Source organism: Microbacterium sp. SORGH_AS_0969, assembly GCF_030818255.1.
Taxonomy (GTDB): domain Bacteria; phylum Actinomycetota; class Actinomycetes; order Actinomycetales; family Microbacteriaceae; genus Microbacterium.
Window position 1 is genome coordinate 3,196,109 of the sequence record NZ_JAUTAG010000001.1, and the last position, 56,360, is coordinate 3,252,468.

At 69.3% G+C, this 56,360-nt stretch carries 56 protein-coding genes and 4 tRNA genes (2 of these 60 running past the window's edge); 39 read left to right on the forward strand and 21 right to left on the reverse strand.

The features are described 5' to 3' along the window. From QE388_RS14950 to QE388_RS14975, 6 genes are all read right to left on the reverse strand, one after another. A protein-coding gene (locus QE388_RS14950; protein ID WP_307386112.1) for a DUF2017 family protein crosses the window boundary here: on the reverse strand, positions 1–180 show its beginning. It extends 300 nt beyond the left edge of the window; 180 of the gene's 480 nt are visible here — the first part of the coding sequence; the start codon lies at positions 178–180; its stop codon lies beyond the left edge, outside the window. Beyond that, positions 177–485: an ATP-dependent Clp protease adapter ClpS gene (gene clpS / locus QE388_RS14955; protein ID WP_307386114.1), complete on the reverse strand. Its 309-nt coding sequence runs from the start codon at positions 483–485 to the stop codon at positions 177–179. The genes QE388_RS14950 and clpS overlap by 4 nt, the downstream gene beginning before the upstream one ends. Beyond that, complete coding sequence (locus QE388_RS14960) at positions 476–853, reverse strand: metallopeptidase family protein (RefSeq protein ID WP_275798093.1); 378 nt, start codon at positions 851–853, stop codon at positions 476–478. The genes clpS and QE388_RS14960 overlap by 10 nt, the downstream gene beginning before the upstream one ends. 104 nt (positions 854–957) lie before the next feature. Then, positions 958–1,033 (reverse strand) — tRNA-His (locus QE388_RS14965). Positions 1,034–1,069: 36 nt separating this feature from the next. Next, complete coding sequence (orn, locus tag QE388_RS14970; RefSeq protein WP_275798955.1) at positions 1,070–1,696, reverse strand: oligoribonuclease; 627 nt, start codon at positions 1,694–1,696, stop codon at positions 1,070–1,072. A gap of 39 nt (positions 1,697–1,735) precedes the next feature. Then, positions 1,736–1,808: transfer RNA gene (locus tag QE388_RS14975), tRNA-Arg, on the reverse strand. 114 nt (positions 1,809–1,922) lie between these two features. Between QE388_RS14975 and QE388_RS14980 the strand changes: the two genes are divergently transcribed. Then, positions 1,923–2,132 (forward strand): hypothetical protein, encoded by a 210-nt coding sequence (locus QE388_RS14980; RefSeq protein ID WP_058596108.1) that lies wholly within the window; start codon positions 1,923–1,925, stop codon positions 2,130–2,132. Positions 2,133–2,188: 56 nt separating this feature from the next. Here the strand turns inward: QE388_RS14980 and QE388_RS14985 are convergent, their stop codons facing one another. Next, entirely contained in the window at positions 2,189–2,788 is a 600-nt protein-coding gene (locus tag QE388_RS14985) for a YitT family protein (protein ID WP_307386119.1), read from the reverse strand. A gap of 61 nt (positions 2,789–2,849) precedes the next feature. On the opposite strand from QE388_RS14985, the gene QE388_RS14990 reads away from it, so the two are divergent. Then, a complete protein-coding gene (locus tag QE388_RS14990; protein WP_307386121.1) occupies positions 2,850–4,268 on the forward strand; it encodes a PLP-dependent aminotransferase family protein in 1,419 nt (472 codons plus the stop codon). A 28-nt stretch (positions 4,269–4,296) separates the two neighbouring features. Here the strand turns inward: QE388_RS14990 and QE388_RS14995 are convergent, their stop codons facing one another. After that, positions 4,297–4,554: a hypothetical protein gene (locus QE388_RS14995; RefSeq protein WP_153001351.1), complete on the reverse strand. Its 258-nt coding sequence runs from the start codon at positions 4,552–4,554 to the stop codon at positions 4,297–4,299. Positions 4,555–4,758: 204 nt separating this feature from the next. Between QE388_RS14995 and QE388_RS15000 the strand changes: the two genes are divergently transcribed. From QE388_RS15000 to QE388_RS15015, 4 genes are all read left to right on the forward strand, one after another. After that, complete coding sequence (locus QE388_RS15000) at positions 4,759–5,277, forward strand: single-stranded DNA-binding protein (RefSeq protein WP_307386123.1); 519 nt, start codon at positions 4,759–4,761, stop codon at positions 5,275–5,277. A 199-nt stretch (positions 5,278–5,476) separates the two neighbouring features. Next, positions 5,477–5,971, forward strand: a complete 495-nt coding sequence (locus QE388_RS15005) for a hypothetical protein (protein ID WP_307386125.1) — start codon at positions 5,477–5,479, stop codon at positions 5,969–5,971. A 180-nt stretch (positions 5,972–6,151) separates the two neighbouring features. Beyond that, positions 6,152–7,831: an energy-dependent translational throttle protein EttA gene (gene ettA, locus QE388_RS15010; protein ID WP_058596072.1), complete on the forward strand. Its 1,680-nt coding sequence runs from the start codon at positions 6,152–6,154 to the stop codon at positions 7,829–7,831. Further along, positions 7,824–8,369 (forward strand): thioesterase family protein, encoded by a 546-nt coding sequence (locus tag QE388_RS15015; protein WP_307386127.1) that lies wholly within the window; start codon positions 7,824–7,826, stop codon positions 8,367–8,369. The genes ettA and QE388_RS15015 overlap by 8 nt, the downstream gene beginning before the upstream one ends. A gap of 48 nt (positions 8,370–8,417) precedes the next feature. Here QE388_RS15015 and QE388_RS15020 read toward each other — a convergent pair whose 3' ends face one another. Then, positions 8,418–9,287 carry an acyl-CoA thioesterase II gene (locus QE388_RS15020; RefSeq protein ID WP_307386129.1) on the reverse strand — a complete coding sequence of 290 codons (870 nt, stop codon included), beginning with the start codon at positions 9,285–9,287 and terminating at the stop codon, positions 8,418–8,420. A gap of 144 nt (positions 9,288–9,431) precedes the next feature. Between QE388_RS15020 and QE388_RS15025 the strand changes: the two genes are divergently transcribed. Next, positions 9,432–10,010, forward strand: coding sequence for a hypothetical protein (locus tag QE388_RS15025; RefSeq protein ID WP_307386131.1), 579 nt, complete (start codon positions 9,432–9,434; stop codon positions 10,008–10,010). 171 nt (positions 10,011–10,181) lie between these two features. Then, the gene (locus QE388_RS15030; RefSeq protein WP_307386133.1) at positions 10,182–11,024 is read left to right on the forward strand and encodes a cation-transporting ATPase; all 843 of its coding nucleotides are present in this window, start codon (positions 10,182–10,184) and stop codon (positions 11,022–11,024) included. Between the two features lie 98 nt (positions 11,025–11,122). On the opposite strand, the gene QE388_RS15035 is transcribed toward QE388_RS15030, so the two are convergent. The 3 genes from QE388_RS15035 to pepN form a co-directional block, all read right to left on the reverse strand. Then, on the reverse strand, positions 11,123–11,575 hold the full coding sequence (locus tag QE388_RS15035) for a globin (protein ID WP_307386134.1): 453 nt from the start codon (positions 11,573–11,575) through the stop codon (positions 11,123–11,125). Continuing rightward, positions 11,572–12,825 (reverse strand): mechanosensitive ion channel family protein, encoded by a 1,254-nt coding sequence (locus QE388_RS15040; RefSeq protein WP_307386136.1) that lies wholly within the window; start codon positions 12,823–12,825, stop codon positions 11,572–11,574. Before QE388_RS15040 ends, QE388_RS15035 begins: the two co-directional genes overlap by 4 nt. Positions 12,826–12,921: 96 nt before the next feature. Next, complete coding sequence (pepN, locus tag QE388_RS15045) at positions 12,922–15,471, reverse strand: aminopeptidase N (protein WP_307386137.1); 2,550 nt, start codon at positions 15,469–15,471, stop codon at positions 12,922–12,924. 148 nt (positions 15,472–15,619) lie between these two features. Here pepN and QE388_RS15050 point away from each other — a divergent pair, with 148 nt between their 5' ends. From QE388_RS15050 to QE388_RS15070, 5 genes are all read left to right on the forward strand, one after another. Beyond that, positions 15,620–16,807, forward strand: a complete 1,188-nt coding sequence (locus tag QE388_RS15050) for a ferrochelatase (protein WP_307386139.1) — start codon at positions 15,620–15,622, stop codon at positions 16,805–16,807. A gap of 89 nt (positions 16,808–16,896) precedes the next feature. Then, positions 16,897–17,439: a ribose-5-phosphate isomerase gene (locus tag QE388_RS15055; protein WP_275800617.1), complete on the forward strand. Its 543-nt coding sequence runs from the start codon at positions 16,897–16,899 to the stop codon at positions 17,437–17,439. After that, positions 17,439–18,431 carry an Fpg/Nei family DNA glycosylase gene (locus QE388_RS15060; RefSeq protein ID WP_275800618.1) on the forward strand — a complete coding sequence of 331 codons (993 nt, stop codon included), beginning with the start codon at positions 17,439–17,441 and terminating at the stop codon, positions 18,429–18,431. The genes QE388_RS15055 and QE388_RS15060 overlap by 1 nt, the downstream gene beginning before the upstream one ends. Before the next feature lie 254 nt (positions 18,432–18,685). Next, complete coding sequence (locus tag QE388_RS15065; RefSeq protein WP_307386141.1) at positions 18,686–19,309, forward strand: FMN-binding negative transcriptional regulator; 624 nt, start codon at positions 18,686–18,688, stop codon at positions 19,307–19,309. After that, positions 19,306–20,799, forward strand: a complete 1,494-nt coding sequence (locus tag QE388_RS15070) for an amidohydrolase (protein ID WP_307386143.1) — start codon at positions 19,306–19,308, stop codon at positions 20,797–20,799. Before QE388_RS15065 ends, QE388_RS15070 begins: the two co-directional genes overlap by 4 nt. Positions 20,800–20,864: 65 nt before the next feature. On the opposite strand, the gene QE388_RS15075 is transcribed toward QE388_RS15070, so the two are convergent. Further along, positions 20,865–21,350 (reverse strand): Dps family protein, encoded by a 486-nt coding sequence (locus tag QE388_RS15075; protein ID WP_058596062.1) that lies wholly within the window; start codon positions 21,348–21,350, stop codon positions 20,865–20,867. A 168-nt stretch (positions 21,351–21,518) separates the two neighbouring features. On the opposite strand from QE388_RS15075, the gene QE388_RS15080 reads away from it, so the two are divergent. From QE388_RS15080 to QE388_RS15095, 4 genes are all read left to right on the forward strand, one after another. After that, positions 21,519–22,238 carry a S9 family peptidase gene (locus tag QE388_RS15080; protein WP_307386146.1) on the forward strand — a complete coding sequence of 240 codons (720 nt, stop codon included), beginning with the start codon at positions 21,519–21,521 and terminating at the stop codon, positions 22,236–22,238. After that, positions 22,235–22,795, forward strand: a complete 561-nt coding sequence (locus QE388_RS15085; protein ID WP_307386148.1) for a gamma carbonic anhydrase family protein — start codon at positions 22,235–22,237, stop codon at positions 22,793–22,795. Before QE388_RS15080 ends, QE388_RS15085 begins: the two co-directional genes overlap by 4 nt. A 100-nt stretch (positions 22,796–22,895) precedes the next feature. Then, positions 22,896–23,246 (forward strand): SdpI family protein, encoded by a 351-nt coding sequence (locus QE388_RS15090; RefSeq protein ID WP_307386149.1) that lies wholly within the window; start codon positions 22,896–22,898, stop codon positions 23,244–23,246. Positions 23,247–23,310: 64 nt separating this feature from the next. Beyond that, positions 23,311–23,874 (forward strand): hypothetical protein, encoded by a 564-nt coding sequence (locus QE388_RS15095; RefSeq protein ID WP_307386151.1) that lies wholly within the window; start codon positions 23,311–23,313, stop codon positions 23,872–23,874. A 2-nt stretch (positions 23,875–23,876) separates the two neighbouring features. Here QE388_RS15095 and QE388_RS15100 read toward each other — a convergent pair. Then, positions 23,877–23,950 (reverse strand) — tRNA-Gly (locus tag QE388_RS15100). A gap of 191 nt (positions 23,951–24,141) precedes the next feature. Between QE388_RS15100 and QE388_RS15105 the strand changes: the two genes are divergently transcribed. The 9 genes from QE388_RS15105 to QE388_RS15145 all read left to right on the forward strand — a co-directional run bounded on the left by QE388_RS15105 (position 24,142) and on the right by QE388_RS15145 (position 31,718). Beyond that, positions 24,142–24,215: transfer RNA gene (locus QE388_RS15105), tRNA-Pro, on the forward strand. Positions 24,216–24,287: 72 nt separating this feature from the next. After that, positions 24,288–25,817, forward strand: a complete 1,530-nt coding sequence (gene tig, locus QE388_RS15110) for a trigger factor (protein ID WP_307386153.1) — start codon at positions 24,288–24,290, stop codon at positions 25,815–25,817. A gap of 180 nt (positions 25,818–25,997) precedes the next feature. Beyond that, on the forward strand, positions 25,998–26,486 hold the full coding sequence (locus tag QE388_RS15115; RefSeq protein WP_307386155.1) for a tetratricopeptide repeat protein: 489 nt from the start codon (positions 25,998–26,000) through the stop codon (positions 26,484–26,486). 78 nt (positions 26,487–26,564) lie between these two features. Next, positions 26,565–27,149, forward strand: coding sequence for an ATP-dependent Clp protease proteolytic subunit (locus QE388_RS15120; protein WP_013586418.1), 585 nt, complete (start codon positions 26,565–26,567; stop codon positions 27,147–27,149). A 23-nt stretch (positions 27,150–27,172) separates the two neighbouring features. After that, entirely contained in the window at positions 27,173–27,835 is a 663-nt protein-coding gene (locus QE388_RS15125) for an ATP-dependent Clp protease proteolytic subunit (RefSeq protein ID WP_058596255.1), read from the forward strand. A 168-nt stretch (positions 27,836–28,003) separates the two neighbouring features. Next, on the forward strand, positions 28,004–29,272 hold the full coding sequence (gene clpX, locus QE388_RS15130; RefSeq protein WP_275799591.1) for an ATP-dependent Clp protease ATP-binding subunit ClpX: 1,269 nt from the start codon (positions 28,004–28,006) through the stop codon (positions 29,270–29,272). A gap of 172 nt (positions 29,273–29,444) precedes the next feature. Beyond that, positions 29,445–29,582: a hypothetical protein gene (locus QE388_RS15135; protein ID WP_307386159.1), complete on the forward strand. Its 138-nt coding sequence runs from the start codon at positions 29,445–29,447 to the stop codon at positions 29,580–29,582. Positions 29,583–29,584: 2 nt separating this feature from the next. Next, positions 29,585–29,854: a hypothetical protein gene (locus tag QE388_RS15140; protein WP_307386161.1), complete on the forward strand. Its 270-nt coding sequence runs from the start codon at positions 29,585–29,587 to the stop codon at positions 29,852–29,854. A gap of 532 nt (positions 29,855–30,386) precedes the next feature. After that, positions 30,387–31,718, forward strand: coding sequence for an HNH endonuclease signature motif containing protein (locus tag QE388_RS15145; protein ID WP_307386163.1), 1,332 nt, complete (start codon positions 30,387–30,389; stop codon positions 31,716–31,718). A gap of 470 nt (positions 31,719–32,188) precedes the next feature. Here the strand turns inward: QE388_RS15145 and QE388_RS15150 are convergent, their stop codons facing one another. Both QE388_RS15150 and QE388_RS15155 read right to left on the reverse strand, forming a co-directional pair. Next, positions 32,189–32,833, reverse strand: a complete 645-nt coding sequence (locus QE388_RS15150) for a hypothetical protein (protein WP_307386165.1) — start codon at positions 32,831–32,833, stop codon at positions 32,189–32,191. A gap of 411 nt (positions 32,834–33,244) precedes the next feature. Continuing rightward, on the reverse strand, positions 33,245–35,296 hold the full coding sequence (locus QE388_RS15155) for a M3 family metallopeptidase (protein WP_307386167.1): 2,052 nt from the start codon (positions 35,294–35,296) through the stop codon (positions 33,245–33,247). A gap of 82 nt (positions 35,297–35,378) precedes the next feature. Here QE388_RS15155 and QE388_RS15160 point away from each other — a divergent pair, with 82 nt between their 5' ends. After that, complete coding sequence (locus tag QE388_RS15160; RefSeq protein ID WP_307386169.1) at positions 35,379–36,191, forward strand: helix-turn-helix domain-containing protein; 813 nt, start codon at positions 35,379–35,381, stop codon at positions 36,189–36,191. 81 nt (positions 36,192–36,272) lie between these two features. Here QE388_RS15160 and QE388_RS15165 read toward each other — a convergent pair whose 3' ends face one another. Further along, entirely contained in the window at positions 36,273–36,521 is a 249-nt protein-coding gene (locus QE388_RS15165) for a hypothetical protein (protein WP_058626675.1), read from the reverse strand. After that, entirely contained in the window at positions 36,521–39,088 is a 2,568-nt protein-coding gene (gene valS, locus QE388_RS15170) for a valine--tRNA ligase (protein WP_307386172.1), read from the reverse strand. The genes QE388_RS15165 and valS overlap by 1 nt, the downstream gene beginning before the upstream one ends. 263 nt (positions 39,089–39,351) lie before the next feature. Here valS and QE388_RS15175 point away from each other — a divergent pair, with 263 nt between their 5' ends. The 8 genes from QE388_RS15175 (at position 39,352) to ndk (ending at position 50,361) form a co-directional block, all read left to right on the forward strand. Further along, positions 39,352–40,980, forward strand: a complete 1,629-nt coding sequence (locus QE388_RS15175) for an ABC transporter substrate-binding protein (RefSeq protein ID WP_307386174.1) — start codon at positions 39,352–39,354, stop codon at positions 40,978–40,980. Positions 40,981–41,004: 24 nt separating this feature from the next. After that, positions 41,005–41,982, forward strand: a complete 978-nt coding sequence (locus tag QE388_RS15180) for an ABC transporter permease (RefSeq protein ID WP_307386176.1) — start codon at positions 41,005–41,007, stop codon at positions 41,980–41,982. After that, a complete protein-coding gene (locus QE388_RS15185) occupies positions 41,979–42,821 on the forward strand; it encodes an ABC transporter permease (protein WP_307386178.1) in 843 nt (280 codons plus the stop codon). Before QE388_RS15180 ends, QE388_RS15185 begins: the two co-directional genes overlap by 4 nt. Beyond that, positions 42,818–44,377, forward strand: a complete 1,560-nt coding sequence (locus tag QE388_RS15190) for an ABC transporter ATP-binding protein (RefSeq protein WP_307386181.1) — start codon at positions 42,818–42,820, stop codon at positions 44,375–44,377. The genes QE388_RS15185 and QE388_RS15190 overlap by 4 nt, the downstream gene beginning before the upstream one ends. Before the next feature lie 313 nt (positions 44,378–44,690). After that, on the forward strand, positions 44,691–48,191 hold the full coding sequence (ileS, locus tag QE388_RS15195; protein WP_307386183.1) for an isoleucine--tRNA ligase: 3,501 nt from the start codon (positions 44,691–44,693) through the stop codon (positions 48,189–48,191). Then, positions 48,188–49,540, forward strand: a complete 1,353-nt coding sequence (locus QE388_RS15200; protein WP_307386185.1) for a folylpolyglutamate synthase/dihydrofolate synthase family protein — start codon at positions 48,188–48,190, stop codon at positions 49,538–49,540. The genes ileS and QE388_RS15200 overlap by 4 nt, the downstream gene beginning before the upstream one ends. Then, complete coding sequence (locus tag QE388_RS15205) at positions 49,528–49,941, forward strand: DUF4233 domain-containing protein (protein ID WP_307386186.1); 414 nt, start codon at positions 49,528–49,530, stop codon at positions 49,939–49,941. The genes QE388_RS15200 and QE388_RS15205 overlap by 13 nt, the downstream gene beginning before the upstream one ends. A 3-nt stretch (positions 49,942–49,944) precedes the next feature. Then, a complete protein-coding gene (ndk, locus tag QE388_RS15210; RefSeq protein ID WP_058596268.1) occupies positions 49,945–50,361 on the forward strand; it encodes a nucleoside-diphosphate kinase in 417 nt (138 codons plus the stop codon). A gap of 230 nt (positions 50,362–50,591) precedes the next feature. Here the strand turns inward: ndk and QE388_RS15215 are convergent, their stop codons facing one another. Then, positions 50,592–50,822, reverse strand: a complete 231-nt coding sequence (locus tag QE388_RS15215) for a PLD nuclease N-terminal domain-containing protein (protein WP_275797606.1) — start codon at positions 50,820–50,822, stop codon at positions 50,592–50,594. Positions 50,823–50,907: 85 nt separating this feature from the next. Next, positions 50,908–51,504: a vitamin K epoxide reductase family protein gene (locus QE388_RS15220; RefSeq protein ID WP_275797604.1), complete on the reverse strand. Its 597-nt coding sequence runs from the start codon at positions 51,502–51,504 to the stop codon at positions 50,908–50,910. A gap of 284 nt (positions 51,505–51,788) precedes the next feature. Between QE388_RS15220 and QE388_RS15225 the strand changes: the two genes are divergently transcribed. Further along, positions 51,789–54,422, forward strand: a complete 2,634-nt coding sequence (locus QE388_RS15225; protein ID WP_307386191.1) for an Rne/Rng family ribonuclease — start codon at positions 51,789–51,791, stop codon at positions 54,420–54,422. 55 nt (positions 54,423–54,477) lie between these two features. On the opposite strand, the gene QE388_RS15230 is transcribed toward QE388_RS15225, so the two are convergent. Next, positions 54,478–54,753, reverse strand: coding sequence for a DUF4031 domain-containing protein (locus QE388_RS15230; RefSeq protein ID WP_307386193.1), 276 nt, complete (start codon positions 54,751–54,753; stop codon positions 54,478–54,480). Positions 54,754–54,966: 213 nt separating this feature from the next. Here QE388_RS15230 and rplU point away from each other — a divergent pair, with 213 nt between their 5' ends. The 3 genes from rplU to obgE form a co-directional block, all read left to right on the forward strand. Beyond that, on the forward strand, positions 54,967–55,275 hold the full coding sequence (gene rplU / locus QE388_RS15235; protein ID WP_081317309.1) for a 50S ribosomal protein L21: 309 nt from the start codon (positions 54,967–54,969) through the stop codon (positions 55,273–55,275). Positions 55,276–55,293: 18 nt separating this feature from the next. Further along, positions 55,294–55,551: a 50S ribosomal protein L27 gene (gene rpmA / locus QE388_RS15240; RefSeq protein ID WP_058596273.1), complete on the forward strand. Its 258-nt coding sequence runs from the start codon at positions 55,294–55,296 to the stop codon at positions 55,549–55,551. 94 nt (positions 55,552–55,645) lie between these two features. Beyond that, a protein-coding gene (gene obgE / locus QE388_RS15245; protein WP_058596274.1) for a GTPase ObgE crosses the window boundary here: on the forward strand, positions 55,646–56,360 show its beginning. The gene runs 830 nt beyond the window's last position; the window shows 715 of its 1,545 coding nt (coding positions 1–715); it begins with the start codon at positions 55,646–55,648; the stop codon falls past the right edge of the window.

Below are 56,360 nucleotides of genomic sequence, written 5' to 3' on the forward strand. Positions count from 1 at the left end.
CCGACGGAACTCCCGTGTCGCTTCCTCATCATCGGGATACGCATCCGGCAGAAGGCGTGCGACGGCAGGGTCGTCACTGCGCTGCGTGTCCGTCACGACGTCACGGAACTGCCCGACGATGCCGGCGAGGTGAAGGGCCTCGAGACCGCTGATCTCGAGGACGACGATCTTGTCGCTCACGCGGGTTCCTTCCGAACTGTCGCCCACAGGCCGTAATCGTGCATCGCGTGCGCGTGCGCTTCCATCACCTCGCGCGGGCCGCGGGCAACGACCGCGTGACCGTCGTTGTGGACGGCGAGCATGAGCCGCTCGGCCGTCGCGGCGTCGAAGCCGAAGTAGGTGCGGAACACGTGGCTGACATAGCTCATGAGGTTCACGGGGTCGTTCCACACCACCGTCTGCCACGACGAGGGCGGAACGGCAGTGAGCTCGGTGGCGTCGACGAGGTCGAGATCGGGGGTGGCCACCGTCGGCATCACGCCCACCCCAATTCGTGCAGGCGTGCGTCGTCGATGCCGTAGAAGTGGGCGATCTCGTGGACCAGGGTCGTGTGGATCTCGTCGCGGAGCTCCTGCTCGTCGGAGCAGGCTGCGAGGTGCGGCTCGCGGTAGAGGATGATGCGGTCGGGAAGCTCGCCTACGCCGTATCGGTCGCGCTCCGTCAACGCCCAACCGTCATACAGCCCGAGAAGATCGAGCGATCCGTCCTCAGGCCGGTCTTCCACGACGAACACGACGTTGTCCAAGCCCTCGACCATGTCGTCGGGGAGCTGGTCGAGCTCGTTGACGACCAACGCCTCGAACTGTTCGGCGTCGAGACGGAGCGCGACGCCGGAACCCGCGTCTTCGCTCATGTCATCTCCTGAAAGTCGCCGCTCGGGCAATTCTACGGTCGATCGGCTCGAGCCCCGACGAAAGACGAAGGCCCGTCGAGGTTCTCGACGGGCCTTCGGGGGAGTGGGGTGGCTAACGGGACTTGAACCCGCGACCCCCGCGACCACAACGCGGTGCTCTACCAACTGAGCTATAGCCACCATGTGTCTGCCGCAGCGGACAACTGAACAATTATGTCACACGTGGTGAGCGAACGACGACACGGCCGAGGACGCGATCGTCTTCGCCTCGTCGCTCGTGGGACCTGGCTGAGGGACGAACACGGCCTCGCGATAGTAGGCGAGCTCACGGATGGACTCGAGGATGTCGGCGAGCGCCCGGTGTCCGCCGTTCTTCGCCGGTGCGTGGATGTACGCCCGCGGATACCACCGGCGGGACAGCTCTTTGATGCTCGAGACGTCGACGTTTCGATAGTGCAGCCAGCGATCGACGCGCGGCATGTACTTGGCCAGGAACATGCGGTCGGTGCCGATGGTGTTGCCCGCGAGGGGGGCCTTTCCCTCGACCGGCGCGAACCGCTGGATGTACTCCAACGCCTGGAACTCGGCATCCGCGAGGCTCACCCCGTGGGGGATCTCTTCGAGGAGTCCGGACGAACGGTGCATCTCGGTGACGAACTCGCCCATGTTCTCCATCGCCGAAGCGTCGGGCTTGATCACGATGTGGAAGCCGGGGTCGAGCACGTTGAGCTCGAAGTCGGTGACGACGACGGCGATCTCGACCAGCTCATCGACCGCGAGGTCGAGGCCCGTCATCTCGCAGTCGATCCAGACGAGCCGGTCATTCGTGGAGGCGCCTACCATCCCTCCAGTCTAGTGAGGGGGTCCGACACCGGAGCCGAGTCCCCCAGACACGATTCGAACGTGTGACCGGCGGATTAGAAGGCCGCTGCTCTATCCACTGAGCTACTGGGGGTCGTGCACCAGGATATCTCCGCCGTCCGGCCCCATCGCACCGACTTGCGTCGATGCCCTGGCCGCGGGCGGCGGACAGAGGTACTCTGCCGCCATCGAGAGCAAAGGAGCACTCATGTCCGAAACGGTGACGCGACGCCTCTGGGTCGCATACGGGCCCGCGGGTGTCGTCGGCAAGATCCAGAAGGATGCCGATGGCTACGGCGTGCATATGGCGGGGAAGGACGAGCCGCTGGGCGTCTACCCCACGATGGAGATCGCGAAGAACGCTCTGCACTCGCACCTGAAGCCCGGCAGCGACCGGCCAGAGTTCCGCGAGCACTGAGCGCGGGAGACTCCCGCTCCACCTGTGACGTCCCCGTGTACGCGTGCGCGGGGACGTCACGCATGTACGGGCGCGAGGACCTTGTCGCGCGTGGCCAGCAGAGGCAGGGCCACGTGGACCAGTGGCCCGATGCCGAGGGCGAAGACCACGGTTCCGATCCCCACGGTGCCGCCGAGGATCCATCCGAGGACGAGCACGGTTCCCTCGACACCGAGCCGACAGGCCCAGATCGGCCAGCCGAAGCGCGCGTGGAGACCTGTCATGAGCCCGTCGCGCGGGCCGGGACCGAAGCGGGCGCCGATATAGAGACCGGATGCCGCCGCCACGACGACGACACCTGCCACGAGCATGAGTGCTTGGAGCCACCACGCGTCGGGGTGCGGGAGGAATCCCAGAGCGATCTGCATACTCGTGCCGACCAGCAGGATGTTGGCGACCGTACCGACCCCGGGCTTCTGGCGCAGGGGGATCCACAGGAGGAGAACGCCGAGTCCCACGATGTTGGTGATCCATCCGACGCCGATTCCGGTGACGCGCGAGAGTCCCTCCGCGAAGACCGTCCAGGGGTCGACCCCGAGCCCGGCTGCGACCGTGAGCGCACAGCCGAAGCCATAGGCGATCAGGCCGATGAGAAGACGAAGAATGCGCTCGGACATGAGGAAATCCAATCAGGGAATTGGCTTTTGCGCGTAATGCCAATTCGTCTATCGTGGCCTCATGGATTCCCGGATCTCGGCACGCGCTCTGGCGGAAGCCCTGGGCGGCTGGCGGGGCAACGGACCCGCCTACGAAGCTCTCGCGGATGCCGTTCGGCTGCTCTGCCTCGACAACCGCATCGCTCCCCGGACGGCCCTGCCGGCGGAACGTGAACTCGCCGCGGCGCTGTCGCTGAGCCGGACTACCGTCGCGGCCGCGTATCGAAGTCTTCGCGACACGGGCCACATCGAAAGCTTGCGGGGGAGCGGGAGCGTGACACGCCCCCTACCGCGGAACGATCCCGGGGGCCTGGCGGCCGCGACGGACGCGATAGATCTGCAGCAGGCCAGCCCCGCCGCATGGCCCGGTCTGCCCGCGGTCATCAGCGAGGTGCTCCAGGATGCCAGCGCCATCGTCGCCCGTTCCGGATACGACGTGGTCGGGTCGCTCGCTCTCCGTGAGGCGATCGCGGATCGATACCGGCGACGCGGGGTGCCGACCACAGCCGACCAGATCCTCGTCACGACGGGCGCTCAGAGTGCGATCCACCTCGCGGCATCCGTGCTTCTCAATCGCGCGGACCGTGTGTTGATCGAGACGCCGACCTACCCGCACGCAGCGGAGGCTTTCCGATACGTGGGCGCCCGCCTGGTCGGGGTGCCGGTCTCGACGACGGACGGGTGGGACCTCGACCGGGCAGCGCAGACCTTCGCGCGGACTCTGCCCTCTCTCGCGTACCTCATGCCGAACTTCCAGAACCCGACGGGTCGCTCGATGTCTCCCGAGGAAGTGGATGCGTTCGTGGGGGGTGCCGAGATGACCGGCACCTTCCTCGTCCTGGATGAGACCACGGCGGACCTCGACATCGACCGACCGGGTCGTGCCACGCATTTTCCCGAGTCCGATCTGGTGATTCGCATCGGCTCGCTGGGCAAGACGGTCTGGGGCGGGTTGCGCGTCGGGTGGATTCGCGCCGAAACGGACATCGTCCGCCGCTTGGCCAGCGGTCGGCCGGTTCACGATCTGGGCACGCCCGAACTCGAACAGGCCGTCGCCACGCTGCTCGTTCCCCGCCTCGACGAGATCGCCGTCCAGCGGGGAGATCTGCTCCGCGCCGGGCGCGACGCCCTGGTGCGCGCCCTGCGCTCGACCTTCGCCGACTGGGAGATCCCCACCCCGCACGGAGGGGTGTCGCTCTGGCTCGGGATCGGCGAGCCCGTCAGCACGCCCCTCGTCATGAACGCCCGCTCTCGCGGTCTCCTCCTCTCGGCCGGATCGCGGTTCGCAACCGAGGGCGGACACGATCGGCGACTGCGGATGCCGTTCACCGCCCCGCCGGCCACCCTCGACCGCGCAGTCGACCTGCTCGGGGCGGCGTGGGCGGACGTCCGCGCCGAGGGCCGGGCGTCACGCCTCGGCGAGCTCACCGCGCTGGTGTGAGGCGCTCCGCCACCGCCCCGAAAGCAGGTCATCGCGCGTAGCGAAGACATTCGAGAGCCTCGGCCGCGGACCAGAACTCGCCGAGCCGTCGGAAGGCGCCGGACGCGGAGTGGAACCGCTCGGCGGCATATCGCCAGCCGCGCTCGGACGCCGTCGCCCGAACGTGCCCCACAACGACTCCGCGTCGGTCGGCGATGCGCCACAGACCAGCGGCGACATGGGTCGCTGCGCCCCACCCGGCCGGACGCGGTGCCGGAGCGAGGTCGTTCCACAGTGCGGTGCTCATGCGGGGAAATCTACGACCGACCTCCGACATCGGGACGGACGAAGGTCTCCACTCCTCACCCCCACGACGCGAAATGCGCGGATCGTCCACAAAAACGGTCTTCCCCGGCATGACGCACGCGCGGCGACGGGCAATCTGGCCTCGCTCCGGTATCCGTCGGGCACACGGATGCCGGAGCGCACACCCCGAGGAAAGGAATTCACCATGAGCGACCACATCACCCTCGTCGGCAACATCGTCGGCGACCCCGAAGAACGCGCGACCCGCGGAGGCGACTCTATCGCGGCCTTCCGCCTGGCCGTAAGCGAGCGCCGATTCGATCGCGAGCGCGGACAGTGGATCGACGGGCACACCAGCTACTACGCCGTGTCGGCGTTCGGCGAACTCGGACGGAATGCGCTCGCGTCGATCCGAAAGGGCGAGCGCGTCGTGGTCTCGGGACGACTCCGCCTCCGCGAATGGGAGAACGAGACGAAGCGCGGTGTGAGCGCCGACGTGACAGCGGATGCGGTCGGACACGACCTTCGCTGGGGGACCACGCAGTTCCAGCGGACGCCTCGTGGCGAAACAGCGCGTTCCGAGTCCGACGAGACGCCTGCGGCGTCGAGCGATGAATGGGCGGCTCCGACCGCTCCGAGCGAGCCTGTCGCCCCACCGCCGGGTGAGGAAACGGCCGAGCGTGAACGAACCGCGATCGAAGTCGCGGACGCCACGCCCTTTTGACCAGAATGCCGCGAGGCGGCGTGAGCCGTGAGCAGCTGAGCGCACGGTCCAGGGCGATCAGCCCGGGCGGCCGCCCCGAGCGCCCACCAGGGCCCACCCCGGACCGCCCATCATGAGTGCTGGCCGTGGGGTGCGCATCACGGGCGCCCCGCCGTGGGCGTGGGAAGCGCGGTCGGAGGAGGTCCGTAGAATCGAGCACGTGTCTCGCCCCTCTGGTCGTCTTCTCGCTCCCGCAGCGCTCGTCGCTCTCCTGGCCTTGAGTGGATGCACCGGGGCATCGCCCGAGCCCGCTCCGGTTCCGGCGACCACCGCGCCGGTGGACTCGTCGGCGCCCGCCTCGTCGCCGACGGCCGCCCCCGCGCCGACACTGGAACCGAACGGCTCAGTGGTCGACAACCTCCCTTACTTCTCGCAGATTGTCGCGGGCGTCGCGGGGGGTCCGAATCCGGTTTCCGGTCGCGCGTACATCGATGCGCTCGTTCAGGGCGGCTTCGACAAGGCCGCGATGCAGGTGACGCAAGACGAGTCGACGATCGGAAACCCCGCCGAGAGCATCGAGTTCTCGGTGAGGTGGGGAGACCAATGCCTCGTCGGGCAGGTTGGGCCGTCGATCGGCGCTCCCGTGAGCACAGTCCTTCCGGGACTCAGCTCCGGGGGATGTCTGATCGGTCAGACCCGTCCCATCGACTGGTGACGAGCCGTCCCGTCGAGAAGCGTCGCACTGCCGTGCACGCCCTCTCGCGCGGCTCTCTCCACCGCGGGCGCTGATCGACATCGGGGAGGCGAGCAACGGCACGGGCGCCAGATGTCCGTGCGCCCCGTAGACGCGCGGGAGCCCGGCCGCCGCTCCCGCGGGCCATAGACTGGTCAGGTTATGGCGGAATACATCTACTCCATGGTCCGCGCGCGCAAGGCCGTGGGCGACAAGCTGATCCTCGACGACGTCACGATGTCGTTCCTCCCCGGTGCCAAGATCGGCATGGTCGGGCCGAACGGTGCCGGTAAGTCCACGATCCTGAAGATCATGGCCGGTCTCGACACCCCCTCCAACGGAGAGGCCCGGCTGAGCCCGGGCTTCACGGTCGGCATCCTCATGCAGGAGCCCGAACTCGACGACAGCAAGACCGTCCTCGAGAACATCCAGGACGGCGTGGCCATCAAGCCGAAGCTCGACCGGTTCAACGAGATCTCGGCCCTCATGGCCGACCCGGACGCCGATTTCGACGCGCTGCTCGCCGAGATGGGCACGCTGCAGGAAGAGATCGACGCGGCCGACGGCTGGGACCTCGACTCCCAGCTCGAGCAGGCGATGGACGCCCTGCGCACGCCGCCGGCTGACGCGAGCGTCGTCCCCCTCTCGGGTGGCGAGCGTCGCCGCGTCGCTCTGGCGAAGCTTCTGCTGCAGAAGCCCGACCTGCTCCTCCTCGACGAGCCCACCAACCACCTCGACGCCGAGAGCGTGCTCTGGCTCGAGCAGCACCTGAAGGCCTACAAGGGCGCCGTCATCGCGATCACTCACGACCGGTACTTCCTCGACAACGTCGCGGAGTGGATCGCCGAGGTCGACCGCGGTCACCTCTACCCCTACGAGGGCAACTACTCGACCTACCTCGAGAAGAAGGCACAGCGCCTCGACGTCCAGGGCAAGAAGGACGCGAAGCTCCAGAAGCGCCTGAAGGAAGAGCTCGAGTGGGTCCGCTCCAACGCGAAGGGGCGCCAGGTCAAGTCGAAGGCGCGCCTGGCCCGCTACGAGGAGATGGCGGCCGAGGCCGAGCGCACTCGCAAGTTGGACTTCGACGAGATCCAGATCCCCGCGGGGCCGCGCCTGGGCAGCATCGTCATCGACGCCAAGAAGCTCGAGAAGCGGTTCGGCGACCGGTCGCTCATCAGCAACCTGAGCTTCAACCTGCCGCCGAACGGCATCGTCGGCGTCATCGGCCCCAACGGTGTCGGAAAGACGACGCTCTTCAAGACCATCGTGGGCCTCGAGCCCCTCGACGGCGGCACGCTGAAGATGGGCGAGACGGTCAAGATCAGCTACGTCGACCAGTCGCGCGCGAACATCGACCCCGAGAAGACGCTGTGGGAGGTGGTGTCGGACGGTCTCGACATCATCACGGTCGGCAAGACCGAGATCCCCTCGCGCGCGTACGTGTCGAAGTTCGGCTTCAAGGGGCCCGACCAGCAGAAGAAGGCCGGCGTGCTGTCGGGTGGTGAGCGCAATCGCCTGAACCTCGCGCTCACGCTCAAAGAGGGCGGCAACCTGCTCCTCCTCGACGAGCCGACCAACGACCTCGACGTCGAGACCCTGAGCTCGCTCGAGAACGCCCTTCTCGAGTTCCCCGGTTGTGCCGTGGTCATCACGCACGACCGGTGGTTCCTCGACCGCATCGCGACGCACATCCTCGCCTACGAGGGCACCGAGGAGCACCCCGACCAGTGGCACTGGTTCGAGGGCAACTTCGAGGCCTACGAGGCGAACAAGATCGAGCGCCTCGGCGCCGACGCCGCGAACCCGTCGCGCTCCACCTACCGCAAGCTCACGCGTGACTGACGACGTCGCTTCGGTGACCCCCGACGAGGGTCCGGCATCCGCCGGGCCCTCGCGGGTCCACGTCCCCATCCACCTGCGATGGGGCGACCTCGACGCCCTCGGGCACGTCAACAACACCTCGATGCTCAAGCTCCTCGAAGAGGCGCGTCTGCGGGCGTTCTGGTTCAGCGACGGTGAGGGTGAGCCACTTCCGACAGCGGTGTTCGACATGGACGTGCTCGACAGCGGGGGCGACCGCGCCACGCTCATCGCGCGCCAAGAGATCGAGTACCTCCGCCCGGTCCCGTACAGCCAGCGTCCCCTCGACGTGCGCATGTGGATCGGAGCGATGGGCGGCTCGAGCGCCGACATCTGCTTCGAGGTGTACAGCCCCGTGGGCGATGCCGAGCCCATCCTGTACGCGCGTGCCACGGCGGTCGTCGTCCTCGTCGACACCGCCAGCGGACGACCAATCCGCTGGACCGAGATCGAACGCGCCGCCTGGGCGCCCTACGTCGGTGAGCCCATCGAGTACCGTCGGCGCTCCGGCCGAAGCTGACGACGACCACAACGAGTCGAACGGATGCCGAGGGTCTGGCATCCTGGATCAGTCGCGGGGCACCCGCACCATGACCTCTTGCGCGACGCTCGCGACGAGAATGCCGTCGCGCGTGTAGATCCGCCCCGTCGAGAGGCCGCGCCCGCCGCGCGCGTTCGGCGACTCCTGCACGTACAGGAGCCAGTCGTCGACACGGCCTGGACGGTGCCACCACATCGCGTGATCGAGGCTCGCGACGCGCAGCCCGGGAGTGTTCCACGCGACGCCGTGCGCGCGCATGATCGACTCCTGGATGGTGAGGTCGCTGAGGTAGGCCAGCGCAGCGCGGTGAACGGCGCGATCGTCGCTGATGGGGCGGCGCAGCTTCATCCACACCGCCTGCCGCGGGACGTGCGGACCCTCGGCGGACGAGTACAGCGGCGATGTCACATGGCGTACTTCGACGGGGCTGGAGGACAGCAGGCGTCGGCTGATCGGATGCAGGGCGTCGACCTCGAGAGCAGGGATGGCCTCAGGGGCCGGGATGCCCGCGGGCATCGGCTCGAAGTGCTCGAGTCCCGGGTCGTCGTCTTGGAACGACGCGATCATCGAGAAGATCGGCACCCCGGACTGGAAGGCCTGCGTCCGTCGCGTCGAGAACGATCGACCGTCGTGGATGCGGTCGACCGAGAACGTGATGCCGTCCGTCGGATCGCCCGGCCGGAGGAAGTAACCGTGCATCGAGTGCACCGTCCGCTCGGGCGGAAGCGTGCGAGAGGCGGCCACGATGGTCTGCGCGAGCACCTGTCCGCCGTAGACGCGGCCGGTGGGCATGGCCTGCGACACACCCGTGAAGATGTCCTCGGTCGTCCGGGCGCCGGCGTCGCGGAGGTCGAGCACCGCGAGGAGGGACGCCACGGGATCGTTGGCGTCGGTCACGCTGACTCCCGTTCCGGCGCGGCGTACCCGCGCCGCTTGATAGTTTAGGGCGGGTGTCCGCGCGCCTGTTGTTCCCCGACCCCGCAGGCGGCAGCCGACCTGCTCACCTTCGCCTCCCGGGCCATCCGTCTCGGAGACGGCACGGTGCGCCTCCGCGCCGCCTCCGGCGTCCTCGCCTCGACGGCAGCTCCCCTTGCACCCCGCGGCCTGTTCGATGCGACGCCGACGGTGCTCGGGATGCGCGTCTCCGCGATCGATCCGGAGCTCGAGTGCGACCTCGTCGTCGAGGCATCCGCGCTGCTGCCGGCCCCGGACGACGCGTCCGCCGTCGTTCTGCCCGAGACGGCGACCTCGCCGGCCTGGGCGGGTATCTCGCCTCCGCGGAGCGGATGGGAGCAGACGGATGCCATCGACGCCGCTGTTCTGGCATCCCGCGCCCAGTACGGGGTGGCGGCCGTCGCCGATTCTCTTCCCACGGATGCCGGCGAGGACGTCGTCCGGACGGTTCGCGCGCAGGTATGGGGACAGCCCGACGAGGCCCTCGGGGGACTGCCCCTCGGTACGGCCTTCGCCGCGTTCGCGCTCGGGTTCATCGCCGGAGAAGAGCAGGCGCCCGTGCGCACGAGCGGCACGTGGACGCGCGTGACCCTGACGAGGGGACACGTTCTCGTGCGAGGGCCGGTGCGTTCCGGACTGACCGCGGTGCGCACGACCGGGAGCTGATTCAGGGAACACAAAGGCGGCGTCTCTACCCTGGATGCAGCAGGGGGAGTACTCCCATCGCGATGCATCCGTCATCACGAGGTCACCGTTGGCCTCCGGGTGCGTCGGGCCGATTCCGGTGGAGGAGACCTTGACGTCGCAGCCGCGCGCTGCCCGTCGAGAGGTACCCCCATGGTCTCGTTCTCCCGCCTGTTCGATCTCGCCTCGAAGGCCGTCGACAAAGCGTCGTCGTCCGGCGCCGGTTCCCGCCCCAGCACCGGCGGTGGGCGCGATTGGCGCGACATGGTCCGCTCCGCCGCGGATGCCGTCACCGGCGACCGGCGCGGAGATGCGCCCGCGACGCCCGCGCCCGCCACGACGGGCCGCTACGCACCCCCTCCGGCCGCAGCTGCCTCCGGGGGCAGCGCGCACCCTGGACCCGCTTCCCCCGGAGTCTCGGCTGAGGCGCTGTCAGCCGAGGATCGCGCAGCGATCGCCCGCTACGACTACTTGCTGCGCACGGCCGACCCCGACCGGATCGAGCAGATGCACCGCGAGGCCTTCGCCCGCCTGACACCGGCGCAGCGTGCGCATGTGCGGGCGCGGATGGACGCCGAGCTCGCGCCGCACGAGCGGCCTCGCTCCGACGCTCCGGACGATCTCGCGCGCACGGCGACTCGGACCGAGGCGACCCGGCCGGGACGGATGGCGGGCCTCCTGGCCAAGGCCGGTCGTGGAGGACTCGTCGGGGCCGGCGTCGTGGGCGCAGGAGGACTGCTGGCGGCCGTCGCCGGCGGCGCTGTCGTCAGTGCCGTCGCTGCGCCCCTGCTCGCTCAGGCGGGGCAGATGGGCGTCGACTTCGCGGGGCTCGCGGAGGGCGTCGACGTCGAGGCGCTGGCATCCGGTGTCGACCTCGCCTCGCTCGCCGAGGGATCCGGGATCGGCGAGTGGGCGGGTGGCGCTCAGGACGCCGTGAACGGGTTCGGTGAGCAGCTGTCGGGCTTCCAGCTTCCCGGCCTCGACGACATTCTCTGACGCCGTTCGCTCACCCGCACCGCGCGCGCAGGCTCAGGCGGCGCGCGGAGTGGGTGATCCGCACGGGACGGCCGCGCAGGAGAGGGCAGGTGACGCGCTCAGTCTGCAGCGCGGAGGGGGAGCCCGGTGTCGGGTCGACCGCCCTGCTGAGGCCCGATGCCCCGCGCCTCGAAGGTGTTGACCATCGCATACGCGGCACGCTCGAGGTAGTCCCAGAGGGGCGCCTCGAACGCGGGTGGGAGGGCGATCTCGTCCACCGCGGCACGCATGTGTCGCAACCATCGATCGCGCGCGTCGGGGTCGACGTGGAACGGCATGTGCCGCATGCGCAGGCGCGGGTGTCCGGCGCGCGTCGCGCCATAGGTCGTCGGGCCGCCCCAGTACTGGGCGAGGAAGAGCGTGAGACGTTCGGCCGCGGGCCCGAGGTCTTCCTCGGGGTACATCGGCTTGAGCACCTCGTCGGTGGCGACACCGCGATAGAACGCATCGACCAGGCGGCGGAAGGTGTCCATCCCCCCGACCTGGTCGTAGAAGCTGACCGGCTCGCTCACGGGGTGTCCTTCTCGTCAGCCCGGACAGCGGGCGGGGTCGGCTTGGGCTGGTCGACGCCCGGCGCGTCCGGCAGGTTCACGACGGCCGTCGGGGTGTCGTCCCGCACGGCCTTCTTCTTCTTGACCCGGGGAGGCGCGTCGGACGTGTGGTCCTCGACCGTCTCGGACACCTCGAGCTTCCGACCGCGGGGGCGCCACCGCGGCCGCTCCGCGCCGGGAGCCACCTGCGTCTCCTTGGTCTTCGGCGGGTGCGCGCCCCGAACGCTCTGCGCGCCCTCGGGCCCCGTGAGCATGATCGAGTTCAACTGCGGCAGGGCGATCCCCATCGCATCGATCGCGCGCTTCAGACGGGCGCGCAGCTCGCGGGCCACGTCGTCTTTCGCACTCGATCGGGTCTTCATGACGAGCCGGATGACGAGGGCGTCGCCGCTGATCGACTCCAGCCCCCAGATCTCGGGCTGCTCGATGATGCGCGAGCGCCACTTCGGCTCCTTCGCCATGGCCTTCGCGGCGGTGAGCATCGCGGTCTCGACATCGTCCAGATCGGCGTCCGTTGGAACCGCGAGGTCGATGATGACGCGTGACCACCCCTGTGACATGTTTCCGATGCGCGTGATCTCGCCGTTGCGGACGTACCAGAGGGTGCCGTTCACGTCGCGGACGTGGGTGATGCGCACGCTCACGAACTCGACGATGCCGGTCGCGAGACCGAGGTCGACGACGTCACCGATGCCGATCTGGTCTTCGGCGACGATGAAGATGCCGTTCAACACGTCCTTGACGATGTTCTGGGCACCGAAACCGAGTCCGGCACCGACAGCGGCCGTCAGCAGCGTGAGGGATGCCAGGGCGTCGGGAGCCACGATGGTGGCGATCCACACCAGGGCGACGACGACCAGGATCACGTTGACGATGTTCTGGAGGATCGTGCCCAGGGTGCGCGTGCGCTGGACGAGCCGGACGGCGTTCAGCGGCGACCTGTCGAGCGCTTGGGTGTCGTCGACCCGGGCTTTGCTCTTGGCACCGTTGACGATGCGGTCGACCACCCGGCGGATGACCACGCGCAGAAGCCACGCGGCGACCGCGATACCGACGATGATGCCGAGGATCTGGAGCAGCACGCCTCCGAACGCGAGCAGCTGGCCGCCGATCCAGGTCCAGGTGTCGAGGCTCGTCAGGTTGCTCGGATCGACCGACGGAGAAGGGGTCGGCGTGGGGGACGGTTCGGGGACTTCGGCGAGAAGTGACATCCCTCCCATCGTAACGAGCGGCTCCTCAGCGCGGCCTGGAAACGACGGATGCCCCCGCTCCCGAAGGGGCGGAGGCATCCGAGCTGAGGGCGGACGTTACACCGCGTCGTGCTCCTGAACGGCCAGGGCGCGCTCCACTCCGGCGAGGTTCTCGCTCACCAGTCGGCGGAGCGCCGGCGCGGCGTCCTCGTGCTCGGCGAGCCAGCCACGCGTGGCGTCGCGCAGAGCCGCGCTCGCGAGAGCGGCGGGATACAGACCCACGATGAGGTACTGCGCGATCTGGTAGCTACGCGACTCCCAGATCGGCAGCAGCATCGCGAAGTAGGGCTCGACGAAGTCGGCCAGGACTTCGACGGTCGCCGGGTTGGTGAAGCCCGCAGCGGTGGAGCGCACGATCGTGTTGGGAGCGTCGGTGCGTTCGATGAGCGAGTCCCACGCCTCCTGCTTCGCCTCGTGCGACGGCAGCGACGCCTTGGCCATCGCCGCGAACTCTCCGCCCTTCGCCGTGTTGTCGGCGGCGCGCGCCTCATCGATTTCGGCCGCGGTGACGGCGCCCGCCGAGGCGAGCGACACCAGCAGCTGCCACGACAGGTCTGTGTCGATGGTCAGGCCCTCGAGCGTGATCTCCCCGTCGCGCAGAGCCTTCACGGTCTCGGCGTGAGCGGGAGTGGATGCCGCCGACGCGAACGCCGTGACGAACTGCAGCTGGCTGTCGCTGCCGGCCTCAGCCGCTTGCGCGAGCTGCCACAGACCGTCGGCGACGCGCTCGCGCGACGCCTCTCGCTTCTCGGGCGCGACGTACGAGTTCGCCGCGAGCTGCAGCTGGGCGAGCGTCGTCCGGACGGTGGTCGACTCGGTCTCGGAGCCGATGTTCCGCAGCACGAGGTCGAGGTAGTCGGTCGCGGAGGCCTCGGCATCCCGAGTCTGATCCCACGCGGCGCCCCAGACGAGCGAGCGCGCCAGGGGGTCGGAGATGTCCTTGAGGTGTGCGATGGCCGTGGCGAGCGACCGCTCGTCGAGGCGGATCTTCGCGTAGGCGAGGTCGTTGTCGTTCAGCAGGACGAGGTCGGGACGACGGATGCCGCGCAGTTCGGGCACCTCGGTGCGGTCGCCGTCGACATCGATCTCGACGTGGTGCACCCGCTCGAGGGCGTCGGCATCGTTCAACGAGTAGAAGCCGACACCCAGGCGGTGGGGACGGATGGTGGGGTAGTCCGCGGGGGCGGTCTGCACGATCGCGAAGCGCGAGACGGTGCCGTCCGCGCCTTCCTCGATGAGCGGGGTGAGGGTGTTGACGCCCGCGGTCTCGAGCCACTTCTTCGACCAGTCGCTGAGATCGCGACCACTGGTGGCCTCGAGCTCGACGAGCAGGTCACCCACCTCGGTGTTCGACCACTGGTGCTTCTGGAAGTACGCCGCGACACCGGCGAAGAACTGCTCGATGCCGACCCAGGCGGCGAGCTGCTTGAGCACCGATCCACCCTTCGCGTACGTGATGCCGTCGAAGTTGACCTGCACGTCCTCGAGGTCGTTGATCTCGGCGACGACGGGGTGGGTCGACGGCAGCTGGTCCTGGCGGTAGGCCCAGGTCTTCTCCATCGCGTTGAAGGTCGTCCAGGCGGCCTCCCACTCGGTGGCCTCGGCCGTCGCGATGGTCGACGCCCACTCGGCGAACGACTCGTTCAACCAGAGGTCGTTCCACCACTTCATCGTGACGAGGTCGCCGAACCACATGTGGGCGAGCTCGTGCAGGATCGTGACGACGCGGCGCTCCTTCACGGCATCCGTCACCTTGCTCCGGAAGACGTACGTCTCGGTGAACGTCACCGCACCCGCGTTCTCCATGGCGCCCGCATTGAACTCAGGGACGAACAGCTGGTCGTACTTCGCAAAGGGGTAGGGGAAGCGGAACTTCTCCTCGAAGTACGCGAAGCCCTGGCGGGTCTTCTCGAAGACGTAGTCGGCATCCAGGTACTGCCAGAGGCTCTTGCGCGCGAAGACACCCAGGGGGATGACGCGGCCGTCGGCACTCGTCAGCTCGCTGTAGGTCGCCTCGTAGGGGCCGGCGACGAGCGCGGTGATGTACGACGAGATGCGCGGCGTCGCGGGGAAGTCCCAGCGGGCAACGTCGTCGGAGACAGCCACCGGCTCGGGGGTGGGGGAGTTCGAGACGACCTTCCAACGCGCGGGCGCCGTGACCGAGAACGTGAACTCGGCCTTCAGATCGGGCTGCTCGAACACCGTGTACATGCGGCGGGAGTCGGGCACCTCGAACTGCGAATAGAGGTAGACCTCGCCGTCGACGGGGTCGACGAAGCGGTGCAGACCCTCACCCGTGTTCGTGTACTCGCAATCGGCCTCGACGACGAGCTCGTTCTCGGATGCCAGGTCGTCGAGCGCGATGCGCGAGTCGGCGAACACGACGGCGGGATCGAGGGTGCGACCGTTCAGCGTGACGGAGTGGACCGTTCGCGCGATGAGGTCGATGAACGTCGATGCGCCCTCGGTGGCGGCGAAGGTGACCACGGTGCGCGAGGAGAAGACCTCGTCGCCGCGGGTGAGGTCGAGCTGCACGTCGTAGGCGCGCGTGTCGACGATCGCGCGACGCTCCTGTGCTTCGATGCGGGTGAGGTTCTCTCCTGGCACTGGCGTACTCCCTGGGATGAGGGTGGATCGTCGCAGAAAGCGCTCACGCGGATGACGACGAACGCCGTCGGCGACGATGACAACCAGATAAGCCTAGTCACGAGATAACCCGCATCCTGCCCCGTCGAGCAGGTGGGAGGATGTCACGGTGAGCACGACCGACACGGACACCAACCCTGAGACCGTCCTCTACGCGTCGCCCGCCGCGGCGTCCGGACCCAAGTGGGTCGAGACCCCCGTGGCGTACGACGGTATCCTCCTCGCCGGCTTCGGCGGACCGGAGGGCCAGGACGACGTCATCCCCTTCCTGCGCAATGTCACGCGCGGGCGCGGCATCCCCGATGAGCGCCTCGAAGAGGTCGCCCACCACTACCGCCACTTCGGCGGCGTGAGTCCCATCAACCAGCACAATCGCGAGCTGAAGGCTGCGCTCGAGGCGGAGATCGCGAGGCGCGGCTTGGGCCTCCCCGTCTATTGGGGCAACCGCAACTGGGCGCCGTACCTCGAAGAGGCCGTGACCGAGGCCGCTGAGGCCGGCGACACCACTCTTCTCGCCATCGCGACGAGCGCCTACAGCTCGTTCTCGAGCTGCCGCCAGTACCGCGAGGATTACGCCCGCGTGCTCGAGGCCACCGGTCTCGGCGAGACGGTGACCATCGACAAGGTCCGCCAGTTCTTCGACCACCCGGGCTTCGTCTCGACCTTCGTCGAGGGCGTGAAGGCCGCCGTGTCCGAGTTCGCGGCGGACGGCATCGCCCCCGAGAAGATCCGCGTCCTCTTCTCGACCCACTCGATCCCCACCGCCGACGCGCAGCGCTCCGGCCCGCGCGACGTGGATTTCGGCGAGGGCGGTGCGTACGAGGCCCAGCACAAGGCCGTCGCGGCGTTCGTCATGGCCGAGGTGGCCGCAGCTGTCGCCGACGTCGAGTGGGAACTCGTGTACCAGTCGCGCTCCGGCCCGCCGACGCAGCCGTGGCTCGAGCCCGACGTCAACGATGTGATCGCGGAGCTCCCCGGCCGCGGGGTGAAGGCCGTCGTGATCGTGCCGCTCGGCTTCGTGAGCGACCACATGGAGGTGCTCTGGGACCTCGACACCGAGGCGATGGAGGCCGCCGAGGAAGCCGGCATCCGCGCGGTGCGCACGCCCACTCCGGGGATCGACCCCGCGTATGTGTCGGGCCTGATCGACCTCGTCGAGGAACGCCTCAAAGGCACCCCGAAGGCCGAGCGTCCGCACCTGACGGATCTCGGTCCCTGGTACGACGTGTGCCGCCCGGGGTGCTGCGAGAACATCCGCGCGGGGTTCAAGCCCGTCGCCGCGGGTCTGCGTCCCTGACGATTCCTCCGATGCCGCCGTTCTCCCCGGGGAGCGGCGGCGTCGTCATGTCCGGCGCCAATGTCGTCGGCCCTCAATAGGATGAGCGCATGCGAATCCACCTCGGCACCGACCACGCCGGTCTCGAATTCTCGACCCAGATCCAGCACCACCTCGCCGCGCAGGGGCACGAGGTCGTCGACCACGGTCCGATCGAGTACGACCCGCTCGACGACTACCCCGCGTTCTGCATCCGGGCCGCGCAGGCGGTCGTGCGCGATCAGGCCGACGGTGTCGAAGCGCTCGGCGTCGTGTTCGGCGGATCGGGCAACGGCGAGCAGATCGCGGCCAACAAAGTCCTCGGGGTGCGCGCGGCGCTGGTGTGGAGCATTGCGACGGCGGAGCTCGCTCGCGAACACAACGACGCGAACGTGATCGCGATCGGTGCCCGTCAGCACACGTTCGAAGAAGCGTCCTCGTTCATCGACCGCTTCATCGCCACCCCGTTCTCGGGCGAGGAGCGCCACGCCCGTCGCATCGCGCAGCTCGCGGCGTACGAGCAGGACGGCATCCTGCTGCCCGACCCCCGCGAAGGACGCGCGCAGGCCGACGTCCTCGCGGCGGGCGACTCGTTCGACCCCGAGGCAGGCTGATGCCCGAAGGGCATTCCGTCCATCGCATCGCTCGGCAGTTCGCGCGGAACATCGTCGGCCGCACCGTGTCGGCATCCAGTCCGCAAGGGCGATTCGCCGAGGGCGCGTCGGTGATCGACGGGCGCGAGGCGATCGACGTGCGCGCAGTCGGCAAGCAGATGTTCCTGGCCTTCGACGGCGACGTGTGGCTGCGCGTGCACCTCGGGATGTACGGCGCCTGGGACTTCTCGGGCGAGATCGCCGTCGACGCGACCATCGCCTCGGCCAACGGTCGCATGGGGCACACGAACCAGCGCGGCACCGTTCTCGATGAGGACCCGATCCTGGATGCCGCGGGCGAGAACTCCCTGAGCTCGATCGGGGCTCCGCGGCGGGCACGTGTGCGAATGTCGGAGCAGACCACGGGGCTCGAGGAGCAGGTCGAATGGCCGCCCCCGGTGGTGGGGGCGGTGCGGCTGCGGTTGCTCACCGACACCACGTGCGCTGACCTGCGCGGCCCGACGGCGTGCGTCCTGCAGTCCCCGGACGAGGTCGCCGCGACCATCGCGAAGCTCGGACCGGATCCGCTCGTCGACGACGTGGCCGAGGGTGAGGAGCGTTTCGTCGCGACGGTGAAGAAGAAGCCGACCGCGATCGGTCTGCTGCTGATGGACCAGTCCGTGGTCAGCGGGATCGGCAACGTCTACCGTGCCGAGATCCTCTTCCGCGCGCGGCAGAACCCGCACACGCCGGGGCGCGACGTGCCCGAGGAGGTCGTGCGCGAGATGTGGCGCGACTGGGTGCGGCTCCTCTCGATCGGGGTCGAGACCGGTCAGATGATGACGATGGACGACCTCGACCCCGAGGCGTACCGTCGCGCGATGGCGCACCGCGACGACCGGCACTGGGTGTACCACCGCGCCGGGCTGCCGTGCCGCGTGTGCGGGACGACGGTTCTGATGGAGGAAGCTGCCGGGCGCAAGCTGTACTGGTGTCCGCGGTGTCAGGCGTGACGGGGATTCCGGTCCCTTCGACAGGCTCAGGGACCTGATCCACGGGCTCGGGGACCTGGGCGGCGGCCCCGATGCCTGGGGCATCGCCGGAGACGCGCGGCGGAGGTGGCTGAGCCTGTCGAAGCCACCGGGACCGGCGATCTAGGCTGAAGAACCTCGCGCCGGGCGCAGCGCCCCTCGGTCGTGGCGGGTACGCGCGGCGGAGGTGGCTGAGCCTGTCGAAGCCACCGGGACCGGCGATCTAGGCTGAAACGGTGCGTCAGAACCCCAGCTTCGCGATGACCGATGTCGGCGAGCTCCGCCGTCTCATCGACCGTCACCCCTGGGTCACCCTCGTCAGCCAGGGGGACTCCGGCCTCGTCGCCTCTCACTACGCGGTCCTCCTCGATGACGACCGCGACGATCTCACGATCGTCGGCCATGTCGGCAGGCCCGACGACGCGATCCTCGGCCTGGGCGAAAGGGAGCTGCTCGTCGTCGTCCAGGGACCGCACGGCTACATCACGCCGAGGTGGTACGGCGACGTCCCGGCGGTGCCGACCTGGAACTTCGTGTCGGCGCACCTTTCCGGCATCCCGAAGCTGTTGAGCCCGGCTGAAAACCTGCGCGTTCTCGAGCGACTGGTCGAGCGGTTCGAGGGGACCGGAGACGAGGCGCGCGGCCTGTACACGCTCCCGAACGACGTGGCTTTCGTCGAGCGTCTCGAGCAGGGCACCGTGGGCTTCCGGCTCACGCCCACGCGGGTGACCGCCAAGCGCAAGCTGAGCCAGAACAAGGCTCCCGAGGTCGTCGACACGATCATCGCGGGACTCACGGAGCACAACCCCGACTTGGCGGCCGAGATGAGCCGCGCAGCCTCCGCTCGGGTGCGACCGTGATCGGCGAGAACGTCGGCTTCGTCCGCGCGGTGCGCGTCGCCGGTCCGGGCCGCGAGCTGCTGCCGACCCTCGAGCCCGTCGACCTCGTCATCGATAACGGTGTCATCGCCGACATCGCACCGACCGGCAACCTGAAGCCCACGGGGCTGATCCTCGACGGCGAGGGCGGATCGCTCCTTCCCGGGCTGTGGGATCACCATGTTCATGTGCTGCAGTGGGCACTGTCCGCCGACCGCGTGCCCCTCAGTGAGGTCGCGTCCGCGCACGATGCCGCGACGATCATGGCTCTGGCCCCCGAAATCGACGGCCGCCGAATCGGCTCCGGATTCCGCGACGGGCTCTGGCCCGATGTCCCGAACCTCCGGATGCTGGATGCCACGACCGGCGAGGTTCCGACCTACCTCATCAACGCGGACGTCCACAGCGTCTGGATGAACTCTGCGGCCTTCCGGCGAGAGGGCTTCGAGCCCGTGGCATCCGGGCTCCTCCGCGAGGAGGACGCGTTCGAGATCTCCCGCCGTCTGAACGCGGTGGAGCCCGGAATCGCCGATCGTTCGGTCGAGCGGATGGCGAGCGCGGCCGCCGCCCGCGGGATCGTCGGCCTCGTCGACCTCGACATGACCTGGAACGACGAACCGTGGCAGCGGCGTGTCGCTCGGGGATTCGACACCCTGCGCATCTCGTACGGCACGTACCCGCAGCACCTCGACCGAGCGATCGCCGAGGGCCTGCGCACCGGCGACAGTGTTCGGGGAGCGCCTCACGACCTCGTGCGCGTCGGGCCGTTGAAGGCCATCACCGACGGTTCGCTGGGGACGAGGACGGCGGCCTGCGCTCATCACTACCCCGGCGAGGTCGACAATCACGGCCTGCTGACGATCGCGCCCGACGAACTGGTCGAGATGATGACCAGGGCGACGGCGGCGGGTCTCGAGTGCGCCATCCACGCGATCGGCGACATCGCGAACGCGCACGCGCTCGACGCCTACGCCCTGACGGGCGCTGTGGGCACCATCGAGCACGCCCAGCTCGTCGCGCACAGCGACATTCCACGCTTCGCGCGGCTCGGGGTCGCCGCGAGCGTGCAGCCCGAGCACGCGCTCGATGACCGCGACATGACGGATGCCATCTGGGCCGAGCAGTCCGCTCAGCCCTACCCCCTGCGGGCGCTGGCCGACAGCGGAGCCAACCTGCGCTTCGGATCGGACGCGCCGGTCGCCCCTCTCGACCCGTGGGCGGCCATGGCGTCGGCGGTGTTCCGCACGCGGGACGGCCGCGATGCCTGGCAACCTCACGAGCGAGTGAGCATCGAGACGGCGATCGCGGCATCCACCGTAGGTGGGTCGACCGCACCGGCCGAGATCGCGCCCGGGGCTCTGGCCGACCTCGTCGTCGTGGGAGCCGACCCCCTCACCGCCGACGAAAGAGGCCTTCGTTCGATGCCGGTTCGCGCAACGCTCCTCGCGGGCCGCGTCACCCACGGCGCCTGAGTCCCGCCGCGCACGAACGACGAAGGGGGCGATGCGGAAGCATCGCCCCCTTCGTGAGAGAGGTCTTACGCGGCGAGGTGCGCGAAGAGGAACCAGCGGTCCTTGTCGAGGCCGCGCTTGATCTCGATCGCGACGTCCTGGCTCGACATGTCGATCTCGTCGAGGCCCTCGATCGCCGCCTCGATGTCGACCAGAACGGCGTCGATGTCGGCGATGACGGCGCGGATCACGACGTCCGACGGCGCGAAGCCGGCGGGAACCTCGGTCGCCTTCGCCTTGGCCGCAACGGTCGACAGGCGGGAGTCGATCGGGAGCCCCAGGGCGACGATGCGCTCAGCGGCCAGGTCGGCCCAGTCCTGCGCGTGTGCGACGACGGAGTCGAGGAGCTCGTGCACGCCGATGAAGTTCGAGCCGCGGACGTGCCAGTGCGCCTGCTTGCCGTTGACGACGAGGGCCTCGAGGCCGATGACGACGGGGGAGAGGAACTGGGCGGTGCCGGCGGCCATCGTGGGGTCGACGGTGGTGGCGGCGGGGGTCTGAACGGTGCTCATTTTCTGCTCCTTCTCGCAGCGAACGAAGTCTGATGGATGTAACGCTACTCACGCAGGAGCATTCCGCAAGCAAGTTGAGGCTCGGCTAAATACCTGATGAATAGGCAATCCTCACCTCACTCGTCGCGTCGTCTGCGCCCGTCGACGCACTCGTGTGAGGATCGGCACATGCCGCACAACACCCCGCGCACCGAGGCGTACGGAGCTCATCCCGACCAATGGGTACGGATCGTCGGCGACGCCTCCGCTGAGCTCGTCTTCTGCTTCGTCCACGGAGGGTACTGGCGCCCGCGTTACACGGCTGAGCTGATGGAGCCGCTCGTCGAGCGCATCGCCCGCGGCGAGGGTGGCGTGGCCGCGATGAACATCGAGTACCGACGCGAGCGCGACGTCGTCGCCATGCAGAGCGATGTGCGTACAGCGCTGCGGCGTGCCCGACAGAACTTTCCCCACGCCGTTCGCGTGGTGGTCGGACATTCGGCCGGCGGCCACCTCGCCCTGGTGTGCGCGGACGAAGCCGAGCTCATCGTGGCGCTGGCCCCGGTGACCGACCTCGTCGGAGGGTACGCCGCCCGTATCGGCTCCGACGCGGTCGCCGAGCTCATGGGGACATCCCCCTCGGAGACACCCGCCGCTTACGACGCCGCGACCCCTCGGCCCTCGCGGGTGCCGACACTCGTCGTGCACGGCGCCGACGACGACCGCGTTCCCGTGAACCACGGTCGCGATTTCGCGCAACGCGCCCGCGAGACCGACGCTCCCGTCGACCTCTTCGAGTACGCGCACCTCGACCACATGCTGCTCGTCGACCCCGACGGACCCCATTGGCCCGCGGTCGAGGGGTGGGTGCGGCGGCAACGCAACGACCGACGAAAGGATGCCTCATGACCATCGCCCCGGATGCTTCGATCCTCGCGCTGCCCGACGCGACCCCCCGCGTGCACGATGACGCGTTCGTGGCATCCGGTGCTCGCGTCATCGGGGACGTCTCGCTGGGGCCAGGGGCGAGCGTCTGGTACAACGCCGTCTTGCGCGGGGACGGCGCCGCGATCGTCGTGGGGCCGCGGTCGAACGTGCAGGACAACGTTTCGATCCACGTCGACAGCGGACGCCCGGTCACGATCGGAGCTGACGTGTCGATCGGACACAACGCGGTCGTCCACGGCTGCACGATCGGCGACGGCTCCCTCATCGGAATGGGGAGCGTGATCCTCTCGGGTGCCGAGATCGGACCGGGATGCCTCGTCGCCGGGGGAGCGGTGGTGCTGGAGGGGATGGTGATTCCGGCCGGGTCGCTGGTCGCCGGCGTCCCCGCGAAGGTGCGGCGAGCCCTGACCGAGGAGGAGCGCGAGAAGATCCTGCGCAACGCGGAGACGTACCTCGGGCACGCTGCGCGGCATGCCGACGCGCGAACCGTCGAGGAACGGATCGAGTGGGAGGACTGACGAGCGCTCGTGAGGGCGACACCGGCGAATCCGGCGCGTCGGTTGAAGCGTGCTCCTGACGCCGGGCAGGCTGGGAGCTTCGCCCGCAGACAGGAGATCCATGATCATCGCCATCAGCACCGCCCTCCCGCTTCTCGCCGCAGGCCTCATGGTCCTCTGGACCGCGTACCGCGCCTCCCGACGGACACTGCCGCTGAACTTCTGGATCGGAGTGCGCACGTCGACGACCGTGCGCTCCGAGGAGGCCTGGACCATCGGACATGCCGCCGCCGCGACAGCGTTCTCGGTCGGTGGCATCGGGCTGATCGTCGCGGCGGCCGCCGCGGTGTTCGCGGGAGAAGAGTTCGCGATCTACGCCGCCATGGCAGGGTGCGCGTGGATCGTGCTGTGGATGATCATCGCCGCGGCCGCGGCCAACATAGCTGCGGGACAGGTGGCCCAGGAGCCGTGACCAAGCCTGGAGGGGTGACGGCGCGGGGAGCTGCGCCGTGGCGTGACGCCGGTACTTTTGCGGTGTGGATGCCATCGACCAGGAATCGAGCGGGACGGTGTCGCTGGGCACGGAGTGGGCGACCGCGGAGGACTACTCGCGGGATCTGACCAGCCGGTCGGGTGGACGGGTTCGTCAGGCCGGGGCCTCGGTCGAATTCCTGGACTGGACGATCGACGGGCGCCGTCTTCGTTCGCTGCTGCGCCTTCCGTCGGGGCGGGTTCCCGACGAACGTACGCGGATGCTCGCGGGGGAGGAGGGGCACCCGTGGGCGTCTGCGAGCCTCCTCGCCCTTCTCGAGGATCAGCACGAAACCAGAGACAGCCGGGTCCGTTACGACACGGGACGAACCGCCGTCCTGTACTGCCCTCAGTGCCAGGACCTCGGTTGCCCGGCAGTCACCGCGCACATCGAGTTCGACGAATCCACGGTGCGCTGGCGACAGCTGGGTTACGAGACCAAATTCTCGGAGTCACCGACATTCGAGACCTTCGATCGGATCGACCTGACGTTCGACCGCGTTCAGTACGAGGCCACGATCCGACAGCTTCTCGCTGTCTGGGGGCCCGGCACGTGGGACGGCCGGTGATGTGGAGGGGATGACGGGAATCGAACCCGCACCATCAGTTTGGAAGACTGAGGCTCTACCATTGAGCTACATCCCCGCGGCGGCGAACCGCAGCGTCCTCCACTCTACTTCACGAGCGGACGTGCCATGAACACCGCGTCGTTCCCGAGTCCTTCCGGTGTCGTCCCGGTCGGCGGAAAACTCCGGATGCCAGGGTCGACAGCCCCCGCGACCTGATCGTCTAGACTCTCAGGGGTCGTTTCGTCGAACGCGCGCCGCGCGTCGCCCCGGGGCGTAGCTCAGCTTGGTAGAGCGCCCGCTTTGGGAGCGGGAGGCCGCAGGTTCAAATCCTGTCGCCCCGACGTGACGGCCCCCAGACCACAGGCCTAGCCGGCCCCCGCGTGCGCGCGGGCCACACAAGGAGAACACACCGCATGGTCAACAGCACCGTCGAGAAGCTCAGCCCGACCCGGGTCAAGCTCCACATCACGGTCTCGCCCGACGAGCTCAAGCCGAGCATCGCGCACGCGTACGAGCACATCGCCCGCGACGTGCAGATCCCCGGCTTCCGCAAGGGCAAGGTCCCCGCGCCCATCATCGACCAGCGCATGGGCCGTGGCGCCGTCATCGAGCACGCCGTCAACGAGGGTCTCGACGGGTTCTACCGCGAGGCTGTCGAGGCGCAGGAGCTGCGTGTCATCGGCCGTCCCAACGCCGAGATCGTCGAGCTCCCCGACCTCAAGGACTTCTCGGGTGACCTGGTCGTCGACGTCGAGGTCGACGTCCGCCCCGAGTTCGACCTTCCCGCTTACGACAGCATCACCGTGACCGTCGACGCCGTCGAGGCCGACGAAGCGGGGATCGACGCCGAACTCGACCGCCTGCGCGCGCGCTTCGGCACGCTCGTGACGGTCGACCGTCCCGCCGCGAAGGGCGACTTCGTCGAGCTCGACCTCGTCGCCACGATCGACGGCACCGAGATCGACCGTGCCGAGGGCGTGTCGTACGAGGTCGGCTCCGGCGAGCTGCTCGAGGGCATCGACGAGGCCATCGACTCGCTCACCGCCGACGAGGAGACCACGTTCCGCTCGAAGCTCGTCGGTGGCGACCACGCCGGCGAAGAGGCCGAGGTCTCGGTCAAGATCACGGCCGTCAAGGAGCGCGAGCTCCCCGAGGCCGACGACGACTTCGCGCAGATGGCATCCGAGTTCGACACCATCGCCGAGCTCCGCGAGTCGCTCAGCGAGCGCGTCTCGCAGCAGGCCGTGTTCACGCAGGGCTCCGCCGCGCGCGACAAGTTCATCGACGCCCTCCTCGAGGCCGTCGAGATCCCCGTCCCGCCGCAGCTCATCGAGGACGAGGTGCACAACCACCTCGAGGGCGAGAACCGTCTCGAGGACGACGTCCACCGCGCCGAGGTCACCGAGGCGAGCGAGAAGCAGTTCCGCACGCAGATGGTGCTCGACAAGATCGCCGAAGACGCCGACGTGCAGGTGTCGCAGGACGAGCTGACCCAGTACCTCATCCAGTCGGCTGCGCAGTACAACATGGCGCCGCAGGACTTCGTGAACGCGCTGCAGCAGGGCAACCAGCTCCCCGCGCTCGTCGGCGAGGTCGCCCGCAACAAGGCGCTCGCGATCGCGCTCGGCAAGGTCACCGTCGTCGACACCAACGGCAAGCCCGTCGACCTGACCGGATTCGTTGCGGTCGAGGGTGAAGAGGCTGCCGCGGAGGACGAGGTCGTCGAAGAGGCGCAGGAGATCGCGGACGCCGCGGCCGACGCCGACGCCGTCATCGACGCCGAAGAGGCCCCCGCCAAGGCTCCGGCCAAGAAGCGCGCCCCGGCGAAGAAGAAGGCCGCCGACGCGCCCGCCGCTGACGAGGCCCCGGCCGAGGAAGCGCCCGAGAAGGCTCCGGCCAAGAAGCGCGCCCCCGCGAAGAAGAAGGCCGCGGACAGCGAGTAAGTCGTGACGAGGGGGCGGATGCCATGGCATCCGCCCCCTTTCGCGTTCCCGGGACCGCGCTACCGAAACGCGCACCCGAACAGAACCGTCGAGTGTCCAAGACACGCCGCAATGCCCGGTGGGGAAACGGCGTGTCTTGGACACTCGGCGGGCACCGCACAGAGAAGGATCGGGCCCATCATGAACGACTGGCAGAACCGAGTGGACGCCGTCTGGGCGGACGAGACCCTCACGCCCGGTGACGTGATCGAGCGGATCGACGCGCTCTCGAGCGAACGGCCGGAGGACGACGCGGTAGCCCTGTTCGAGCGAGCGGGTGCACGCGACTCCGCCGGCGTCGAGGCCGAAGCGGAGGCCCTCTACCGCCGTGCCCTCGCGCTCGGTCTCGACGACGAGCGCCGCACGCGCGCGACGATCCAGCTCGCCAGCACCATCCGCAACCTGGGCAAGACCGCCGAAGCCCTTGCGATGCTGCGCGCGGAGTACGAGCGCGAACCGCGCGGACCCCTGCACGACGCGGCTGCGGCGTTCTACGCGCTCGCGCTGGTGTCGAGCGGCGAGCCCGAGCGGGCGGCATCCATCGCCCTTCAGGCCCTCGCCCCGCACCTCCCGCGCTATACCCGGTCGGTGACCGGATACGCGCGAGAAATCGCCGACGACCGCGTCTGATCCGCCCGCGGCGAACACGGCATCCCGCCCCGGAACGCGCCGGTAGATTCGTTGCAGATCACCGGAAGAGGAGCACAAATGCCCGAACCCCTTATGGCAACGAGCGTCTTCGACAGGCTGCTGAAGGACCGCATCATCTGGCTCGGTTCGGAGGTGCGTGACGAGAACGCCAACGAGATCTGCGCGAAGATCCTCCTGCTCGCCGCAGAGGACCCGCAGAAGGACATCTACCTCTACATCAACTCGCCCGGCGGCTCGATCACGGCCGGCATGGCGATCTACGACACGATGCAGTTCGTGCCGAACGACATCGTCACCGTCGGCATCGGCATGGCGGCCTCGATGGGGCAGCTGCTGCTCACGAGCGGCACGAAGGGCAAGCGCTACATCACGCCCAACGCCCGTGTGCTGCTCCACCAGCCCCACGGCGGGTTCGGCGGAACGTCGAGCGACATCCAGACGCAGGCGCAGCTGATCCTCGACATGAAGCGCCGCCTCGCCGAGATCACCGCCTCGCAGACCGGCAAGAGCGTCGAGCAGATCAACGCCGACGGTGACCGCGACCGCTGGTTCACCGCTCAGGAGGCCCTCGAGTACGGCTTCGTCGACCACATGCGCGAACACGCCACCGACGTCACCGGCGGCGGCGGAACCGCGGCCTGAGTCGAGAGGAAAAGGACACCGATATGAACATCCCCACCTTCGGCGGCGCTGCGGCGCACATGCCTTCGAGCCGCTACGTCCTTCCTCAGTTCGAGGAGCGCACCGCCTACGGCTACAAGCGTCAGGACCCCTACAACAAGCTGTTTGAGGACCGCGTCATCTTCCTGGGCGTCCAGGTCGACGACGCCTCGGCAGACGACGTCATGGCCCAGCTGCTCGTTCTCGAGTCGCAGGACCCCGACCGCGACATCATCATGTACATCAACTCGCCCGGTGGCTCGTTCACGGCCATGACCGCGATCTACGACACGATGCAGTACGTCTCGCCGCAGATCCAGACGGTCGTGCTCGGACAGGCGGCCTCTGCGGCATCCGTCCTGCTCGCCGCCGGCGCGCCCGGCAAGCGTCTCGCTCTGCCCAACGCCCGCATCCTGATCCACCAGCCCGCGATGGGTGAGGCCGGTCACGGGCAGGCCTCGGACATCGAGATCCAGGCAGCCGAGATCCTTCGGATGCGCACGTGGCTCGAAGAGACCATGGCGCGCCACACCGGCCAGGATGCGGCGAAGGTCAATAAGGACATCGACCGCGACAAGATCCTCTCCGCCCAGGAGGCGATGGAGTACGGCATCGTCGACCAGGTGCTGACCACGCGCAAGCGTCAGCCGGCGGCACTCACCGCCTGACGCCTCCCGCGTCGCTTCGACGCCCCGCAGACCCGTTTCGGTCTGCGGGGCGTCGTCTTGCGAGGATCACACCGGCCCCGTGCGCGCAAATGCCCTCTGTTCGCTCGGGCACGGGTTAGGCTCGTGGCACACAGGCGTGAGGGCGCCGGGTGACGAGGAGGAACAGGCATGGCACGCATCGGAGAAAGCGCCGATCTGTTCAAATGCTCCTTCTGCGGAAAGAGCCAGAAGCAGGTGCAGCAGCTGATCGCCGGTCCCGGTGTGTACATCTGCGATGAATGCGTCGAGCTCTGCAACGAGATCATCGAAGAGCGCATGGCCGAGTCTTCTGCGGGCGAGGTCGCCGAGTTCGACCTGCCCAAGCCTCGCGAGATCTTTTCGTTCCTCGAGGAGTACGTCGTCGGGCAGGAGCCCGCGAAACGCGCCCTCGCCGTCGCCGTCTACAACCACTACAAGCGCGTCCGGGCGCACGGGACCCTGCAGCCGGCCGAGGCCCGCGCCGAAGAGATCGACATCGCCAAGAGCAACATCCTGCTGCTCGGGCCGACCGGCTGCGGTAAGACCTACCTCGCGCAGACGCTCGCCAAGCGTCTCAACGTGCCCTTCGCGGTCGCGGATGCCACTGCCCTGACCGAGGCCGGGTACGTCGGCGAAGACGTCGAGAACATCCTGCTCAAGCTCCTGCAGGCAGCCGACTTCGACGTGAAGCGCGCCGAGACGGGCATCATCTACATCGACGAGGTCGACAAGATCGCGCGCAAGGCCGAGAACCCCTCGATCACGCGCGACGTGTCGGGGGAGGGCGTCCAGCAGGCCCTCCTGAAGATCCTCGAGGGCACCGTGGCGTCGGTCCCCCCGCAGGGCGGTCGGAAGCACCCCCACCAGGAGTTCATCCAGATCGACACGACCAACGTGTTGTTCATCGTCGCCGGGGCCTTCGCGGGCCTCGAGGAGATCATCTCCGCGCGCGTCGGCAAGCACGGCGTGGGCTTCGGTGCTCCTCTGCAGCGCAAAGAAGATGCGCCCGACCTGTTCAGCGAGGCGCTGCCCGAAGACCTGCACAAGTTCGGTCTGATCCCCGAGTTCATCGGTCGCCTGCCCGTCGTGGCATCCGTCTCGCCGCTCGATCAGGACGCGCTCATGGAGATCCTCACGGCTCCGCGCAACGCGCTCGTCAAGCAGTACCAGCGCATGTTCGAGCTCGACGGTGTGCAGCTCGAGTTCGACGAAGACGCGCTGCGCGCGATCGCCGACCTCGCCGTCGCCCGCAAGACCGGCGCCCGCGGACTGCGCGCGATCCTCGAGGACGTGCTCGGGCCGATCATGTTCGACGTGCCGTCGTCCGACGACATCGCCAAGGTCGTCATCACACGCGCAGCGGTCGAAGACGGGGCGCAGCCGACGATCGTGCTGGCGCAGAAGCGCCGCAGCGCCTGACCCCCGTGGGGGCCTGGCGCGGGCGCGGTGCCGCGCTGCGCGTCCGGCCGTTCACCGTCGGTGGGGTCGCGCGCGGTGCGCGACTGGTGCTCCGCGACACGCCGGAGGTTGCACTGTCCCTCGCGCTCGACGCCCTGCGCGCGGAGCGTTTCGACCTCGGGGACGATCGCGTGTGGCCTGGGCGCTCCGGGAGCGCGATTCGGAGTGGATCGCGCAGGCCGTGCGCATCGGACACCCGGATCCGTCGTGGAACACCGGATTCGTGGATGCCACGCTGTCGGACACGCTTCTGACGGTGGTGCGGGTCTGACGGTGGTGCCGGGCCTCTGGCGGCACGCCACGTCGACGGTGGTCGTCGCCAGTGCGCGTCCTCACGAGCAGGGCTCGGAGGTGGTGATCTTCGCGCACGTGAGCGTCCGAGGCTGGACGTCGTCGAATGACGCGGCTCCGCTGCTGAAGGCGGCTCTGGACCGCGTCGAGGCATCCGCGAGCGTGGTGTCGCGCGAGCCGATGCACGGCATTCCGAATGACGGAGCCCCGGCTTCGCAGGCCTTCGTGCGCGAGGTGCTCGGCTGGCGTTAGGGCGTGCCGGGGGAGCTCTCACGCCCCTCCACCTCACCGGTAAACGCCATCCATGCCCGGAAACACGCTGTCCACGCGTTTCTGTGCGTGAACAGCGTTTATGGATGCCGCGGTGGACGGAATGCGCCCGCGCCGGACACGACACAGCCAGACACCTGAGCGACGGACGGGCGAGCGCACGGGCGGACGGGGGCCTCGGGCGGGCGGGGCCTCGAGCAGGGACCGGCGCCGCATAAACGCCGTTCACTCACATAAACGCGCTCTCCACGCGTTTCTGCGCGCCAACAGCGTTTATGGATGCCGCGGCAGTTCGGCGGGCGCGGCCATCGACGCCGACCACCCCCAACGCGGACAGCCCACCCCGACGGCCCCGCTCCCGCCACCCGATGCCGGCGATCCCTCGCCCGCCATCCCGTGAAGCGCACACCGTCGCCCGGGGATCCCTTCTGCACATCGGAGCAATATCCGGATCGATCCCCACCGGGGCTCCCGAGCCCCCGTCGATGTCGGACCCCCTCGCTAGCATGCACACATGCATACGGGTACCTCGTCGACACCACCGGACAGTGGCCCGCGGGCCCTGTCCGCGGTGCTCGGCGAGGTGCTCCGCACGGGTGCCGCGTTCGCCGCCGCGGAGGTGGCGCGCACCCGCGCCCTAGCGGAGGCGGGGCATCTCGCGCGGGATGTGATGGCCGAAAGGCCCTCGTCCTCGCGGGCCGCGGAGATGGCATTGCGCGAGGTTGCGTCGGAGATCGCGGCGGCCGAGCACGTGTCCGATCGGTCCCTGCAGATGCAGATCAGCCGCGCCATGACCCTGGTCGACGACTACCCCATCACCCTCTCGGCGTGGGAGCGGGGCACGATCACCCGCGCTCATGTGCAGACGATCCTCGAAGTTGGAACGCCCCTGCCCACCGAGGTCCGCGCCGAGTTCGACACCCTGGCAGTCGCCACCGCCGACGGGCTCAGCCCGGGGCGGTTGCGCACCCGCCTGGCAGCGCTCGCCGAGAGCCTGCAGCCGACGACGATCACCGAACGCCACCAGCGGGGCCGCGACACCCGCTGCGTACGCGTCGTCACAGGGCACGACGGAATGTCCGACCTGATCGCCACCCTCCCCACCATCCTCGCCGTCGGCATCTACGACCGCCTCACCCAACAGGCGCGCACGCTGATCGATGCGCGCGGCGATACTCCGACGTCGGCCACGGATGAGCGCACCACCGCGCAGGTACGCGCCGACATCCTCGCCGACCTCCTTCTCACCGCCGCCCCCGACGCCGACCCCACCCGCGTCGATGACGGCCCCGGCACCCTCGGCGCGATCCGCGGCCGTGTCCAGGTCGTCGTGCCCGCGCTGACCATGCTCGACCCGCAGCACGAGAACACCGAACCCGCAGAACTCATCGGACACGGCCCCATCGACGCCGACACCGCCCGCACCCTCGCCGAGTCGACCGCCGTCCCCTGGGACCGCGTCATCACGCACCCGATCACCGGCGCCGTCCTCCACACCGACACCTACCAGCGCACCACCGCCATCGATCGGTACCTTCGCGCCCGCGACCGCCACTGCCGCTGGCCCGGATGCACCGTCCCCGCCATCCGCTCCGAGGTCGACCACACCCTCGACTACGCCCTCGGCGGCGCCACCGACGTCCGCAACCTCAGCCACCTCTGCCAACGACACCACACGCAAAAGCAGTTCACCCGCTGGAGCGTCAGACAACTCCCCGACGGAATCCTCGAATGGACCAGCCCCACCGGCCGCACCTACCGCGACGAACCCCTCCCATACTCACCCGCCGTGAGATTCCTCCCCGACGACCCACCCCCACCCGACCACGACCACGCCCCGTTCTAACCCAACTCCCGGCGGGGCGGTTGACCGCGCACCATCCCTCAACCCGACCTGGAGCACGGCCGCCAGGGACCCGCGCGCACGCACCCGCGGCGCCCACGCCTACTTGCGCCGCGCGCCCACGCCTACTCGTGCGGTGCACCACCCTGCGCCCGCCGCCGGAAGCTCGCGCCCAGCCCGCCCGAACCGCAAAGCCTACGGCCCCACCGCCAGCCCGCGCCTAGGGTGTGTCTGACAGTGGGAGCACGCAGGTGTACGAACCGCGTCCGTCTGACGTCAGTCCTCCGCCCACCGAGCCGATCAGCGTCGCGATCTCTCAGCCGAGCGCCGAGCCAGCCCGGAACACCGCCTCACATCCGGGGCGGCGGACACGACAATCGTCGACTCCAGGCAATCACGCCGTGATTTACCGTGCTGCGATTGTCCTCAACGGGGTCGTCTCCTGGATTCACTTTCTCGAGGCTCGGCGCGGATCAGGCGAACAGAAAGTAGAACGACAGATGCAGCGCGAGGATCAGGTGCAAGGTCTTCAGCCCGACCCGCAGCGAAGCGAGCGTGACGCCGAGCGCAAGGATCGCCATACTCGGAAGCCAGTTTCCGAGTCCAAACCGTTCAGGGATGAACAGAACGTGTCCGAGCCAGAAGATCGCAGCGCTCAGCACGATCGCCGTCAAGGCGGGCAGTCGCTCACCCAGGTAGCTCTGCAGGAGTCCGAACGTCAGATAGTCCTGCCAGAACACGGACACCATCATCCACACCATGTACAGCAGCACGGGAAGGATCAGGTCGTAGTGGAACGGCAACGCGATCGCCAGCACCACCGGAAGTGCATACAGCCATAGCGACCACGACCGCGCGAACAGCACGCTATTGAAACGCCTGTGCGTGAGCAGGAGAGCAGCGACTACCGCCAGCGCCACCCCGGTTTCGATAGCGATGGCTCCGGCCAGATTGTCGGTGATGAGGTGACCGATCCCATTGCTCAGTAGTCCGGGAGTCAGCGCCCACAACCCGAACCAGGCAGCGATAGCTACCCCGACGTTCCACCACGGTCGACGAACACCCCCGTCAGCCGGTTCACGAGCTGACGACGGCGGAAGGTGCTGCGAGATACTCACTGGGAAAGTCTGGCATCGACGGACCCTTCGTCAGGCAGGCCCTAGTACCCCGCGCCGAAACGCCCAGCGCGCCCCTACCGCAACGCCCACAGCCACGGCCACGGCCACGGCCACGGCGCGTACGAGCACGCACCGCCGCGCTCGTACGCGCACCTGTATGCACGCGCGTGCCACCTTCTGTGGGGCACTCCCACGTCCGGCGCAGGACACGCCCCGCTCACTGAGCAATCGGCCGCACCGGCGGCCCCAGACGGCCACCCCCACCCTCATCACCCAGGCGATGCCGTAGCACGAACCTGCAGGCGATCGCCCAACGACGGACTCCGCATCGACGCCCATCGCTTCACCGCACGGTTTCGAGTCACCCGCCCGCGCGGCGCCTTCGAGACGCGCTGTTCGAGCGCCCGGCGCTCAGCCCGAGAGCCCTCGACGCTCGAGCAGAGGCTGGATCTCGGCATCCCGGCCCCGGAAGTCGCGGTAGGCGGCGAGCGGATCGGCCGAGCCGCCGACACCGAGGAGACGCTCGCGGAAGCGGTCGCCGTTCGCGCGTGACAGGGCACCGTTCTCGCGGAACCACTCGACCGTGTCGGCGTCGAGAACCTCGCTCCAGATGTACGAGTAGTACCCCGCGCTGTATCCGCCCGAGAACACGTGTGCGAAGTAAGTCGAGGCGTAGCGGGTGGGGACGGCGGGGTTGTCGAGGCCGATATCGGCGAGCGCCTCGGCTTCGAACGTCCGGACGTCGATCTCGGACGCCGCCTCTTCGACCGAGAGGCCGTGCCACGCCTGATCGATCCAGGATGCCGCGAGGTACTCGCTCGTCGCGAAACCCTGGTTGAACGCTTCCGACGCGTGCAGCCTTTCGACGACGTCCGTGGGCAGAGGCTCATCGGTGTCGATGTGACGGGCGTAGTTCGTCAGGATCTCGGGCCAGAGGATCCACATCTCGTTGACCTGGCTCGGGAACTCGACGAAATCGCGGTGCACCGCGGTGCCCGCGAAATGCGGGTAGGTCACCGTGGCGAACAGACCGTGCAGGGCGTGACCGAACTCGTGGAAGAGCGTCGTGACCTCGTCGAGCGTCAGCAGCGTGGGTGTGCCCGGTGCCGGTTTGTTGACGTTCAGGTTGTTGACGACGACGGGAGCCGTCCCCCGCAGGGCCGACTGCGTGACGATCGAGTTCATCCAGGCGCCGCCGCGCTTGGAATCGCGCGTGTACAGGTCGAGCAGGAACAGTCCGAGCTCGCTGCCGTTGGCGTTGTGCACCTCGAAGACGCGCACGTCGGGGTGGTAGCCCTGCAGATCGTGACGTTCGGTGATCGTCACGCCGTACAGCTGCGCGGCCGCGAAGAACACGCCGTCGCGCAGCACGCGCTCGGCCTCGAACCAGGGGCGCAGCGCCGCGCGATCGAGGTCGTACTCGGCTGCGCGCACCTTCTCGGTGTAAAAGGCCCAGTCGTGCGCCTCGATCCGGATGCCGTCGGCATCGGCGATGCGCTGGAGCGCGGCCTGCTCTGACCGGGCGTTCGCCGCGGCGGGCACGGCGAGACGGCGCAGGAGATCGTGCACGGCGCCGGGGGAGCCGGCCGTCTGATCGGCGAGCACCGCGGCGGCGTGGGACGGGTAACCCAGGAGCGCGGCGCGCTCGGCACGCAGGCGCACGATCTCGCGAAGCACGCCCTGGTTGTCGTGCCCGTTGCCGCGCGTACCGCGTGCGCGCGAGGCTTCGAGGAGACGGCGTCGGCTCTCGCGGTTGGCGAGGGACGCGAGGTACGGGTGACCGGTGTAGAGGGTGAGGGTGACGACATACCGACCGTCGAGCCCGCGGGCGGTGGCGGCCTGCGCCGCGGCCGACAGCTCGCCCTCGCTGAGACCGTCGAGCTCGGCGACGTCGTCGAACACGACGGCGAGATCGTTCGTGTCGGCGAGGAGGTTCTTCTCGAACGTCGTCGTGAGCACCGAGAGGCGCTGGTTGAGGTCGGTGAGCCGCACTTTCTGCGCATCACCGAGACCGGCGCCGGCCAGCGACATCTCGCGGTGGTGACGCTCGACGAGGTAGCGGCTCTCGGCATCCAGACCCAGCTCGTCGAGCTGCGCGTGGAGGGCCGAGATGCGGGCGAAGAGGGTCGCGTCCAGCTGGATGGCGTCACTGTGGGCGGCCATGAGCGGCGCGAGCTCTTCCTCGACGGCCTGGATCTCGGCCGTGCCGTCCGCCGACGACACCGTGTAGAACGTGCGGGCGATGCGGTCGAGCAGCGCGCCGCTGCGCTCGAGGGCGACGAGAGTGTTCTCGAACGTCGGGGCGTCCTCCTGCGAGGTGATCGCCTCCACTTCGCGCCGATGCTCGGCGAAAGCCTCGCGGAACGCGGGCAGGTAGTGCTCGACGCGGATGCTACCGTACGGCGGCAGGTCGTAGGGGAGAGCGGGCGGTGAGAGGAGGGGATTGGTCACGGCATCCGTCATCCGTCCAGCGTAGTCACGCGACGACCGAGCGTATGCAAAGAAAAGTTTGCATAATTCCAGTTGCAAAGATATCTTTGTATTCATGACAACCGACCCGCGTCCCGAAGGGCGCGTCCTCGACGCGGGTGCACTTCGTGCCCTCGCGCACCCCCTGCGCGTCCGCCTCTACGATCTGCTCAGCCAGTACGGGCCTCAGACAGCAAGCGGGCTGGCGTCGCTCACCGGCGAGTCGACGGGAGCGACGAGCTACCACCTGAGGGCGCTTGCGCGCCAGGACCTGATCCGTGAGGTCCCGGGACGCGGCACCGCTCGCGAGCGGTGGTGGGAGCGGCCCGCCGGAGCCGTCACCCTCGTCAATCCCGAGATGGCGTCAACGCCGACCGGCCGCGCCGTCATGGAGGCGGTGCACTCCGAGACACTCACGTTGCGACAGCAGCAGCTCATGACCTTCGTCACGCACGGCTGGGACGAAGACGAACAGTGGCTCGACAAGAGCCTCATCTCCACCGCCAGCGCGCGCCTCACGGTCGCTCAGATGGCGGAGCTCGCCGACCGGCTTCAAGCGGTCATCTCCGAGGACCGTTTCCCGTTACCGCGATCAAACCGGCGAAGGCCTCCGCGTCGTCACGATGCGCGCCGACGTCTTCCCCCTGCCCGCCGAAGGACCCACATCATGACGACGTTCACGACCCCGCTGCCGACCGCCCCTCGCGCGCTCGCCCCCACGACATTCGATCGAGCGCTGCTCGCGCTCTCCCATGCCCTTGCACGCTTCGCCCACGCCCGCATGCTGGCGCGCGCGACGCGTCTGTCGATGGACCGCGCGCGCGGCACCGCCCGCGACAACGGACGTTCGCTCGTCGCCGAGGCCGAGTTCACCCTCCGCGTGCGCTGACCGGCCGGTGGGGGGAACTCCCGGTGGGGAGACCAGCCGGTGCGTGGATCAACCCGCGCGTGGACAGCCTGGGCGCCGACCTCAGGCGAACTCGTCGCCCTCGTCGTAGCGCACGACGACCTCGCCCGCGGCATCCTGCGTCACGATGACGCCGGTGTCGAGCTCGGCGACCGGACGACCTTCGAGGAAGGTCAGCGTCCACCGCGGCGCGGGGGCGCTGAGCCCGTCGGGGTTGAGAGCTTCCTCGACCGCGGCGATCTGCGCGTGGAGCACCTCGGGAACAGCCTTCGGCGGCTCTTCGCGGGCGGTCCAACGGGTTCCGAGCTGCATCAGTCCTCCTGGGGTGCGAACACGATGTCGGTGACGGCGGTGGTCTCACCTTCGGCGAAGGCGATCGTCTCGATGCGGCCCACCGCGCGCAGGTCGCCTTCGGCGAGGCGCAGGGCTTCGACGTGCGGGCCCGACACGGTCAGCGACGTCACCGGCGTCTTCTGCGAGGCCTTCGCCTCGGTCTTGGCGCGACGGATGCCGATGAGTGCAGCGCTCACAGCGGTCAGCACGGCCGGGTCGCCCTCGATGCCGAGCGGTTCGGGCCATGCGGCGGTGTGCACCGACCCCTCCTCGAACCACGACCACACCTCTTCGGACGCGAACGACAGCACGGGCGCGAACAGGCGCACGAGCGTCGACAGGGCCGTGCGCAGCGCGAGAGCCGCGGAGGCCTGCCCCACGTCGGTCTGGTCGTAGGCGCGCTCCTTCACGAGCTCGAGGTAGTCGTCGCAGAACGTCCAGAAGAACGACTCGGTGATCTCGAGAGCCCGCGCGTGGTCGTACGCTTCGAAGGCGGCGGTCGCGTCGCGCACCACGGTATCCAGGGTCGCGAGCATCGACGCGTCGAGCGCGTGCGTCACCTGAGCGCCCTCGGGCACGGGGAACGACAGCACGAACTTCGCCGCGTTCAGCAGCTTGATCGCGAGGCGACGGCCGATCTTCACCTGCGTCGGGTTCTGCGGGTCGAAGGCCGCGTCGGTGCCGAGGCGGCTGGATGCCGACCAGTAGCGCACGGCGTCGGAGCCGTGCTGCTTCAGGATGTCGGCGGGCGTGACCACGTTGCCCTTCGACTTCGACATCTTCTTGCGGTCGGGATCGACGATGAAGCCCGAGATCGCGGCATCCGTCCACGGGGCGCGGTCGTCTTCCAGGGCGCTGCGCAGCATCGTGGAGAAGAGCCACGTGCGGATGATGTCCTGACCCTGCGGGCGAAGGTCGAACGGCGCCACGAGGTTCCACAGCTCCTCGTCGCGCTGCCAGCCACCGGCCAGCTGCGGGGTCAGCGACGAGGTCGCCCACGTGTCGAGAATGTCGCGCTCGGCGTCGAAACCGCCCGGAACGCCGCGCTGGTCTTCGGTGTAGCCCGGGGGCACGTCGGTCGTCGGGTCGACGGGGAGCGAGGCGAGGTCGGGCGTCAGCACGCGCGCGTAGTCGCGCTCTCCGTTCTCGTCGAGGCCATACCAGACCGGGATCGGCACGCCGAAGAAGCGCTGGCGCGACACGAGCCAGTCGCCGGTGAGCCCGTTGGTCCAGTTCTCGAAGCGCACGCGCATGAAGTCCGGATGCCACGACATCTCGCGACCGAGAGAGATCAGACGCTCGCGCAGCTCGGCATCCCGAGCCCCGTTGCGGATGTACCACTGCCGCGTCGACACGATCTCGAGGGGCCGGTCGCCCTTCTCGAAGAACTTCACGGGGTGCGTGAAGGGCTTCGGGGCGCCCTCCATGGCGCCGGACTCCTGCAGCAGCTCGACGATGCGCTTCTTGGCGCTGAACACCGTCTTGCCCGCGAGCTCGTCGTAGGCCGCCTTCGCGGCATCCGTCACGATCACATCCGGAGCGTCGGCGACGATCCGGCCATCCTTGCCGATGATCGTGCGGTTGGGGAGGTCGAGCTCGCGCCACCAGATGATGTCGGTCACGTCGCCGAAGGTGCAGATCATGGCGATGCCCGACCCCTTGTCCTTCTGCGCGAGCGGGTGGGCGAGCACGGGCACCTCGACGTCGAACAGAGGGGTGCGCACGGTCGTGCCGAAGAGCGGCTGGTAGCGCTCGTCGTCGGGGTTGGCCACCAGCGCCACGCAGGCGGGGAGCAGCTCGGGGCGGGTGGTCTCGATGAACACGTCGCCCGAGCCGTCGGTCTTGGCGAAGCCCACGCGGTGGTAGGCGGCGGGCTGGTCGCGGTCCTCGAGCTCGGCCTGGGCGATCGCGGAGCGGAAGTCCACGTCCCACAGCGTCGGCGCGAGCGCCTGGTAGGCCTCGCTGCGCTCGATGTTGCGCAGGAACGCGAGCTGACTCGTGCGGATCGAGTCGTCGGAGATCGTGCGGTAGGTCTGCGTCCAGTCGACGCTCAGACCCAGTTCGCGGAAGAGGTCTTCGAACTGCTTCTCGTCTTCGACCGTCAGCTGCTCGCACAGCTCGATGAAGTTGCGGCGGCTGATGGGCACCTGGTCGGCGGCCTTGCTGCTCTTGTTGTCACCACCCGCGAACGGGGGCGTGAAGTCGGGGTCGTAGGGGAGCGAGGGGTCGCAGCGCACGCCGTAGTAGTTCTGCACGCGGCGTTCGGTGGGCAGGCCGTTGTCGTCCCAGCCCATCGGGTAGAACACGGTCTTGCCGCGCATGCGCTCGAAGCGCACCTTCACGTCGGTGTGCGTGAACGAGAACACGTGGCCGATGTGGAGGCTTCCGGATGCCGTCGGCGGCGGGGTGTCGACCGAGTACACCCCCTGGCGGCCGAGTTCGGCGGCGCGAAGGCGATCGAAGACGTACGTGCCGCGCTCGTTCCACGCGGCGTCCCACTTCTGCTCGAGGCCTTCCAGGGCGGGCTTGTCGGGAATCGTGGCCATGGGGGTACTCCTCGAGCGATATGGGCGGCACTGTGTGAGCGTGCCTGATGGGTATGGCATCCAGGATACCGGGGGAGTCGCACGCGAGAGCGCGGCGCGCAGATCCGGCATCGGAGCCGGATCCGGATGCATTCGCGCGCTGCGTCCGGAGCCAACGACCATTTCCGGATCTGCGTGCCATCCTTCCCACCACGGGTTTTCGCACCGGGTCCAGGAACACCGGTAGTCTGGAGGTTCCCCATCGAGAACTCCGAGGTCGCTCCATGCCTTCTGTGCCTTCCCGTGGGCGGCTCGCCCGCCGCGTCCTGTCGACGGTCGCCGTCGCCGCGGTCGCTGCCCTGTCCCTCGCGTCGTGCGCGGGTTCCGACCCCGCCGCCGAAGGAGACGGCGAGATCGTCTGGGCGATCGAGGGAGCGAACCTCTCGGCGGGGCACATGGACCCGCAGACCAGCCAGCTCGACGTGTCGGCCATGGTGCAGCGCGCGGTCCTCGACTCGCTCGTGTTCCAGGAGGCCGACGGGTCGTTCTCGCCGTGGCTCGCGACCTCGTGGGAGGTCGAGGACGGCGGTGCGACCTACGTCTTCCACCTCCGTGACGACGTGACCTTCCACGACGGCACGCCGTTCGACGCCGCCGCGGTGAAGGCGAACTTCGATCGCATCGTCGACCCCGCGACCGCGTCGGCGCAGGCGGCGTCGATGCTCGGCGGCGACCTGTACGCGGGCACCGATGTCGTCGACGAGCACACCGTCCGCGTGCGCTTCTCGCAGCCCTACGCGCCGTTCCTGCAGGCCGCGAGCACCGCTCTGCTCGGGTTCTACTCGCCCGCGGTGCTCTCGGCGAAGGCCGACCAGCTCAAGGCGGGCGGTCCCGGGGTGAACGTGGGCACCGGCCCCTTCGAGCTGACCGAGTACACGCCCGATCAGGACATCGTGTACACCCGCAACGACGACTACACGTGGGGCCCCGACGGCGGCGGAAAGCCGGCGTTCAAGACGCTCCGCGTCGACATCCTCCCCGAGGCCTCGGTGCGCCTCGGCGCGCTGTCGAGCGGCCAGGCCGACGTCGTCACGAACCTCCCGCCGAACCTCGTTTCGCAGGTTCCGGGCGATGACACCGTCGAGTCGATCGCCTACCCGGGCCTGCCGTACTCGCTGTACCTGAACGAGAAGTACGGCGTGTTCGCCGACCAGAACGTGCGGCAGGCCTTCAGCCGCGCGATCGACGTCGACACCGCCGTGCAGGAGATCTTCTTCGGGCAGTATCCGCGTGCCTGGAGCATCCTCGGCGCCACGACGCCCGGCTACGACGCGAGCCTCGAGAACTCCTGGCCCTTCGACCCCGCCGAGGCGAACGCGCTTCTGGACGCCTCCGGATGGACGGGACGGGATGCCGACGGCATCCGCACGAAGGACGGTCAGCGTCTCACCGCCCGGTGGATCGCGTGGACTCCGGTCCCGGACGACCGCGCGGCGCTCGCGAACGCGATCCAGAGCGACCTCAAGGCGGTCGGTTTCGACCTGCAGCGCGAGGTGCTGGAACCCGGCGCGTACAACGAGCAGTACGGTCCGAAGACGTTCGATCTGACCGACTGGGGCTTCTCGGGCGTCGACCCCGACCTGCTGCGGAGCCACCTCGCCACCGACGGCTTCCAGAATGCCTCGCAGGTCAGCGATCCCGCGCTCGACGCCCTGCTCGAGGAGGGCGCCTCGACGACCGATCAGGCCGCGCGGAACGCCATCTACGCGCAGGTGCAGCAGTGGAACGCGCAGCACGCCGCGATCGTCCCGCTGTACAGCCCCGCCCTGATCAGCACCGTCACCCCGAAGGTGTCGGGCCTGACCTTCGACCTCTACGGTCGTCCGCTGTTCGCGACCGCCTCGGTCGGCTGATCGCCCGCACACCACGGACCACGGATGCCACGCTCTCGCACCCGCGCGATCCTCTCGCGCATCGGCGGGATCGTGGCATCCGTCGTCCTGGTGCTGTGGGGAGCGGCCACCGTCGCGTTCGTCGCGTTCCGGATCATCCCCGGCGATCCGGTCGAGGTCATGCTCGGCCCGCAGGCGCAGGTCAGCGACGCGGTCAAGGACGGGATCCGCGCGGAGCTCGGACTCGACCGCCCGGTGCTCGAGCAGTACGGCGCGTTCCTCGGTCGACTCGCGCGCGGTGACCTGGGGGAGTCGTACCAGTTGCGACTGCCCGTGAGCGAGGTCATCGGGCGCCAGCTCGGCCCCACCCTGCAGCTCTCGGCCCTCGCGTTGGGGATCGCGCTCGTCCTGGCCCTGGCATCCGCCCTGCTCGTCCGCGGACGGACAGGCCGGGTCGTGGCATCCGGTCTCGAACTCGTCGTGCTGTCGTCGCCGGTGTTCTGGACGGGGCTCGTGCTGCTGAGCGTGTTCTCGTTCCAGCTCGGCTGGTTCCCGGTGTCGGGGGCGCGCGACCCGTCGGCGATCGTCCTGCCTGCCGTCACTCTGGCCTTGCCGGTCGCGGCTCTGCTCGCGCAGGTTCTGCGCGACGGGGTGCAGGCAGCGGAACGCGAACCGTTCCTCGTCACCGTGCGAGCACGTGGAGCCTCCCCCCTCCGCGAGAGCGTGCACCACACCCTGCGTCACGCGGGCGTAGGCGCCGTGACGCTCGCGGCGTACCTCGTCGGCTCGCTCCTCGGGGGCGCCGTCCTCGTGGAGACGGTGTTCGCCCGCCCCGGCATCGGACGAGTGACGCTCACGGCGATCACCGACCGCGACCTGCCCGTCATCACGGGCGTGATCCTGCTGAGCGCGCTCGTCTTCGTCATCGTGAACACGATCGTCGACCTCGTCGTGCCGCTGCTCGACCCCCGGCTCCGTGGCGCGTCCGCGGCGATCCGGGTGCGGGCGGGGGTGCCCGCATGACGGTGGTGGATGCGCCGAAGCGCACGCGTTCCGGCGGGCGGACCCTCGCGCTCGGCCTCGCCGGCGGGGTGCTCGCCGTCATCGCCCTCGCGGCTGTCGCCCCCGGCCTGCTCGCGACGCACGACCCGCTGGTCACCGACGTCCGTGCGGCTCTTCAGCCGCCGAGTGCGGCGCACTGGTTCGGCACGGACCAGAGCGGGCGCGATGTGTACTCGCGCGTCGTCTACGGGACGGGCCGCTCGGTCGGTACGGGGCTCCTCGCCACCGCGCTGGCTTTCGTCGTCGGGATCGTGGCCGGGTCTCTCGCCGCCGTCTCGCCGAGGATCGTGGATGCCGCCGCCATGCGCGTCGTCGATGTGCTGCTCGCGTTCCCCGAGTTCCTCGTCGCGCTCCTCGTCGTCGCGGTCCTGGGGCCGGGCCCGGTCAACGTCGCGGTGGCCGTGACGATCGCCGCCATTCCGGTCTACATCCGCCTCGCGCGCGCGCAGACGCGCACGCTCGCGGCCGCCGAGCACGTCGAGGCCGCACGGATCGTCGGCGTCTCCGCCGTCGTCGTGCACATCCGCCACGTGCTGCCTGGCGTCCTGGGCGCCGTGAGCGTGCTGGCCACGATCGGCATCGGCACGAGCATCCTCGCCGCGGCGGGGCTGAGCTTCCTCGGGCTGGGGCCGACCGAACCCACGCCGGAATGGGGGTTGATGCTCTCGGCCGGACGCAACCTGCTGCTGCAGGCGCCCTGGGTCGCCGTGTTCCCCGGGCTGGCGATCACCACGACCGTCATCAGCGTCAGCGTGATCGGGCGCATCCTGCGGGCCGGGGCCGAGGAGCGGGGCGCATGAGTGGGCTGAGGGTGCGTGACCTCCGGATCGCCGCGGGGCGAACGCCGCTCGTCCGTGGGCTCGACCTCGACGTGGTGCCGGGGGAGTGCCTGGCGATCGTCGGCGAATCCGGCACCGGCAAGTCGCTGACCGCCGCGGCGCTGCTCGGTCTGCTGCCGCGGACCCTGTCGTGGAGCGCCGCCGCCCTCGAGGTCGATGGTGTCGACGCACGCGGCCTCGACGAACGGCGGTGGCGCAGGCTCCGCGGGCGCCGGATCGCCCTCGTCTCGCAGGACGCCCTCGTCTCGCTCGACCCGCTGCGGCGCATCGGCGCCGAGGTGGCCGAGCCCCTGCGCATCCATGAACCCGCCGTCCGCGGGGAGGCGCTCCGCACGCGCGTCCGCGGGGTGCTGGAGCGCGTGGCGCTGCCCGAGCCCGACCGGCGCGCACGTCAGTATCCCCACGAGCTGTCGGGAGGCCTCCGCCAACGCGCGCTCCTCGCCTCGGCCCTCGCGGCGGATCCCGCGATCCTCATCGCCGACGAACCGACGACGGCCCTGGATGCCACGGTCCAGGCGCGCGTGCTCGACCAGTTGCGGCGAATCGCCGACGCCGGTGTCGCGGTGGTGTTCATCAGTCACGACCTCGCGGCCGTCCGCCGGGTGGCCGATCGCGTGATCGTCCTGCACGACGGTCGCGTGGTCGAGGCGGGGGAGACCGCCCGGGTGCTCTCCGACCCTCGCGATCCGCAGACCCGCGCGCTCGTCGAGGCGACGCACCACGAGCTCCTGCACCGCGCCCCGCGATTCGACGCACCGCTGATGGCCGGGAAGGGACTGCGCAAGAGCTTCGGCGACCGCCTCGCGGTCGACGACGTCAGCTTCACGCTGCACCGTGGGCGCACCCTCGCGGTCGTCGGCGAATCCGGATCGGGCAAGACGACGCTCGCCCGACTCATCGTCGGAGTGAGCGAACCGGATGCCGGAACCCTGACGTTCGACGGACGCCCCTGGTCGCCCCACGCCGCGCGCGGTGCTGCTCGGCGCCGCGTACAGCTCGTGCAGCAGAACCCCTGGGGTGCGCTCGATCCGCGCTGGAGCGTCGCCCGAACGGTGGGGGAGGCGGTCGCTGCGGCCGGGGTCCCACGTCCGCGCCGCCGCGCGGAAGTCGATGCGCTGCTGCACGAGGTCGGTCTGGGTGCCGGCTTCGGGCGACGACTGCCGGCGCAGCTGTCGGGCGGACAACGGCAGCGGGTCGCGATCGCTCGCGCGCTGGCCACGGATCCCGACCTCCTCGTCCTCGACGAGCCGGTCTCGGCACTCGACGCCACCGTGCGCGCGCGGATCCTTGACCGCCTTCGCGCTCTCCAGCGCGAGCGCGATCTCGCGATGGTGTTCATCACGCACGACCTCGACGTCGTGGCGGGCATCGCCGACGACGTGCTCGTGATGAAGGACGGCCGTGTCGTCGAGTCGGGCCCCGTGCCGTGCGTCTTCGCCGAGCCGCGGCATCCCTTCACGCAGGAGCTCCTCGCCGCCTCCTCGTCCGCACCCGCCGCCCCGCCGACCGGGCGTTGAGTGTCCAGGAAACGCCGCAACTCTCTCCGGCATAACGGCGTTTCCTGGACACTCGACGGGGGAGCGGCGGGGCGCAGCGGGGAGCGGGACGAGCGCGTAGAATGGGGGGATCAGCACCGATCCGGCCATCACCGGGGAGCTCGCGGAAGAAACGGGTCATGGCCCGGACTAGAACCGCGCGGGGCAGGCCCGTCACAGCCGCAGTGAGAGCGGTGTCGGTCCCTGAGCCTGTCGAAGGGTCCGACACAACGCAGGGTGGTACCGCGGTCCCGACGGATCGTCCCGGCGAGGAGACCTCGACCCGCGGAGAGACATGACCTACCCTCGCCCCTCATCCTTCGGCCCCGCAGCTGACGCCAGCGCCGCGGGCACGGCATCCGTCGTTCCCAGCCCGCGCTTCCCGGACATCGAGCGCGACACCCTCGCGTTCTGGGCGGCCGACGACACCTTCCGCGCCTCGATCGCGAACCGCGAGGGCGCCGAGGAGTGGGTCTTCTACGACGGCCCGCCCTTCGCCAACGGCCTCCCGCACTACGGGCACCTGCTCACCGGGTACGCCAAGGACGTCTTCCCGCGCTTCCAGACGATGCGCGGCAAGAAGGTCGACCGCGTCTTCGGCTGGGACACCCACGGCCTCCCGGCCGAGCTCGAGGCCATGAAGCAGCTCGGCATCACCGAGAAGGACGAGATCGAGCGCATGGGCGTCGCGACCTTCAACGCGAAGGCGCGCGAATCGGTGCTCGAGTACACGCGCGAGTGGCAGGACTACGTCACCCGCCAGGCGCGCTGGGTCGACTTCGAACGCGGCTACAAGACGCTCGACACGTCCTACATGGAGAGCGTCCTCTGGGCGTTCAAGACCCTGCACGACAAAGGTCTCGCATACGAGGGCTACCGCGTGCTGCCGTATTGCTGGCGCGACGAGACGCCCCTGTCGACGCACGAGCTGCGCATGGACGACGACGTCTACAAGATGCGGCAGGACCCCTCCGTCACCGTGACGTTCCCGCTCGTCGGGGCGAAGGCCGAGGCGCTGGGTCTCACCGGCGTCCGTGCCCTCGCGTGGACGACGACCCCGTGGACCCTCCCGACGAACCTCGCGCTCGCGGTGGGTCCCGGCATCCGGTATGCCGTCATCGAGGGCGGCCCGAACGGCGCGGCCGACGTGCACACGACCCCCGACGGCACCCCCGACGAGGCGTTCGAGGCCGTCGCGCACCGCTACCTGCTCGCCGAGGATCTGCTGCCGAACTACGCGAAGGATCTCGGGTACGAGAGTGCGGATGCCGCCCGCGCGGCCGTGCAGACGACGGTCCTGGGCGCTGAGCTCGAGGGCGTCTCGTACGACCGCCTCTTCGACTACTACGCCGACGCGTCGGTGTGGGGCACGCAGGACGCCTGGAGAATCCTCGTCGACGACTACGTCACCGTCAGCGACGGCACGGGCATCGTGCACCAGGCCCCCGCCTACGGTGAGGACGACAAGCGCCTCGCGGATGCCGCGGGCCTGCCGACGATCATCTCGCTCGACGACGGCGGCCGTTTCCTGTCGGCCGTGACCGACGTCGCCGGGGAGCTCTGGATGGAGGCCAATCGGCCGCTCATCCGTCTGCTGAAGCAGGGCGGCCGCCTCTTGCGCGAGGCGTCGTACGAGCACTCGTACCCGCACTGCTGGCGCTGCCGGAACCCCCTCATCTACAAGGCCGTGTCGAGCTGGTTCGTGCGCGTGACCGAGTTCAAAGACGATCTGCTGGCGAACAACCAGCGGATCACCTGGGTGCCCGAGAACGTCAAGGAGGGCCAGTTCGGCAAGTGGCTCGAGGGGGCCCGCGACTGGTCCATCAGCCGCAACCGCTACTGGGGCTCGCCGATCCCGGTGTGGAAGAGCGACGACCCGAACCACCCGCGCGTCGATGTCTACGGATCGCTCGCCGATATGGAGGCCGACTTCGGCCGCCTGCCGGTGAACGCCGACGGCGAGGTCGACCTTCACCGTCCCTACATCGACGACCTGACGCGTCCGAACCCCGACGACCCGACGGGTAAGTCGACGATGCGCCGCATCGAGGACGTGCTCGACGTGTGGTTCGACTCGGGCTCGATGCCGTTCGCGCAGGTGCACTACCCGTTCGAGAACCACGAGTGGTTCGACGAGCACGCCCCCGCCGACTTCATCGTCGAGTACATCGGGCAGACCCGCGGTTGGTTCTACGTCATGCACGTGCTCTCGACCGCACTGTTCGACCGCCCGGCGTACACGGGCGTGTCGTGCCATGGCATCGTGCTCGGCAACGACGGGCAGAAGATGTCGAAGTCGCTGCGCAACTACCCCGACGTGCGCGAGGTCTTCGATCGCGACGGCTCGGATGCCATGCGGTGGTTCCTCATGTCGTCGAGCGTGCTGCGGGGTGGCAACCTCGTCGTGACCGAGGAGGGAATCCGCTCGGGCGTGCGCGAGTTCCTGCTGCCGCTGTGGAACGCGTGGTACTTCTTCGCGACCTACGCGAACGCTTCGACAGGCTCAGCGGGGGCTGCGTCAGCGGCGCCGGTGGCTGAGCCTGTCGAAGCCTCCGGCCCCGGGGCCGCGGGGGTACCGGGCCCTTCGACAAGCTCAGGGACCTCGGCCGTTGGCTACACCGCCGAGTGGCGCACCGACTCGACCGACGTGCTCGACCGGTACATCCTCGCGCTCACGGGCGACCTCGTGAAGAACGTGGCCGCCGACCTCGAAGGCCTCGACTCCACGACCGCGGCCGAGCGTCTACGCGACTTCGCGGAGGTGCTGACCAACTGGTACATCCGCCGCTCGCGCGACCGCTTCTGGGTGGGCGTGACCGACGACCCGACCAGCCGCGAGGCCTTCGACACGCTGTACACGGTGCTCGAGACCCTCACGCGCGTTGCCGCTCCGCTCATCCCGCTCGTCTCCGAGCGCGTCTGGCAGGGACTGACGGGCGGACGCAGCGTCCACCTGACCGACTGGCCCGACGCCTCGGCGTTCCCCGCGGCGGAAGACATCCGCACCGCGATGGACACCGTCCGCGAGGTCTCGAGCGTCGCCAACGCCCTGCGCAAGAAGGAGGGCAAGCGCGTGCGCCTGCCGCTCCCGCGTCTGACGGTGGTGACCCCGGATGCCGCCGGCCTGGCGCAGTTCGACGAAATCCTCCGCGAGGAACTGAACGTCAAGAGCGTCGAGCAGGTCGCCCTCCAGGACGGCACGGCCGCCGAGTACGGCATCACGCACCGTCTGTCGGTCAACGCACGCGCCGCCGGACCCCGCCTCGGCAAGCAGGTGCAGCAGGCGATCAAGGCCGCCCGCGAGGGCGACTGGAGCGAGGTCGACGGGCAGGTCGTCGCCGGCGGCATCCCGCTGGAGCCCACGGAGTACGACCTCGTCGTCGAGACCGCCGGGCGTCCGGAGGGTGAAGCGCTCGCGGTGCTGACCTCGGGCGGCTTCGTCCTCCTCGACACCGTCACCACGCCCGAGCTCGAGGCCGAGGGCCTGGCGCGCGACATGATCCGCGGCATCCAGGACACCCGCAAGGCCGCCGGCTTCGACGTGAGCGACCGGATCTTCCTGTCGCTGACCTTCGTCGAGGACGCCGATGCCCGGGCCGTCGCCGAGGCGTTCGACATCGCGGGTGTGGCATCCGAGACCCTCGCAGAGGCGGTCGTGCTCGCCGGGCCCGAGGAGCGACTCGTCGAGCGCGGCTCCGCCCTGCCCGCCGAGTACGAGACGCGAATCGCCGCCAAGACCTACGCGAACGTCGGCGCCGTCACGGTCGCCGTCGCGCGGATCGGAGTACCCGCATGAGCGACCGCACCCGCGCCGATGCCGTCTACGCGGCTCTGCTGGAACGCCAGGGTGAGCAGTGGGTGCAGCCGCGCGTCGAGCGCACGCGTCGCGTGCTCGAGCTGCTCGACGACCCGCAGCGCACGTACCGCGTGATCCACGTCACCGGCACGAACGGCAAGACCTCGACGAGCCGCATGATCGAGAGCCTGCTGCGCGCGATGGGCCTGCGGACCGGCCTGTTCACCAGCCCGCACCTCGAGCGCTTCACCGAGCGCATCCTCATCGACGGCGAGCCGGTCGGGGACGCCGCGATCGCCGACGCGTGGGACGAGATCCAGCCGTTCGTCGACATGGTGGATGCCGAGCTCACGGCATCTGACGACGCTCCGCTGACCTTCTTCGAGCTGCTCACGGTGCTCGCGTTCGTCGTCGCCGCCGACGCGCCGATCGACGTGCTCGTGCTCGAGGTCGGCATGGGCGGTGAGTGGGACTCGACCAATACCGCCGACGGCGACGTCGCGGTGTTCACGCCGATCGACATCGACCACGTCGACCGACTCGGCTCGACCGTCGCGGAGATCGCCACGGTGAAGGCGGGAATCATCAAGCCCGGCGCGGCCGTCGTCTCGGCTCCGCAGCCTCCCGACGCGCTGCGCGCCATACGCCAACGCGCCGAGAAGGAGGGCGCGACGGTTTCGATCGCGGGTGACGGGTTCGCCCTCGAGGGGCAGACCCTCGCCGTCGGGGGACAGCAGCTCGACATCCGCGGCGTCGCGGGAACCTACCGCGAGGTCTACCTGCCGCTTTACGGCGCGCACCAGGGCGCCAACGCGGCCCTGGCGGTCGCGGCGGTCGAGTCGCTCATCGGCGGCGGGACCCAGGCCCTCGCCGCCGACGTGATCGCCGACGGTCTCGGCACCGCGACCTCGCCCGGACGCCTGCAGCTCATCGGCACGGCGCCCACGGTCTTCGTCGACGCCGCACACAACCCGCACGGCGCCCGCGCCCTGGTCACCGCCCTCGACGAGTCGTTCGACATCGACGAGTGGGGGGCGGTCATCGGCATCCTGGATGGAAAGGATGCCGTCGGCATCATGTCCGCACTCGTGCCGGCCGTCGCGCGTGTGTTCGCCACCGCTCCCGACAGCGACCGCGCCACCGATCCCGACACGATCGCCGACGTGGCCGAAGCGGCCGACCTGCCGGTCACCGTGCACCCGACGCTCGAGGACGCCGCCGACGCGGCACGGGCGTGGGCGGCCGAGTCCGACCGTCGCGCCGTCGTCATCGCGGGCTCCGTCGTCCTCGCGGGCGAAGCGCTGCGTTTGTCGGAGCACGAGGACTGGAAGTCGGGGTGGCAGGCGTGAGTCCCCGGGAGCCTCGCGCGCGTCGCCAGCGCGGTGCCCTCGAATCGCTCGGTGCCGTCGTGCTCGGCTTCGAGTCGATCATCGTCTTCCTCGGTGGTCTCGTCGTCTACGGACTCAAGGTGCTGCCGTTCGGTATCGAACCGTGGTGGGGGATCGTCGGCGGCGTCGTGATGGCCGTCGCCATGGTCGTCGTCGCCGGCCTCCTCCGCCACCGCAAGGCCGTGGGGGTCGGCTGGGCACTTCAGGCGCTCCTTCTCCTCGGCGGATTCCTCGTTCCGGCCCTCGCCGTCGTCGCCCTCATTTTCGGCGGCATGTGGGCGTATGCGACGATCAAGGGAGCGGCCCTCGACCGGCAGAACGCCCGGCGGGCCGCTTCCCCCGACCTCTCGAACGGAGAATGACCCATGGCCACCGAAGAGACCCTCGTCCTGGTCAAGCCCGACGGCGTCGCCCGCGGCCTGACCGGCGCGATCCTCGCGCGTATCGAGGCGAAGGGCTACGCCCTCGTCGACATCCGCCTGGTCGAGCCCGACCGTGAGCGCCTCGCCCAGCACTACGCCGAGCACGAGGGCAAGCCGTTCTACGAGCCGCTCCTCGAGTTCATGCTCTCCGGCCCCTCGGTCGCCATCCGTCTCGCGGGCAACCGCGTGATCGAGGGCTTCCGTTCGCTCGCCGGAACCACCGACCCCACCACCGCCGCGCCCGGCACGATCCGCGGCGACTTCGGCCGCGACTGGGGCCTGAAGGTGCAGCAGAACCTCGTCCACGGCAGCGACAGCGTCGAGTCCGCGGAGCGCGAGCTCGCGATCTGGTTCGCCTGATCCCGGATGCCGAGATGGCCGCCGCCCCGAGGGGTGGCGGCCATCACTGCGTCCCGGTCCCTTCGACGAGCTCAGGGACCTCGGCCCGCGCTCAGCGGCCTCGGGTCACGCCCGGAGGCCTCGGGCTCACGCCGAGGGAGGTGGCTGAGCCTGTCAAAGCCACCGTCACACGCCCCCGCCCGAGGGAGGTGGCTGAGCCTGTCGAAGCCACCGGCCCGCGCGCAACACCCTCAGGTTCGCGACAAGCCCGCCCGGCGCCCTGCCGCCAGCCACGACACCGGGCCGAGCACGGGGACGGCGAGGATCACGATCGCCCACATCAGCACCGCCGTCGACGACAGCCGCCCCGCGCTGCTGCACAGGCTGACGATGGCCCAGACGGCGAGACCGAGCACCACCACGGCCAGCCCCGACCACACCAGGTCGTATGCGGCAGGCATCAGCGGGTTCGTGGCATCCATTCCTCGAACCTAGGGCACGCGACCCTTGCGCGCGAGACCCTGCGGGCACGAGAACCCGCGGGCACCGGGACACCGCGCGATGAGGTCAGAACTGCGCCAGGACGTTGAGTCGAGCCTGCGCGATGACGGCGATGACGACGAACGCCGCGAGTGTCATCAGCGGAACCCAGGGCATGAGGCGCTCGGCGACGTGCCGCACGCGCGGCGCGGGGATCACTCCCTCACGGAGCACGTGCAGCGTGACCACGAAGAACGAGGGGATCACGACCGACCACGTCACCATGCACCACGGGCAGAGGGTCGCGAGCACGAAGATGCTCTGCGAGATCAACCAGATGACGAACGTGATCGCGAAGGCGAATCCGAGCCAGAACAGCGCCCAGAACCAGCGCGCGAACCGCGCACCGGCCAGCAGCGCCATGCCCACGACGACCGGCGCCATCCACGCCGTGAGGCCGATGATCGGGTTCGGGAATCCGAACACGCTGCCCTGGGGCGACTGGAGGTTCGCCGAGCACTGGACCAGGACGCTGAAGTCGCAGGATGCCGCCTCCCCGGGGTTCTTCAACTGGGCGAAGCGCTCCATCGTCAGCGAGAACGCCGCCCACCATCCGACGATGCCGGCGAAGACGAGCCAGATCGCGACCACGACGGGGCGGCGAGGGGTGACGGTGTCGCTCATGGCTCGATTCTGTCACCGCGCACTTCGCTGTCCGCTGAGGATCGCTCGGTGTCGAAGAGCCCCCGTGCGGTGGTTTCCGGACGGACCGTGCGATAATGATGTTTCGATGTACCGCGGCCGCGCCGCAGGAGCATCACCAGAAGACTTCGGGCGATGATCGCCCTTCGCAGCACGAGCCGCCGGCCTGCTGCAGACCGAGTGAGTTCGCGGCCCCGCCGGGTGCGGCGCCGCACGAGATTTCGCCGGGCGACGCGCGGTGTCGCCCCGCCAGGGAGTACGCCACAATGGCAGACGCAAGCGACGAACAGATCCCCACTGAGCAGATCGCGCCCGACGCCGCAGTCGAGCAGGACGCTTCCTCCGACGCCACCGCGTCCCCCGAGGCGCTGACGGTCGACGAGGAAGAGGGCGCGGTCCAGGATGCCGAGAGCGCCGCGGCGCTCGACACGGCTCCTCCCGCGGTGCTCGACGAGACGCCCGCCGAAGAAGCGCCCGCCGACGCGGTGTCCGCCGAGGGCGTGCAGGACGCTGAGCCCGCCGTCGCCGACCCCGCGACGGACAGCGCGACGGAAGACGCCGCCGACGCTGACGCTCCCGCGCCGGCGAACGAGACGTCCGCCGAGGCCGCCCCCGCGCCGGACACCGCTGACGAGACGTCCACCGCCGAGAAGCCCACCGCCGAGGTGCCCGAAGCGGAGAAGACGGCCGAGGTCGCGGCATCCGAAGCCCCCGCCGAAGAGACGCCCGCGCCGCAGAAGCCGGAACGCCCGACCGCCGTGTCGCTCGGACTTCTGCCCGAGGTGTTCGTGTCCGCGGTGTCGACGCAGCTGCACTTCTACGCGCCCGAGCCGCTTCCGACGGCCCTGCGCGACGACTCCGACGATCGTGGCTTCCGCGACGATCGTGACGACGAGGCTCCGGTGGAGCGCACCTCCGCGAATGCGCGACGACGCAACCGCCGTCGTGGTGGCGCGGCCGCCTCCAGCGCGGATGACCAGGACGACGCCCCCGCGGCCCCGCCGCGCCAGCGCGCCGTCGAGGTCGTCACCGAGCCGCAGCGCATCAAGGGCTCCACGCGCCTCGAGGCCAAGAAGCAGCGTCGCCGCGATGGTCGCGAGGCCGGCCGTCGCCGCCCCGTCGTGACCGAGGCCGAGTTCCTCGCGCGCCGCGAAGCCGTCGACCGCGTGATGGTCGTGCGGTCGAAGGCCGGCCGCATCCAGATCGCCGTCCTCGAGGACAACGTGCTGGTCGAGCACTACGTCGCCCGCAACCAGGACGCGTCGCTCATCGGCAACGTCTACCTCGGCCGTGTGCAGAACGTGCTCCCGAGCATGGAGGCCGCGTTCGTCGACATCGGTCGCGGGCGCAACGCGGTGCTGTACTCCGGCGAGGTCGACTGGGACGGCATCGACACCGGCAACCAGCCGCGCCGCATCGAGCTCGCGCTGAAGTCGGGCGACCGCGTCCTGGTCCAGGTGACCAAAGACCCGGTGGGCCACAAGGGTGCACGCCTCACGAGCCAGATCTCGCTCCCGGGACGCTACCTCGTCTACGTGCCGAACGGCACCATGAACGGGATCTCGCGCAAGCTCCCCGACACCGAGCGCGCCCGCCTCAAGAAGATCCTCAAAGAGGTCCTGCCCGAGTCGTCGGGCGTGATCGTCCGCACCGCGGCAGAGGGGGCCACCGAGGAGCAGTTGACGCGTGACGTCCAGCGCCTCACCTCGCAGTGGGAGCACGTCAGCAGCCAGCTGCAGACGATCCAGGCGCCCGCGCTGCTGCACTCCGAGCCCGACCTGCTCGTCAAGATCGTCCGCGACGTCTTCAACGAAGACTTCACGCGCATGCTGATCCAGGGCGACGAGGCGCTGCAGACGATCTCGAACTACCTCGCGGGGGTCGCCCCCGACCTGCTCGAGCGCGTCGAGAAGTACGAGGGCGAGCAGGACCCGTTCGATGCCTTCCGCGTGACGGAGCAGATCGAGAAGGCCCTCGACCGCAAGGTCTGGCTGCCCTCCGGCGGTTCGCTCGTGATCGACCGCACCGAGGCGATGACCGTCGTCGACGTCAACACCGGCAAGTTCGTCGGTTCGGGCGGAAACCTCGAAGAGACGGTCACGAAGAACAACCTCGAAGCGGCCGAAGAGATCGTGCGCCAGCTGCGACTGCGCGACATCGGCGGCATCATCGTCGTCGACTTCATTGACATGGTGCTCGAGTCCAACCGCGATCTCGTGCTCCGTCGTCTCATCGAGTGCTTGAGCCGCGACCGCACGAAGCACCAGGTCGCCGAGGTCACCTCGCTCGGCCTCGTGCAGATGACGCGCAAGAAGCTCGGCCTCGGCCTTCTCGAGACCTTCAGCGAGGCCTGCGAGGTCTGCGCCGGACGTGGCGTCGTCGTGCATCACGACCCCGTCGTCCGCCACCGCACCGGCACGAACGGCAACGGGAACGGCACCGGCGGCTCGAACAACCGTCGGACGCGCGGCGGAAACGGCAACGGAAACGCCTCCTCGAACGGCTCGAACAACGGCAACGGTGCTCCGGCCGGCAACGGGGGAGCAGCAGCGGCCGCCGGCGGCACGCACGTGATCACCGAGGGCGTGAAGTCCGCGCTCGCTCAGATCGCGGCATCCACGATCCACCCCACCGTCGAGGACCCGGCGATCGTCGAAGCGGCCGTGGTCGCGTCGGTCGAAGCCGTCCTGGATGCCAAGGTCGAGGCGCCCGTGCGCGAGAAGCGTCCGCGCAAGAAGCGTGAGCCGAAGACCCCGCGTACCGAGAAGGACGCGCTGCTCGAGTCGGTGCTCGAAGCCCTCCCGGAGCCGAAGGCCCCCGGTCAGGGACGCTCGCGCCGCCGCGTCACCACGGCCGCCCTCACCGGGACCCCGGTCGACGCCCAGCCGTCGTCGGACTGATCGTTCTCACCCGTGAGGGGTCATGCCCTGTCGTCCGCGACGTGGGCATGACCCCTCACCCGCGTCCGCGGCGTTCGCGGGCGGTGATGCGTAGGCCCGAGGCGCGGAGACGACGGACGAGCTCGCGCCCGCCGACGTGTTCCGCGCCGGCGGCGACGAGATCGGCGTGGCGCTCGTCGGGAACGTCGTAGTGATCGAGATCGAACGCGCGAGCCGGGATCCCGGCGGCCGCGGCGAAGGCGTGCAGCTCCTCGAGATCACTGTCGCTGACGAGGTGCGCCCACAGTCGTCCGTGCGCGGGCCACTGCGGGTCGTCGATCAGGATCGCCATTCCCAGATCCTACGGTCGACACGCGGGGCGGATGCTTTTGCCGGATGCCTTCCGGTGAGCTAAACTCGACCCTTGGTGCGTCGTGTCCGCCCTTACCGGCACGTGACACCCGCGAGCCGAGCTCGCCGGATCGCACCGAGATTTGGGTCGAGAGACCCTCTCGACGTCATCAGACAACCGGAGCCGTGCGCTCCCGAATGAAACAGGTGTGAAGTGGTCTACGCAGTTGTGCGCGCCGGCGGCCGGCAGGAAAAGGTGGAGGTCGGCACGATCGTCGTGCTCGACCGCCAGGCGGCGAAGATCGGCGAGAGCATCCAGCTGCCCGCCGTCCTGTTCGTCGACGGCGACGCCGTCACGACCGACGCCGACAAGCTCGCGAAGGTCTCGGTCACGGCCGAGGTCCTCGGTGAGGAGCGCGGTCCGAAGATCGTGATCCAGAAGTTCAAGAACAAGACCGGCTACAAGAAGCGCCAGGGCCACCGTCAGGACCTCACGCGCGTCAAGATCACCGGCATCAAGTAAGAGCCAGGAGACGCAGAGATGGCACACAAAAAGGGCGCAAGCTCCACCCGTAACGGTCGTGACTCCAACGCACAGCGCCTCGGCGTGAAGCGCTTCGGCGGCCAGGCCGTCAACGCCGGCGAGATCCTCGTCCGCCAGCGCGGCACGCACTTCCACCCCGGCGCCAACGTCGGCCGTGGAGGCGACGACACGCTCTTCGCTCTCGCCGCCGGTGCGGTCGAGTTCGGCAACAAGGGCGGCCGCAAGGTCGTCAACATCGTCGCCGCAGCGGAGTAATCCACAGCGCTCAGCGCGCGATAGAGGGGGTGGGCACAGCCCGCCCCCTCTTCTTTTCTTTCCGGCATCCCGGTCCCGTCCCGAAAGGACTCCCATGGTCACCTTCGTCGACCGCGTCACTCTCCACCTGCGTGCGGGCAAGGGCGGCAACGGCTGCGTGTCGGTGCGCCGCGAGAAGTTCAAGCCGCTGGCCGGTCCCGACGGTGGCAACGGCGGGCACGGCGGCGACGTCGTCCTCGTCGCCGACCCGCAGACGACCACCCTGCTCTCGTACCACCACTCGCCGCACCGCTCCGCGGGCAACGGCGGATTCGGGATGGGCGACCACCGCTCCGGCGCCATGGGAGAAGACCAGGAGCTCCCCGTCCCGCTCGGCACGGTCGTGAAAGACACCGACGGCACCGTTCTCGTCGACATGCTCACCCCCGGCATGCGCTTCGTCGTCGCGCCGGGTGGTCTGGGCGGGCTCGGCAACGCCGCGCTGGCCTCGCCCAAGCGCAAGGCGCCCGGCTTCGCGCTACTCGGGACACCGGGGTGGGAGGGCGATGTCGTCCTCGAGCTCAAGACCGTCGCCGACGTCGCCCTCGTCGGCTTCCCCTCGGCCGGAAAGTCGAGCCTCATCGCCGCCGTGTCGGCCGCGCGCCCCAAGATCGCCGACTACCCGTTCACGACGTTGCACCCGAACCTCGGCGTCGTGCAGGCGGGCGACGTGCGGTTCACGATCGCAGACGTACCCGGGCTCATCGAGGGTGCGAGCGAGGGCAAGGGCCTCGGCCTGGAGTTCCTGCGCCACGTCGAACGCTGCACCG

Excerpts from the sequence above, each read along its gene's own strand:
- QE388_RS14990 (WP_307386121.1), top strand. The coding sequence starts at position 2,850 with ATGGATTCCCGGATCTCGGCACGCGCTCTGGCGGAAGCCCTGGGCGGC.
- QE388_RS15075 (WP_058596062.1), bottom strand. The coding sequence starts at position 21,350 with ATGAGCACCGTTCAGACCCCCGCCGCCACCACCGTCGACCCCACGATG.
- QE388_RS15180 (WP_307386176.1), top strand. The coding sequence starts at position 41,005 with ATGCCACGCTCTCGCACCCGCGCGATCCTCTCGCGCATCGGCGGGATC.
- orn (WP_275798955.1), bottom strand. The coding sequence starts at position 1,696 with ATGGTAGGCGCCTCCACGAATGACCGGCTCGTCTGGATCGACTGCGAG.
- QE388_RS15145 (WP_307386163.1), top strand. The coding sequence starts at position 30,387 with ATGCATACGGGTACCTCGTCGACACCACCGGACAGTGGCCCGCGGGCC.
- QE388_RS14960 (WP_275798093.1), bottom strand. The coding sequence starts at position 853 with ATGAGCGAAGACGCGGGTTCCGGCGTCGCGCTCCGTCTCGACGCCGAA.
- ndk (WP_058596268.1), top strand. The coding sequence starts at position 49,945 with ATGGCCACCGAAGAGACCCTCGTCCTGGTCAAGCCCGACGGCGTCGCC.
- QE388_RS14980 (WP_058596108.1), top strand. The coding sequence starts at position 1,923 with ATGTCCGAAACGGTGACGCGACGCCTCTGGGTCGCATACGGGCCCGCG.
- ileS (WP_307386183.1), top strand. The coding sequence starts at position 44,691 with ATGACCTACCCTCGCCCCTCATCCTTCGGCCCCGCAGCTGACGCCAGC.
- QE388_RS14995 (WP_153001351.1), bottom strand. The coding sequence starts at position 4,554 with ATGAGCACCGCACTGTGGAACGACCTCGCTCCGGCACCGCGTCCGGCC.
- QE388_RS15125 (WP_058596255.1), top strand. The coding sequence starts at position 27,173 with ATGAACATCCCCACCTTCGGCGGCGCTGCGGCGCACATGCCTTCGAGC.
- QE388_RS15225 (WP_307386191.1), top strand. The coding sequence starts at position 51,789 with ATGGCAGACGCAAGCGACGAACAGATCCCCACTGAGCAGATCGCGCCC.
- QE388_RS14985 (WP_307386119.1), bottom strand. The coding sequence starts at position 2,788 with ATGTCCGAGCGCATTCTTCGTCTTCTCATCGGCCTGATCGCCTATGGC.
- QE388_RS15120 (WP_013586418.1), top strand. The coding sequence starts at position 26,565 with ATGCCCGAACCCCTTATGGCAACGAGCGTCTTCGACAGGCTGCTGAAG.
- QE388_RS15230 (WP_307386193.1), bottom strand. The coding sequence starts at position 54,753 with ATGGCGATCCTGATCGACGACCCGCAGTGGCCCGCGCACGGACGACTG.
- QE388_RS15175 (WP_307386174.1), top strand. The coding sequence starts at position 39,352 with ATGCCTTCTGTGCCTTCCCGTGGGCGGCTCGCCCGCCGCGTCCTGTCG.
- QE388_RS15030 (WP_307386133.1), top strand. The coding sequence starts at position 10,182 with ATGGTCTCGTTCTCCCGCCTGTTCGATCTCGCCTCGAAGGCCGTCGAC.
- QE388_RS15160 (WP_307386169.1), top strand. The coding sequence starts at position 35,379 with ATGACAACCGACCCGCGTCCCGAAGGGCGCGTCCTCGACGCGGGTGCA.
- QE388_RS15185 (WP_307386178.1), top strand. The coding sequence starts at position 41,979 with ATGACGGTGGTGGATGCGCCGAAGCGCACGCGTTCCGGCGGGCGGACC.
- QE388_RS15000 (WP_307386123.1), top strand. The coding sequence starts at position 4,759 with ATGAGCGACCACATCACCCTCGTCGGCAACATCGTCGGCGACCCCGAA.
- tig (WP_307386153.1), top strand. The coding sequence starts at position 24,288 with ATGGTCAACAGCACCGTCGAGAAGCTCAGCCCGACCCGGGTCAAGCTC.
- QE388_RS15080 (WP_307386146.1), top strand. The coding sequence starts at position 21,519 with ATGCCGCACAACACCCCGCGCACCGAGGCGTACGGAGCTCATCCCGAC.
- QE388_RS15190 (WP_307386181.1), top strand. The coding sequence starts at position 42,818 with ATGAGTGGGCTGAGGGTGCGTGACCTCCGGATCGCCGCGGGGCGAACG.
- QE388_RS15155 (WP_307386167.1), bottom strand. The coding sequence starts at position 35,296 with ATGACGGATGCCGTGACCAATCCCCTCCTCTCACCGCCCGCTCTCCCC.
- valS (WP_307386172.1), bottom strand. The coding sequence starts at position 39,088 with ATGGCCACGATTCCCGACAAGCCCGCCCTGGAAGGCCTCGAGCAGAAG.
- rpmA (WP_058596273.1), top strand. The coding sequence starts at position 55,294 with ATGGCACACAAAAAGGGCGCAAGCTCCACCCGTAACGGTCGTGACTCC.
- QE388_RS15060 (WP_275800618.1), top strand. The coding sequence starts at position 17,439 with ATGCCCGAAGGGCATTCCGTCCATCGCATCGCTCGGCAGTTCGCGCGG.
- QE388_RS15040 (WP_307386136.1), bottom strand. The coding sequence starts at position 12,825 with ATGTCACTTCTCGCCGAAGTCCCCGAACCGTCCCCCACGCCGACCCCT.
- QE388_RS15200 (WP_307386185.1), top strand. The coding sequence starts at position 48,188 with ATGAGCGACCGCACCCGCGCCGATGCCGTCTACGCGGCTCTGCTGGAA.
- QE388_RS15165 (WP_058626675.1), bottom strand. The coding sequence starts at position 36,521 with ATGCAGCTCGGAACCCGTTGGACCGCCCGCGAAGAGCCGCCGAAGGCT.
- ettA (WP_058596072.1), top strand. The coding sequence starts at position 6,152 with ATGGCGGAATACATCTACTCCATGGTCCGCGCGCGCAAGGCCGTGGGC.
- QE388_RS15085 (WP_307386148.1), top strand. The coding sequence starts at position 22,235 with ATGACCATCGCCCCGGATGCTTCGATCCTCGCGCTGCCCGACGCGACC.
- QE388_RS15090 (WP_307386149.1), top strand. The coding sequence starts at position 22,896 with ATGATCATCGCCATCAGCACCGCCCTCCCGCTTCTCGCCGCAGGCCTC.
- QE388_RS15115 (WP_307386155.1), top strand. The coding sequence starts at position 25,998 with ATGAACGACTGGCAGAACCGAGTGGACGCCGTCTGGGCGGACGAGACC.
- QE388_RS15055 (WP_275800617.1), top strand. The coding sequence starts at position 16,897 with ATGCGAATCCACCTCGGCACCGACCACGCCGGTCTCGAATTCTCGACC.
- QE388_RS15220 (WP_275797604.1), bottom strand. The coding sequence starts at position 51,504 with ATGAGCGACACCGTCACCCCTCGCCGCCCCGTCGTGGTCGCGATCTGG.
- clpX (WP_275799591.1), top strand. The coding sequence starts at position 28,004 with ATGGCACGCATCGGAGAAAGCGCCGATCTGTTCAAATGCTCCTTCTGC.
- QE388_RS15215 (WP_275797606.1), bottom strand. The coding sequence starts at position 50,822 with ATGGATGCCACGAACCCGCTGATGCCTGCCGCATACGACCTGGTGTGG.